The organism is Sphingobium fluminis (genome assembly GCF_037723805.1).
GTDB lineage: Bacteria > Pseudomonadota > Alphaproteobacteria > Sphingomonadales > Sphingomonadaceae > Sphingobium.
Genome location: NZ_JBBJUK010000002.1, coordinates 568,546 through 624,583 on the forward strand (window position 1 = coordinate 568,546; position 56,038 = coordinate 624,583).

55 protein-coding genes, 1 tRNA gene and 1 riboswitch (2 of these 57 running past the window's edge) are annotated in these 56,038 nt (G+C 65.4%); of the genes, 31 read left to right on the forward strand and 25 right to left on the reverse strand.

Translation table 11 applies throughout. The features are described from left to right. The 5 genes from WG907_RS08930 to WG907_RS08950 all read left to right on the forward strand — a co-directional run. Positions 1 to 666, forward strand: the 3' portion of a protein-coding gene (locus WG907_RS08930) for a putative DNA modification/repair radical SAM protein (RefSeq protein WP_340232394.1). Its footprint begins 576 nt before the window's first position; the window shows 666 of its 1,242 coding nt (coding positions 577–1,242); its start codon lies beyond the left edge, outside the window; its stop codon occupies positions 664 to 666. 78 nt (positions 667 to 744) lie between these two features. Beyond that, positions 745 to 1,101, forward strand: a complete 357-nt coding sequence (locus tag WG907_RS08935; RefSeq protein WP_340232395.1) for a hypothetical protein — start codon at positions 745 to 747, stop codon at positions 1,099 to 1,101. Positions 1,102 to 1,161: 60 nt separating this feature from the next. Further along, entirely contained in the window at positions 1,162 to 1,626 is a 465-nt protein-coding gene (locus WG907_RS08940) for a hemerythrin domain-containing protein (RefSeq protein ID WP_340232396.1), read from the forward strand. 4 nt (positions 1,627 to 1,630) lie between these two features. Further along, the gene (locus WG907_RS08945) at positions 1,631 to 3,043 is read left to right on the forward strand and encodes a UdgX family uracil-DNA binding protein (RefSeq protein ID WP_340232498.1); all 1,413 of its coding nucleotides are present in this window, start codon (positions 1,631 to 1,633) and stop codon (positions 3,041 to 3,043) included. A 306-nt stretch (positions 3,044 to 3,349) separates the two neighbouring features. Next, positions 3,350 to 3,559 (forward strand): dodecin, encoded by a 210-nt coding sequence (locus tag WG907_RS08950; protein WP_340232397.1) that lies wholly within the window; start codon positions 3,350 to 3,352, stop codon positions 3,557 to 3,559. Positions 3,560 to 3,745: 186 nt separating this feature from the next. On the opposite strand, the gene WG907_RS08955 is transcribed toward WG907_RS08950, so the two are convergent. Beyond that, the gene (locus WG907_RS08955; RefSeq protein ID WP_340232398.1) at positions 3,746 to 4,654 is read right to left on the reverse strand and encodes an LLM class flavin-dependent oxidoreductase; all 909 of its coding nucleotides are present in this window, start codon (positions 4,652 to 4,654) and stop codon (positions 3,746 to 3,748) included. A gap of 158 nt (positions 4,655 to 4,812) precedes the next feature. Here WG907_RS08955 and WG907_RS08960 point away from each other — a divergent pair, with 158 nt between their 5' ends. The 9 genes from WG907_RS08960 to WG907_RS09000 all read left to right on the forward strand — a co-directional run bounded on the left by WG907_RS08960 (position 4,813) and on the right by WG907_RS09000 (position 11,465). Further along, positions 4,813 to 5,442, forward strand: a complete 630-nt coding sequence (locus tag WG907_RS08960) for a nicotinate-nucleotide adenylyltransferase (protein ID WP_340232399.1) — start codon at positions 4,813 to 4,815, stop codon at positions 5,440 to 5,442. 100 nt (positions 5,443 to 5,542) lie between these two features. Further along, a complete protein-coding gene (gene rsfS / locus WG907_RS08965; RefSeq protein ID WP_445326787.1) occupies positions 5,543 to 5,932 on the forward strand; it encodes a ribosome silencing factor in 390 nt (129 codons plus the stop codon). Positions 5,933 to 6,105: 173 nt separating this feature from the next. After that, entirely contained in the window at positions 6,106 to 6,528 is a 423-nt protein-coding gene (locus WG907_RS08970) for a 23S rRNA (pseudouridine(1915)-N(3))-methyltransferase RlmH (RefSeq protein ID WP_340232400.1), read from the forward strand. A gap of 58 nt (positions 6,529 to 6,586) precedes the next feature. Next, positions 6,587 to 7,825, forward strand: a complete 1,239-nt coding sequence (locus tag WG907_RS08975) for a murein hydrolase activator EnvC family protein (protein ID WP_445326794.1) — start codon at positions 6,587 to 6,589, stop codon at positions 7,823 to 7,825. 130 nt (positions 7,826 to 7,955) lie between these two features. Beyond that, positions 7,956 to 9,308: a S41 family peptidase gene (locus WG907_RS08980; RefSeq protein ID WP_340232401.1), complete on the forward strand. Its 1,353-nt coding sequence runs from the start codon at positions 7,956 to 7,958 to the stop codon at positions 9,306 to 9,308. 4 nt (positions 9,309 to 9,312) lie between these two features. Continuing rightward, positions 9,313 to 9,822, forward strand: a complete 510-nt coding sequence (locus WG907_RS08985; RefSeq protein WP_340232402.1) for a disulfide bond formation protein B — start codon at positions 9,313 to 9,315, stop codon at positions 9,820 to 9,822. Beyond that, positions 9,819 to 10,373 (forward strand): demethoxyubiquinone hydroxylase family protein, encoded by a 555-nt coding sequence (locus tag WG907_RS08990; RefSeq protein ID WP_340232403.1) that lies wholly within the window; start codon positions 9,819 to 9,821, stop codon positions 10,371 to 10,373. The genes WG907_RS08985 and WG907_RS08990 overlap by 4 nt, the downstream gene beginning before the upstream one ends. A 12-nt stretch (positions 10,374 to 10,385) precedes the next feature. Next, a complete protein-coding gene (locus WG907_RS08995) occupies positions 10,386 to 10,940 on the forward strand; it encodes a hypothetical protein (protein ID WP_340232404.1) in 555 nt (184 codons plus the stop codon). A gap of 123 nt (positions 10,941 to 11,063) precedes the next feature. Further along, positions 11,064 to 11,465 carry a hypothetical protein gene (locus WG907_RS09000; RefSeq protein WP_340232405.1) on the forward strand — a complete coding sequence of 134 codons (402 nt, stop codon included), beginning with the start codon at positions 11,064 to 11,066 and terminating at the stop codon, positions 11,463 to 11,465. A 34-nt stretch (positions 11,466 to 11,499) separates the two neighbouring features. On the opposite strand, the gene WG907_RS09005 is transcribed toward WG907_RS09000, so the two are convergent. The 5 genes from WG907_RS09005 to WG907_RS09025 form a co-directional block, all read right to left on the reverse strand. Further along, positions 11,500 to 11,871: a VOC family protein gene (locus WG907_RS09005; RefSeq protein WP_340232406.1), complete on the reverse strand. Its 372-nt coding sequence runs from the start codon at positions 11,869 to 11,871 to the stop codon at positions 11,500 to 11,502. 93 nt (positions 11,872 to 11,964) lie between these two features. Beyond that, on the reverse strand, positions 11,965 to 13,392 hold the full coding sequence (locus WG907_RS09010) for an efflux transporter outer membrane subunit (protein ID WP_340232407.1): 1,428 nt from the start codon (positions 13,390 to 13,392) through the stop codon (positions 11,965 to 11,967). Next, entirely contained in the window at positions 13,389 to 16,574 is a 3,186-nt protein-coding gene (locus tag WG907_RS09015) for a multidrug efflux RND transporter permease subunit (RefSeq protein ID WP_340232408.1), read from the reverse strand. Before WG907_RS09015 ends, WG907_RS09010 begins: the two co-directional genes overlap by 4 nt. Before the next feature lie 4 nt (positions 16,575 to 16,578). Continuing rightward, positions 16,579 to 17,781 carry an efflux RND transporter periplasmic adaptor subunit gene (locus WG907_RS09020; RefSeq protein WP_340232501.1) on the reverse strand — a complete coding sequence of 401 codons (1,203 nt, stop codon included), beginning with the start codon at positions 17,779 to 17,781 and terminating at the stop codon, positions 16,579 to 16,581. A 121-nt stretch (positions 17,782 to 17,902) separates the two neighbouring features. After that, positions 17,903 to 18,244 carry a TetR family transcriptional regulator C-terminal domain-containing protein gene (locus tag WG907_RS09025; RefSeq protein WP_340232409.1) on the reverse strand — a complete coding sequence of 114 codons (342 nt, stop codon included), beginning with the start codon at positions 18,242 to 18,244 and terminating at the stop codon, positions 17,903 to 17,905. Between the two features lie 261 nt (positions 18,245 to 18,505). Between WG907_RS09025 and WG907_RS09030 the strand changes: the two genes are divergently transcribed. Both WG907_RS09030 and WG907_RS09035 read left to right on the forward strand, forming a co-directional pair. Beyond that, entirely contained in the window at positions 18,506 to 19,420 is a 915-nt protein-coding gene (locus WG907_RS09030) for a TIGR03620 family F420-dependent LLM class oxidoreductase (RefSeq protein WP_340232410.1), read from the forward strand. A gap of 220 nt (positions 19,421 to 19,640) precedes the next feature. Continuing rightward, on the forward strand, positions 19,641 to 20,099 hold the full coding sequence (locus tag WG907_RS09035; RefSeq protein WP_340232411.1) for an MFS transporter: 459 nt from the start codon (positions 19,641 to 19,643) through the stop codon (positions 20,097 to 20,099). Between the two features lie 562 nt (positions 20,100 to 20,661). Here WG907_RS09035 and WG907_RS09040 read toward each other — a convergent pair. Then, positions 20,662 to 20,748, reverse strand: a tRNA-Leu gene (locus WG907_RS09040). Between the two features lie 119 nt (positions 20,749 to 20,867). Between WG907_RS09040 and WG907_RS09045 the strand changes: the two genes are divergently transcribed. Further along, on the forward strand, positions 20,868 to 21,353 hold the full coding sequence (locus WG907_RS09045) for a hypothetical protein (protein WP_340232412.1): 486 nt from the start codon (positions 20,868 to 20,870) through the stop codon (positions 21,351 to 21,353). A gap of 6 nt (positions 21,354 to 21,359) precedes the next feature. On the opposite strand, the gene gltB is transcribed toward WG907_RS09045, so the two are convergent. The 8 genes from gltB to WG907_RS09085 all read right to left on the reverse strand — a co-directional run bounded on the left by gltB (position 21,360) and on the right by WG907_RS09085 (position 33,490). Next, positions 21,360 to 25,892 (reverse strand): glutamate synthase large subunit, encoded by a 4,533-nt coding sequence (gene gltB / locus WG907_RS09050; RefSeq protein ID WP_340232413.1) that lies wholly within the window; start codon positions 25,890 to 25,892, stop codon positions 21,360 to 21,362. A 94-nt stretch (positions 25,893 to 25,986) separates the two neighbouring features. Next, positions 25,987 to 27,432 (reverse strand): NAD(P)-dependent oxidoreductase, encoded by a 1,446-nt coding sequence (locus WG907_RS09055; RefSeq protein ID WP_340232414.1) that lies wholly within the window; start codon positions 27,430 to 27,432, stop codon positions 25,987 to 25,989. A gap of 175 nt (positions 27,433 to 27,607) precedes the next feature. Further along, complete coding sequence (locus WG907_RS09060; protein ID WP_340232415.1) at positions 27,608 to 28,417, reverse strand: undecaprenyl-diphosphate phosphatase; 810 nt, start codon at positions 28,415 to 28,417, stop codon at positions 27,608 to 27,610. A 41-nt stretch (positions 28,418 to 28,458) separates the two neighbouring features. Next, positions 28,459 to 29,385, reverse strand: a complete 927-nt coding sequence (locus tag WG907_RS09065; RefSeq protein WP_340232416.1) for a complex I NDUFA9 subunit family protein — start codon at positions 29,383 to 29,385, stop codon at positions 28,459 to 28,461. A 99-nt stretch (positions 29,386 to 29,484) separates the two neighbouring features. Continuing rightward, the gene (locus WG907_RS09070) at positions 29,485 to 30,063 is read right to left on the reverse strand and encodes a TMEM165/GDT1 family protein (RefSeq protein ID WP_340232502.1); all 579 of its coding nucleotides are present in this window, start codon (positions 30,061 to 30,063) and stop codon (positions 29,485 to 29,487) included. A gap of 93 nt (positions 30,064 to 30,156) precedes the next feature. Further along, positions 30,157 to 30,282: riboswitch (yybP-ykoY riboswitch) on the reverse strand. 3 nt (positions 30,283 to 30,285) lie between these two features. Next, positions 30,286 to 31,629 carry a glutamate--tRNA ligase gene (gltX, locus tag WG907_RS09075; RefSeq protein ID WP_340232417.1) on the reverse strand — a complete coding sequence of 448 codons (1,344 nt, stop codon included), beginning with the start codon at positions 31,627 to 31,629 and terminating at the stop codon, positions 30,286 to 30,288. Beyond that, entirely contained in the window at positions 31,626 to 31,832 is a 207-nt protein-coding gene (locus tag WG907_RS09080) for a hypothetical protein (protein ID WP_340232418.1), read from the reverse strand. The genes gltX and WG907_RS09080 overlap by 4 nt, the downstream gene beginning before the upstream one ends. After that, positions 31,829 to 33,490, reverse strand: coding sequence for an NAD+ synthase (locus tag WG907_RS09085; RefSeq protein ID WP_340232419.1), 1,662 nt, complete (start codon positions 33,488 to 33,490; stop codon positions 31,829 to 31,831). The genes WG907_RS09080 and WG907_RS09085 overlap by 4 nt, the downstream gene beginning before the upstream one ends. Before the next feature lie 134 nt (positions 33,491 to 33,624). Between WG907_RS09085 and WG907_RS09090 the strand changes: the two genes are divergently transcribed. Then, on the forward strand, positions 33,625 to 34,560 hold the full coding sequence (locus tag WG907_RS09090; RefSeq protein ID WP_340232420.1) for a ribose-phosphate pyrophosphokinase: 936 nt from the start codon (positions 33,625 to 33,627) through the stop codon (positions 34,558 to 34,560). Between the two features lie 103 nt (positions 34,561 to 34,663). On the opposite strand, the gene WG907_RS09095 is transcribed toward WG907_RS09090, so the two are convergent. Together WG907_RS09095 and WG907_RS09100 are read right to left on the reverse strand one after the other, a co-directional pair. Then, positions 34,664 to 34,900, reverse strand: coding sequence for a hypothetical protein (locus WG907_RS09095; RefSeq protein ID WP_340232421.1), 237 nt, complete (start codon positions 34,898 to 34,900; stop codon positions 34,664 to 34,666). A 34-nt stretch (positions 34,901 to 34,934) separates the two neighbouring features. Further along, positions 34,935 to 35,363, reverse strand: a complete 429-nt coding sequence (locus WG907_RS09100) for a VOC family protein (RefSeq protein ID WP_340232422.1) — start codon at positions 35,361 to 35,363, stop codon at positions 34,935 to 34,937. Positions 35,364 to 35,441: 78 nt separating this feature from the next. Between WG907_RS09100 and hisN the strand changes: the two genes are divergently transcribed. Next, entirely contained in the window at positions 35,442 to 36,236 is a 795-nt protein-coding gene (gene hisN, locus WG907_RS09105; protein ID WP_340232423.1) for a histidinol-phosphatase, read from the forward strand. A gap of 7 nt (positions 36,237 to 36,243) precedes the next feature. Here hisN and WG907_RS09110 read toward each other — a convergent pair whose 3' ends face one another. Further along, complete coding sequence (locus WG907_RS09110) at positions 36,244 to 38,355, reverse strand: AsmA family protein (RefSeq protein WP_340232503.1); 2,112 nt, start codon at positions 38,353 to 38,355, stop codon at positions 36,244 to 36,246. Positions 38,356 to 38,551: 196 nt separating this feature from the next. Here WG907_RS09110 and rpmI point away from each other — a divergent pair, with 196 nt between their 5' ends. The 8 genes from rpmI (at position 38,552) to WG907_RS09150 (ending at position 46,624) form a co-directional block, all read left to right on the forward strand. Beyond that, on the forward strand, positions 38,552 to 38,755 hold the full coding sequence (rpmI, locus tag WG907_RS09115; protein WP_340232424.1) for a 50S ribosomal protein L35: 204 nt from the start codon (positions 38,552 to 38,554) through the stop codon (positions 38,753 to 38,755). Between the two features lie 13 nt (positions 38,756 to 38,768). Then, positions 38,769 to 39,134 (forward strand): 50S ribosomal protein L20, encoded by a 366-nt coding sequence (gene rplT / locus WG907_RS09120; RefSeq protein WP_340232425.1) that lies wholly within the window; start codon positions 38,769 to 38,771, stop codon positions 39,132 to 39,134. Between the two features lie 119 nt (positions 39,135 to 39,253). Beyond that, entirely contained in the window at positions 39,254 to 40,348 is a 1,095-nt protein-coding gene (pheS, locus tag WG907_RS09125) for a phenylalanine--tRNA ligase subunit alpha (protein ID WP_340232426.1), read from the forward strand. Next, positions 40,345 to 42,762, forward strand: coding sequence for a phenylalanine--tRNA ligase subunit beta (gene pheT, locus WG907_RS09130; protein ID WP_340232427.1), 2,418 nt, complete (start codon positions 40,345 to 40,347; stop codon positions 42,760 to 42,762). Before pheS ends, pheT begins: the two co-directional genes overlap by 4 nt. Positions 42,763 to 42,784: 22 nt before the next feature. Continuing rightward, positions 42,785 to 43,684 carry an aldose 1-epimerase family protein gene (locus WG907_RS09135; protein ID WP_340232428.1) on the forward strand — a complete coding sequence of 300 codons (900 nt, stop codon included), beginning with the start codon at positions 42,785 to 42,787 and terminating at the stop codon, positions 43,682 to 43,684. A 26-nt stretch (positions 43,685 to 43,710) separates the two neighbouring features. After that, positions 43,711 to 44,376 carry a DsbA family oxidoreductase gene (locus WG907_RS09140; RefSeq protein ID WP_340232429.1) on the forward strand — a complete coding sequence of 222 codons (666 nt, stop codon included), beginning with the start codon at positions 43,711 to 43,713 and terminating at the stop codon, positions 44,374 to 44,376. A 46-nt stretch (positions 44,377 to 44,422) separates the two neighbouring features. Beyond that, positions 44,423 to 46,000, forward strand: coding sequence for a peptide chain release factor 3 (locus tag WG907_RS09145; RefSeq protein ID WP_340232430.1), 1,578 nt, complete (start codon positions 44,423 to 44,425; stop codon positions 45,998 to 46,000). Positions 46,001 to 46,009: 9 nt separating this feature from the next. Continuing rightward, positions 46,010 to 46,624, forward strand: coding sequence for a glutathione S-transferase (locus WG907_RS09150; RefSeq protein ID WP_340232431.1), 615 nt, complete (start codon positions 46,010 to 46,012; stop codon positions 46,622 to 46,624). A gap of 7 nt (positions 46,625 to 46,631) precedes the next feature. Here the strand turns inward: WG907_RS09150 and metW are convergent, their stop codons facing one another. After that, positions 46,632 to 47,222 carry a methionine biosynthesis protein MetW gene (metW, locus tag WG907_RS09155; protein ID WP_340232504.1) on the reverse strand — a complete coding sequence of 197 codons (591 nt, stop codon included), beginning with the start codon at positions 47,220 to 47,222 and terminating at the stop codon, positions 46,632 to 46,634. Between the two features lie 14 nt (positions 47,223 to 47,236). After that, entirely contained in the window at positions 47,237 to 48,373 is a 1,137-nt protein-coding gene (metX, locus tag WG907_RS09160; protein ID WP_340232432.1) for a homoserine O-acetyltransferase MetX, read from the reverse strand. A 98-nt stretch (positions 48,374 to 48,471) separates the two neighbouring features. On the opposite strand from metX, the gene WG907_RS09165 reads away from it, so the two are divergent. Genes WG907_RS09165 through WG907_RS09175 form a run of 3 tightly spaced genes read left to right on the forward strand, consistent with a single transcriptional unit; the run spans position 48,472 to position 51,456 of the window. Further along, the gene (locus tag WG907_RS09165; protein WP_340232433.1) at positions 48,472 to 49,410 is read left to right on the forward strand and encodes a 2-hydroxyacid dehydrogenase; all 939 of its coding nucleotides are present in this window, start codon (positions 48,472 to 48,474) and stop codon (positions 49,408 to 49,410) included. Positions 49,411 to 49,449: 39 nt separating this feature from the next. Continuing rightward, the gene (gene hisC / locus WG907_RS09170) at positions 49,450 to 50,547 is read left to right on the forward strand and encodes a histidinol-phosphate transaminase (protein WP_340232434.1); all 1,098 of its coding nucleotides are present in this window, start codon (positions 49,450 to 49,452) and stop codon (positions 50,545 to 50,547) included. Between the two features lie 3 nt (positions 50,548 to 50,550). Then, a complete protein-coding gene (locus WG907_RS09175) occupies positions 50,551 to 51,456 on the forward strand; it encodes a prephenate/arogenate dehydrogenase family protein (RefSeq protein WP_340232435.1) in 906 nt (301 codons plus the stop codon). Here the strand turns inward: WG907_RS09175 and WG907_RS09180 are convergent. The 4 genes from WG907_RS09180 to ftsE are packed head-to-tail and all read right to left on the reverse strand — an operon-like array spanning position 51,453 to position 54,313. After that, complete coding sequence (locus WG907_RS09180) at positions 51,453 to 52,154, reverse strand: lysophospholipid acyltransferase family protein (RefSeq protein WP_340232436.1); 702 nt, start codon at positions 52,152 to 52,154, stop codon at positions 51,453 to 51,455. The two genes, WG907_RS09175 and WG907_RS09180, sit on opposite strands and share 4 nt — an antisense overlap. Positions 52,155 to 52,170: 16 nt before the next feature. Beyond that, positions 52,171 to 52,701, reverse strand: a complete 531-nt coding sequence (locus WG907_RS09185) for a YdcF family protein (RefSeq protein WP_340232437.1) — start codon at positions 52,699 to 52,701, stop codon at positions 52,171 to 52,173. Next, positions 52,698 to 53,603 carry a cell division protein FtsX gene (locus WG907_RS09190; RefSeq protein WP_340232438.1) on the reverse strand — a complete coding sequence of 302 codons (906 nt, stop codon included), beginning with the start codon at positions 53,601 to 53,603 and terminating at the stop codon, positions 52,698 to 52,700. The genes WG907_RS09185 and WG907_RS09190 overlap by 4 nt, the downstream gene beginning before the upstream one ends. After that, the gene (gene ftsE / locus WG907_RS09195; RefSeq protein WP_340232439.1) at positions 53,603 to 54,313 is read right to left on the reverse strand and encodes a cell division ATP-binding protein FtsE; all 711 of its coding nucleotides are present in this window, start codon (positions 54,311 to 54,313) and stop codon (positions 53,603 to 53,605) included. The genes WG907_RS09190 and ftsE overlap by 1 nt, the downstream gene beginning before the upstream one ends. A 171-nt stretch (positions 54,314 to 54,484) precedes the next feature. Here ftsE and WG907_RS09200 point away from each other — a divergent pair, with 171 nt between their 5' ends. After that, a complete protein-coding gene (locus WG907_RS09200) occupies positions 54,485 to 55,351 on the forward strand; it encodes an MJ0042-type zinc finger domain-containing protein (RefSeq protein ID WP_340232440.1) in 867 nt (288 codons plus the stop codon). Positions 55,352 to 55,368: 17 nt separating this feature from the next. Here the strand turns inward: WG907_RS09200 and WG907_RS09205 are convergent, their stop codons facing one another. Next, positions 55,369 to 56,038, reverse strand: the 3' portion of a protein-coding gene (locus WG907_RS09205; protein WP_340232441.1) for a pirin family protein. 236 nt of this gene lie beyond the right edge of the window; the window shows 670 of its 906 coding nt (coding positions 237–906); the start codon falls outside the window, past its right edge; it ends in the stop codon at positions 55,369 to 55,371.

The following is a 56,038-nucleotide window of genomic DNA, read 5'->3' on the forward strand; positions in this document are numbered from 1 at the left end:
GCGATGGCACAAACGCGGGCGAGCATCGTGGATATGGGCGACGCGCGCAAACGGTACAAACACGCACCCCGCTTTGCCCCCGCCGGACAGTCGACCCAGATGATCGTCGGCGCGGACGGGGCAGACGACCGCGCGATCATCGCGCGCGCCAGTTCCCTATATGATCGCCACGGGTTGCGGCGCGTCTATTACAGCGCCTTTTCGCCCATCCCGTCCCCCAGCGCCGTCCTGCCCCTCAAACGCCCTCCCCTGCTGCGCGAACATCGGCTTTATCAGTCGGACTGGATGATGCGCTTCTATGGCTATTCGGCGACAGACATCGCCAGCGCGACCGATCCGCTGTCGGGCTGCCTGCCGCTCGATATCGACCCGAAGCTGGCCTGGGCGCTAAACCATCGCGATATATTCCCTGTCGACGTCAATCGCGCGCCGCGCGAAATGCTGCTGAAAGTGCCGGGTCTCGGTGTCAAGGCGGTGGGACGGATCATCACCAGTCGACGGCATAGACGATTGCGGCTGGAGGATGTCGCGCGGCTCAGTTCTTCGGTCGTCAAGCTGCGCCCCTTCCTGATCGCCAGCGACTGGCGGCCGGTGGAAATGGCGGATCGGGCGGACCTGCGGACGCGTCTGGCGCCCAAGGCGGAACAGCTCGATCTTTTCGCTTGAGCGCGCGCGGTTGCGGGTTGATCCCGGCGGCCCTTCGTGAGATTCCGTTGCGCAGTTTCAACACAGGAAGCGAAAAGCTTGGCGACGTCGTTCGATGACAGCGCGACCCGCGGGAAGCGGGCAGGATTTGCAAAGCGGATCAGCACCCATTTGGCGCTGGCGCTGGTGTCGTTCTGCCTGATGCAGATTTTCATCGTCGGCAGGATGGGCGGCTCGCTGGTCCTGCATCTGGGGATCATCATAGCCATTGGCGGTTTCGCTATCGTCGCGCGCCACCTGGAACGGCGTTGGGTCATGCTCGACCGGAGCGGTTTGTCGCGCGAGGGGTTGAGGCTTCGGTTTCGCCGCGATGTGCTCCAGCTATGGTGCGGCAGCCTGCTCGGGGCATTGCTGTGGATTCCGGTCGCGATGATCTTTCACGCGCTTTTCGGCTGAGCGCCGGAGCCAATCCCCGCCCGCCTCGTTTTGCCTGCATTCGCCAACAGGAGAACAGGCATGGCCGAGGCCACGATTTTCGATCGACTGAAACAGGATCATGACGCGCACCGGCAGCTGTTCGCCAAGATGGACGAGGCGGCGAGCGACTCCGACCGGCTGAAGAAGCTGTTCGAGCAGTTCAGGATCGAAGTCACCGCCCACGCCGCCGCCGAAGAAGAGACCCTGTACGCGACGATGCTGTCCCGGCCCGACCTGCGCGAGGATGCGCAGCATAGCGTGTCGGAGCATAAGGAGATCGACGATTATTTCGAGGAGCTGGGCGAACTGGAATTCGCCGCTGCGGAATGGCGGACGACCTTCGACAAGCTCAAGCACCGTTACCTCCACCATATCGAGGAGGAGGAGGAAGAGATGTTCCCCGATGCGGCCAAGGAACTGACCGATGAGGAAGAGGTGAAGCTCGCGGCGCTGTTTGCCAAGCGCAAGCCCGATGAACTGGAACGCCCCGAACAGGCGGGCTGACCCGATGCACTGCGCGCTGCTGTCTGGCCCCGATGATTTCGAAGGCTGGCGGACGGCAGCGCGGGGGCTGGCGCTGGCCGGCGTCGGCCCCGCCGATATCGTCTGGCAGGCGGGCGGCGACGCGCCCGATCTTTTTGGACAGGACAGGCCACCTGCAACGGCGGAGACGGCGGGTTTTGCCGTGCCCAAGGCCTTTGTCGAGCTGGCGCAAATGGCGATCCTGCATCGCGAGCCGGAGCGGTTCGCGCTGCTCTATGCGTTGCTTGTGGCGCTGCGCGAACGGCCGGGGATGATGGAGGATCGGGCCGACCCCCTGGTCCGCCGGGTCGAGGGGCTGGCCAAGGCGGTGCGGCGGGACATTCACAAGATGCGGGCGTTCGTGCGCTTTCGCGAGATGCAGGATGCGGACGGCCCGCGCTTCGTTGCGTGGTTCGAGCCGGAGCATCATATCGTGCGGGCCAATGCCGGCTTTTTCGTGCGGCGGTTCGCGTCGATGCGCTGGTCGATCCTGACCCCTGACATCAGCATCCACTGGGATGGCGAGACGTTGAGCGAGGGGCCGGGCGCGAGTGCCAGCGATGCGCCCGCCGGCGATCCGATCGAGGATGTGTGGAAGGGCTATTATGCCGCGATCTTCAACCCTGCCCGCCTCAAGACCGGGGCGATGCTGTCGGAGATGCCTAAGAAATATTGGCGCAATCTGCCCGAGGCCGCGCTTATTCCAGAGCTGGTCGCGGGCGCGCAGGCGCGGGAGGCGGCGATGATCGCGGCGCCGCCGACGCCGCCCCGGATCAGGCCCGCCACGCGGCCCGGCAATGCACAGGGCGCGTGGGCGGCATTGCGCGAGGAGGCGGTGGGCTGCACCCGCTGCCCGCTCTATCGCGATGCGACCCGGACCGTGTTCGGCGAAGGGCCGGTCGACGCGCCGCTGGTCTTCATCGGCGAGCAGCCGGGCGATCAGGAGGATCTTGCCGGACGACCCTTCGTGGGGCCCGCAGGCCAGTTGTTCGACCGCGCGCTGGAGGAGGCCGGGATCGATCGCGGCCGCGCTTACGTCACCAATGCGGTCAAGCATTTCAAACATGAACTGCGTGGCAAGCGCCGCATCCACCAGACGCCCGAGACGCCCGAAATCAATGCCTGTCGCTGGTGGCTGGACCAGGAACTGGGCCTCGTGCGGCCACGCATCGTCGTGGCGCTGGGCGTGACGGCGGCGCGCGCGCTGCTGGGCAAGGCGGTGACGATCAGCCGGACGCGAGGAACAGCGATTGCGCTGGAGAGCGGCGCGGAAGCGTGGGTGACGGTGCATCCGAGCTTTTTGCTGCGCGTGCCGGACGAAGCCCGCAAAGCGGAAGAGCGGGCGCGGTTCGTCGAGGATCTGCGGCAGGTGGGGCAGCGGCTGAAAGCGCTGGCATAGGAACAGCGCGGCTTAACTTCGCATATTTCCCGCATATTTCGCCCATTTGTTGCGTGAGGGTGAAATATTCGGAAAGTCGCGTGAGCGAGCGCCAAGCGGATATGGACGGGGTCAAAGAGCCGGACGCGAAGTGTAGCATTGGCATGCGCCTATAGGACAGTCTGTAGACGATCGATAAAATTGCCTTTTCGATCCGGAAAAGTCGACGTCGACCGGCGCCGATTTTTGCCAGGGCGGGAACTGGATAGCGGCGAAAGGAATTTAAGGCTCCTCTACCCGATAACGGCTCAACAACTGGAGAGATATATGACTAATCATGTAGCGAAAGTCATCGAAGTCGTCGGCACGTCCGAAACGAGCATCGACGACGCCATCAAGGGCGCTATCGCCAAGGCGAGCGAGACGCTCGATAATCTCCAGTGGTTTCAGGTCGTCGAAACGCGCGGCAACATTGCCGACCAGAAGGTCGAGCGGTTCCAGGTCGTGCTGAAAATCGCCTTTGGTTTGACGGATTGAGCAAAGCGGCGCTGCGTCGGTCAGGTCCCAGGCAGTGTCGTTCGAACGGGTGAGTCACGGCTTACCCGTTCGTTCTTTTATCGCAAGGATATCAGTTCGTTTCGAGAACCGTTCCTGAGTGCCATTATGCTTGTCGAAAGTACACTCAGGACGAACGGCTTCAGATCAATCCAATTCCCCACTGCCCTAGTCATAAAGCGCCAAGACACTTTCATAATGGGCCGATGGGCTTGCGTCCCTCAAGACCGGGCTGAGGACAGGCAAAACCCCGATGTCAAAATAGGCCTCTACGCCCTCGCGTACAGTGGATGGCGTACCGAACAGCGTGACGTTTCTGAGCCAATTTTCGCTCAACAATGCCGGAATCCGGTCATGCTCGCCGCTGGACAAAGCAGCCTCGACGGCATCCATTTCCTCGACATAGCCGACCGACCGCCAATAATTGCGGTAATTGGGCAGTCCCATATAGAAAACCTGGCTCTGTCGCATGACATGCAGCGCGACCTCAGGATCGGCATCGATGACGGTCGGAATGGCATTGCCGACGAAAAAGCCTGCCGCGCGACGGTCGGCGGGAATGCGCGCAACCTGTTTTGCAAGATGGAGCCTGCACGCTCTGGACGGGAACACGCCGTCCGCGATTTCAACGGCAAGGTCGAACATTCGGTCCTTAAGCGCTGCCATGATGATCGGCGCTTGCGGCCCCGTCCGCTCGACGGCCGCTCGCATCTGGGCGACATAGGCACGGCAATCCTCAAGCGGCCGACCCGGCTGGACATGATAGACCTGATGGGACAGTGCGTGACTGACCCCGATCCCCAGCCGGAATCGTCCGCCGCTGAGTTCATGCAGATGCGCCCCGGTTTCCGCCAGCGAGACCGCAACACGGTGATAGATAGGCTGCACCGAAGCCATCACCCCGATGGATCGCGTTGCCTCCAGAATGGACTGGGCCATCGCTACGCAATCGCCTGAACTCGGCGTGGCAATCAGCGGAAAATCCCGGCGCTCCACTTCGCTGGCGAAATCTATTATGCGCCGGCGATGGCCGATGACCGACGATACGCCTGTTGTGATACCCGGCATTTGCCTCATCTCAATCTCCTGGCAGAGCCACCTCTTGAATGCAGGTATGCGGCTTTAAATCGAGAAGGTGCGTAGAGCATTGCTTATCGGCTGACCATCGCTCGGCATCGCCGTGACGCAACCGCTGCACCATTGCCGCGTCGCCGTTCCGCTGGCATGGCGGGGGGATGAGCAAGATCGGCCTGCTTGGCGGCTCCTTCAATCCGGCGCATGGCGGGCATCGGGCGATTTCGCTGTTCGCGCTGCGGGCGCTCGGGCTCGACCAGGTCTGGTGGCTGGTGTCGCCGGGCAACCCGTTGAAGCCCGCGCGCGGGATGGCGCCGCTGCCCGCCCGGCTCGCCCGTGCGCGGCAGGTCGCGCGGCGAGCGCCGATTCGCGCGAGCGCGATCGAACGGCAGTTGGGGACGCGCTATACCGTCGATTCGGTGGGCGCACTCGCCCGGCGCTATCCGCGCCACGACTTTATCTGGCTGATGGGGGCCGATAATCTGGCGCAGTTTGGCGCATGGCGGGACTGGCGCGGGATCGCGCGGCAAATGTCCATTGCCGTGATCGCCCGTCCGGGCTATGATGGGGATGCTCATGGCTCTGCGGCCATGAGCTGGCTGCGGCGCTTCGTCCGGTCGCCACGCCAGAGTCGAGACTGGACGACATGGAGACCGCCGGCGCTCGTGCTTTTGCGCTTTCGCCCTGATCCAAGATCGGCAACCCTGCTGCGGCAGGCGGACCCCCTTTGGCATCGCGAATATGAAGATACACGTGTGCGCGATCCGCTCACGCGTCGGTTAGTCGTTTAGGCATTTGCGGACGGGCAGCCCCCAGGGCCATCCGTTCGACGATGCGACACCATAGGAAGGAGCGGCTCCGCCAGTGGCGGGACGCTAGAATGGAGCTTTTTTGACCAGACCCCAACCCGCCAACGACATGGGCCAGGACGTCGAATCCGTGGCCGCCCTGCACGCCCTGGTGATGCAGTCTCTCGACGATGACCAGGCGCTGGAAACCATCTCGATCCCGCTGGAAGGCAAGAGCAGCATCGCCGATTATATGGTGATCGCCAGCGGCCGGTCATCGCGTCAGGTCGCGGCGATCGCCCAGCATCTGGCCGAACGGATCAAGAAGGAAACCGGCCGGTCGGCACGGATCGAGGGCTTGCCGGTCGCGGACTGGGTGCTGATCGACGCGGGCGACGTGATCGTCCACCTGTTCAAGCCCGAAGTGCGCAGCTTCTACAATCTGGAACGGATGTGGGGCTTCGTCGACGCGCCGGTGGCGGGGACGGCCTGATTTTCCGACGCCGTTCGGGCTGAGCCAGGGCGCAGTGGCTTCGCCCAAGGCTCAGGCGCCGGGTAGAGCGAGGTGGCTTCGCCCAAGGCTCAGCCAGGCCCCCTTCGACTGCCAGCCTGCGGCAGGCGCTCAGGACAGGCTTTGACTTCGCTCTGGGCGAACGGATTCCTGTCATGCTTCTCCATATTATCGCGCGCGGGAAGATCGGGCGGTCGCCCGAAGGCGATCTGGTCGACCGTTACGTCAAGCGGCTGACGATGCCGCACAAGATTACCGAGATGCCGGACCGGGGAGGCAGGCTGCCCCCCGCGCCACCGGGAACGGTGAGCGTGATGCTGGACGAAAAGGGCCAGCAGCTGTCCTCGATGAATTTCGCGCGGCGGATCGAGGGCTGGCGCGACACGGGGACCCGCGAATGCCGCTTCCTGATCGGTGCCGCGGATGGCTTCGATGAAGCCGCGCGCGCCCAGGCCGACCTGCTGATCGCGTTCGGCGCGATGACCTGGCCGCACATGATGGCCCGCGCGATGCTGGCCGAACAATTGTGGCGGGCCTGTTCCATCCTTGCCAACCATCCCTATCATCGCGAAGGATAGCGGCCGGACGAACCGGGGGCTTTTGACCGACGTGAAGCGGGGGACGATCATTGCCGTGATGCTGGCGTGCGCGGCGCTGGCCGGGGCGACGCGCCTGATCGCGGCGGACAGGCAGGCGGCGGTGGGGCGGGCCGCCGAAGGGCGGGCTATCGTGCTGACCGGCAATGCGGGGACGACGCTGGCGCAGGAACAGGCGGCGCTGAAAACCGCGCGGCGTCAGTCGGACGAGGCGCGCGCGCGATCGGCGCGGCTGGAACAGCAGGCGGGCGCCGCGCGCGAGGAGGCCGATCGCGCCGCTCGCCGCGCCGCCGCGATGGCCGCGCGCATCCAGGAATCGGAGGCCGATGTGCTGGCGGCGCAGGCGCGAATCGCCATCATCGCAAGGCTGCAACGGGCGCAGGCGGTGCGGCTGGCGGCGCGGCAGGCCCCGGTGGTGCGGTTGGCCGCGGCATTGCAGATCATGGCGCGCCGGCCCCTGCTGCTGGCGCTGGTGCAGCCGGGCTCGGTGGCGGACGCGGTGCATATGCGCGCGGTGCTGGGCCGGATATTGCCGGTGATACAGGCGCGGACGGCGGGGCTGCGCGTCGAGCTGGAGCGCAGCCGGGGCTTGCGCGAAACCGCCGAACAGGCCGCCGGCGCGCTGACGAAGGGCCGCGCCGACCTGCGTCAGCGGCAGGCGGCGCTCCAGACGCTGGAAGGGCGAAAGCGGATCGCCGCGATCGGCCTGCGATCGAGCGCGGGGGTGGAAAGCGACCGGGCGCTGGCGCTGGGCGAGCGCGCGCGCGACATCGTCGACCTGATGGATCGGATCGAACAGGCGGGCGATCTGCGCGAGCAACTGGCGCGATTGTCCGGCCCGGTGCTGCGCCCCGCGCGGCCCGAGCAGGCAGGCGCACCTGCACCCGAGCGGATCGCGGCGGCGGGCGGGCCCCCGCCCTATCGCCTGCCGGTCGTGGGCCAGCTCGTCACCGGCATGGGCGAAGTGTCGGACAGCGGCGTGCGATCGCGCGGCCTGACCATCGCGACCCAGCCGGGCGCGCTCGCGGTGGCGCCGACGGCGGGGCGGATCGCCTTTGCCGGGCCTTATCGCGGCTATGGCCAGATTTTGATCATCGATCATGGGCAGGGCTGGACGACGCTGCTGACCGGGCTGCGCCGGCTGACCGCGCGGGTCGGTGAGAGCGTAGCGCAGGGCGACCCGGTGGGGATCGCGGGCGACGGGCGGCCGACCGTGACGATCGAATTGCGGCGCAACGGGCGACCGGTCGATATCGTGCCGCTGGCGGGGCTGGGATGATCCCGCACGCTGCCGCACCGCCGTTAACCCGACGCTCATCCATGGTACGCCATAATCGCGCCGCGATGCTTTTGCGTTGGTCGCCAATCTCCCCTATATCGGCCTTTCCATGTCAGGATTCACGACACCCATGAAATCGACTTTTCTGCGGGGCGCGGTGGCGCTCGGCGCGCTGGCGCTTATTCCGGCCACCACCGCCGCGATGGCCGATGGGGAAGCCAGCAGCTACAAGGCGCTCGACGAGTTCATGGACGTGTTCCAGAAGGTGCGCACCGACTATGTCGAAAAGGTCGACGACGAAAAATTGATCAAGGGCGCGATCGACGGCATGCTCGCCAGCCTCGATCCGCACAGCAGCTTCCTGGACGCGCGCGATTTCCAGAATCTGCGGGCGCAAACCGAGGGCAGCTATGGGGGGCTTGGCCTGTCCGTCACGCAGGAGGATGGCGCGGTCAAGGTGATCGCGCCGACGCAGGGCACCCCGGCGTGGCGCGCGGGGATCAAGGCGGGCGATTATATCACGCATCTCGACGGCCAGCTCATCTATGGCGGCACGCTGGACGAGGCGGTCGACAAGATGCGCGGGGCGGCGGGCACCACGATCAAGCTGACGATCGTGCGCACCGGCCGCGACAAGCCGATCGAACTGACGCTGACCCGCGAGATCATCGAGATCAAACCGGTGAAATGGGAAGCGAAAAACGGGATCGGCGTCATCACCATCGTGAGTTTTTCAGCCAATACGGGGGCGGATGTGCGTCAGGCGATCCGCAGCATCGACAAGTCGCTGGGGCGCAGGCCGACCGGCTATGTGCTCGACCTGCGATCCAACCCCGGCGGGCTGCTGGACGAGGCGGTGTCGACCAGCGACATCTTCCTCGAACGCGGCGAGATCGTGTCGCAGCGCGGCCGCGCGAAGGGCGATGTCGAGCGCTATTATGCCAAGCCGGGGGACGATGCGAAGGGCCTGCCGGTCGTGGTGCTGGTCGATGCGGGATCGGCGTCGGCCTCCGAAATCGTCGCCGGCGCATTGCAGGACCAGCATCGCGCGCTGGTAATGGGCGAGCGCAGCTTCGGCAAGGGCAGCGTGCAGACGATGCTGCCGCTCAGCAACACGACCGCGCTCAAGCTGACGACGGCGCGCTATTATACGCCGTCGGGCCGGTCGGTACAGGAAGGCGGGATCGAGCCCGATATCCGCGTGCCGCAATTGTCCGACCCCGATTACAAGAACCGCCCCAAATTCCGCGAAAGCGATTTGCGCCGGCACCTGATCAACGAGATCAAGACCGATAATGCCGCGCTGGAGGAGGACGTCAAGGAGGACCCGCGCTTCGCCGCGACCGCCGAAGAGCTGAAGAAAAAGGGCATCGAGGACTTCCAGCTCGATTATGCGCTCAAGACGATCGCGAGGCTGGCGGGGAAGCCCGGCGCCGTGGTCGCGCTGGCGGAGCCGGCTGCGCGCAAGCCGGTGGCGCGCTGAACCCATGCCCCATCCGATCGGTGACGGGGTGAAGCCTTACTTGCCTCTGGCTCGTCTGCTGGCGCTGGTCATACCCTTGTTGTTGCTGGGCGGGGCCTATGTCTCGCAATATGTGGGCGGGCTTTTCCCCTGCGAAATGTGCTGGTGGCAGCGCTACCCGCATATGGTGGCGATTGCGCTCGCGCTGGTCGCTTTTGCGGCGCGCGGCGATGGTCGCGTCAGCACCGCCCTTACCGCACTGGCGGCCCTGGCGATCGGGGTGAGCGGCGGGATCGGCCTGTTCCACGCCGGGGTCGAATATGGCTGGTGGGAGGGACTGACCGCCTGTTCGACCAGCCCGACGAGCGGCAATCCCGCCGACATATTGAGCCAGATCATGGCGACGCCGATCACGCGCTGCGACGTCGCGCCGTGGAGCCTGCTGGGCATTTCGCTCGCGGGCTATAACGGGCTCTTGTCGCTGGGCGCGGCCGTCGCCATCTTGGCGCTGTTGTCGAAAGGACGCAAAGCATGAGCGACCCTCGCCCCTTCCCCCGGCCCGGCCGGCGGATCACGCCGGACGCACAGGCGGCTATGCTGCGCGTCGACCAGGCGGGAGAATTTGGCGCGACACGCATCTATGCGGGGCAGCTCGCCGTAATGGGGGATCGCCACCCGCACGCGCGCGTGATTGCCGGCATGGCGGCACAGGAAGAGCGTCACCGCCGGGCGTTCGACGCGCTGATGACGGCCCGTGGCGTGCGCCCGACTGCGCTGTCGCCACTGTGGGACGTCGCGGGCTTTGCGCTCGGCGCGGTCAGCGCCACGATCGGACCGGAGGCGGCAATGGCCTGCACCGCCGCGATCGAAACAGAAATCGACCGCCATTATACCGAACAACTGGCGCAATTGGGCGAGGATGATGCGGAACTTGCCGACCTCATCGTGGATTTTCAGGCGGAGGAGGTCGAGCATCGCGATGCCGCCATCGCCCACGGCGCGGAACGGGCACCGGCCTATCCCCTCTTGTCGGGCGCCGTTCGCCTTGGCTGCCGAGCCGCCATCGCGCTGTCGAAGCGCATCTGAAGGATGACCAAGATGAAGACGCCCCTGCCCATGTCCCTCGCGACCGCCCTGTTGATGAGCATCGCCGCGCCCGCCATCGCGCAGGACCAGTCGGCGCCCGTCGCGGCGCAAGGGTCCGAGCGGGTCAATCTGGTCATCGTCTATGGCGACGACGCCTGTCCCCAAAGCGCGGGTGACGATATCGTCGTATGCGCACGCAAGGGCGAGGAGGAGCGGTTCCGCATCCCCGAGCCGCTGCGCGGCAATCCCAACCAGCCGAGCCATCAGGCCTGGGGCGAGCGCGTGCGATCGATGGAATATGTCGGCCGCAGCGGGACCGAAAGCTGCTCGCCGGTCGGCGGCGGCGGCGCGACGGGATGTTTCGCGCAGCTCGCCCGGCTCGCCAAGGCCGAACGGCAGGCCGCCGACAGCGCAAGCTGGAAGGATCTGGTCGCGGCCGAGCGCGGCAAGCGCCTGTCGACGATCGACGCCGACAGCAAGGCGATCGAAGCGCGCGTGCTGGCCGAGGAACGAGCGGCGGCGAGCGACGCGGCGGCGACCCCGGCGGACGCTGCGCCCAAACCCTGACGGGGCGGGCGCTGGCGGGCCGCTCCTGACGGGAAGCCGAACCGGTCAGCGTCCTGTCCATATCATCGTGCGCCGTGGGCGGGTTCACGATCACAACAGGGGCGACAAAAGGACCTTATTTCGATGCGAGCGTCCCTGACTATTTTTGCGATTGCCCTGATAGCCAGCGGCGTGGCGCCCCTGCCCGTCATGGCGCAGGCCGAACCACCGCCACAGCGAATCTTCAACCTCATCGTCTATGGTGACGACCCCTGCCCCAAAAGCGAGGGCGACGAGATCGTGGTGTGCGCGCGCAAGCCCGAATCCGAGCGCTATCGAATCCCCAAGAAGCTGCGCGAGAAGCCGGCGGTATCGGGCGGCCCGGGATGGGGCAGCCAGGTGGCGACGATGGAACAGGTGCAGCGCCAGACGCTGCCCAACAGCTGTTCCGCGATCGGCAGCAACGGCTTTACCGGCTGCGCCGCGCAGATGCTGGCGCAATGGTTCGCCGAGCGGCGGATGCAGGAAAGCAAGGGCGAACCCTGAGCGTCTTTGTCGCCGGCAGCGCGGACGACACAGCTTAGGGCAGGTATGAAATACAAAGCTTATTGCCGACCGGGTCGCGGAGATAGGCGGCATAGGCGCCAAATCCCTTGCGTTCGCCCGGCGGGTCTTCGCAGCTCGCGCCCCCGGCCCTGATGCCCGCATCATGCCACGCGTCGACCTGTGCCCTCGAAGCGGCGGCGAAGCCGATCGTTCCGCCGTTCGCCATCGACGCGGCCTTGCTGTCGATCGGCTTCGTGATCCCGAACCTGCCGCCCGCGGTGGAATAGAAAACGCGCCCCATCGGGTCCGTAATGCCGGGGGAGAGGCCAAGAACGCCGAATATGGCGTCGTAGAATTTTTTCGAAGCCGCGATATCGTCGGCGCCTACCATCACATGCGTGAACATGATTCCCTCTCCGACCAGCTTCGTTATGGCGAAGGGATATCAAGTTTTCGGCATATTAGAAGCGCGATTCCCCGGAGCGGCGACGATGCACGCTCAGCGTGGGCCGGTGTCATCCAATGCGCGATCGCCGCCCAGCGCGCGATACAGGCCAACGCGATTGCTGCCGCCGATCAGCCGGGTGGCGATCAGGGTACGTTGCGCCGCATAGAGCGAACGCTGCGCGTCGAGGCTGCTCAGGAAGCCCTCGACCCCGCCCCGATAGCGCGCATCGGCCAGCCGATAGCTGTCGGCGGCGGCGGCGGCCTGAAGCCCGTTGGCGCGCAATTGTTCGTCGATCGTACCCCGCCGGGCAAGCGCGTCCGCCGTTTCGCGGAAGGCCGACTGGATTGCCCGTTCATAGGTGGCGAGCGCCGCATCGCGCTGCGCTTCGCTGAGGGCTACGCCCGCTCGCCCGGCACCGGCGCGGAAGAGCGGATAGGCGGCGCTGCCGCCGCCGGACCAGCCGAACGCCCCGCCGGTGAACAGCGCCGACGGGGCATTGCTGGCGAAGCCAAATGCGCCGGTGAGCGAAATCGTGGGGAACAGCGCCGCGCGCGCAGCGCCGATTTCCGCATTGGCGGCGCGCAACTGATATTCGGCCTGCACGACATCGGGTCGGCGCAGCAGGATGCGGGAGTCGAGGCCGGCCGGCAGGTCAGCGACCGTCGCTGCCGCTTCATCGATCGATGGCGATAGCAGCGCGGGATCGACCGGCGCGCCGACGAGCAACTGAAGCGCGTTGATATCCTGCGCCAGCGCCGTGCGTTGTTGCGCGACATCGGCCTGCGCGGTGGCCAGCACCTGTTCGGCCTGGCGCAGATCGCTGCGCGGCGCGACCCCGCCCTGAAGGCGTGCGCGCGTCAGGCCGACGCTGCGTCCGGCGCTGACCACGGTGTCCTGCGCGATTTGCAGCAGAGACGCGTCGGCGGCGTAGGTCAGCCAGGCGTCGGCGATGTCGCCGACCAGCGTCAGTCGGGTGGCGCGGGCGGCGGACTCGGTAGCGAAATAGCGGTTCTGGTCGGCGCGGCTGAGCGAGGCGAGCCGGCCGAACAGGTCGATTTCGAACGCATTGATCCCGATATCGGCGGAATAGCCGGCGCGACCGCCCGGCGAGCCGCCGCCATTGGCGTTCGCCCCGGTCGCGCTGCCGCTATCGGAATAGCTCGCCCCGCCGCCCAGATCGATTCGGGGTAGCTGGCTGGCGCGCTGGATTTGATATTGCGCGCGCGCGGCGGCGATGTTGGCAGCCGCCACGCGCAGGTCGCGATTATTGGCGAGCGCCAGGTCGATCAGCTTTTGAAGGCGCATGTCGCGAAAAATGTCGCGGTAGGTCAGCGCGGGGAGCGCGGCCTCGCTCTGACGCAGATAGGCGTCGCCGACCGGCCAGGACGGCGGCACGGCGAGTTCCGGCTGCGCCATTTTCGGGTCCATCGAGCAGGCGGTCGCCGCCAGCATCGCGATCAGGACCAGCTTGCGAGTCACGCCTTTGCCTCCGGCTCATGATGATGCAGCCGGCTGAGCGCATCGCGCGTGGTGCGCCGGACCATGATGTAGAAGAGGGGTATGTAGAAGATCGCGAGGATCGTCGCGGTCAGCATGCCGCCGATGACCGCCGTGCCGATCGCGATGCGGCTGTTCGCGCCCGCGCCGGTGGAAAGGGCGAGCGGCAACACGCCGAAGACGAAGGCGAGGCTCGTCATCAGGATCGGCCGCAGCCGGATGCGCGCCGCCTCGATCGCGGCGTCGATCACGCGTTTGCCCTGTTTTTCGGCATGGTCCGCGAACTCGATCATCAGGATGGCGTTTTTCGCGGCGAGGCCCATGGTCGTCAGCAGCCCGATCTGAAGATAGACGTCATTTTCAAGGCCCCGCAGCGTCACCGCGAAGATCGCGCCGACAAGGCCGAGCGGCACGATCAGCATCACCGCGATCGGGATGCTCCAGCTTTCATAGAGGGCCGCGAGGCACAGGAATACGATCAGCAGTGAGAGGGCGTAGAGGAGCGGCGCCTGCCCGGACGACAGCCTTTCCTGATAGGAAAGACCGGCCCAGGCAACGCTGGTCCCCGGATGTTTCGCCGCCAGCGCCTGCATCCGGTCCATCGCCTCGCCCGAACTTGCGCCCGGAGTCGCCTGCCCCTGAAATTCGAAGGAGGGCAGGCCCTGGAAGCGCGACAAAGTGGTGGGCGCGGTCGACCAGAAGGTCCGCGAAAAGGCGGAGAAGGGCGCCATCTGGCCGTTATTGCCGCGCACGAACCATTCGGCGATTCCGTCAGGGTTCGACCGGAACGGCGCGTCGCCCTGAACATAGACCCGCTTCACGCGACCGCGATCGACGAAGTCGTTGACGTAGCGGCCGCCATAAGCGGTCGAGAGCGTGCTGTTCACATCGACCGTGGCCAGGCCGAGCGCGGTCGCCTTTTCCTGATCCACCTCGACCTTGAGCGTGGCGATATCGGGCAGTTCCGACAGGCGAACGGAGGACAGAGCGGGATCTTTCGATGCGTCCGCCAGCAGCGCGTCGCGCGCCGCCATGAACGCTTCCGTCGTCAGCCCGCCTGTGTTCTGCAATTCCATCGTAAAGCCGTTGGACTGGCCCAGGCCCCTGATGGCGGGCGGCAGCAGCACGAACACCTGCCCGTCGCGCAAGCCCCGGAACGCGGCGTTGGCCCGCGCCACGATCGCGTCCGCGCTGTTCGTCTTGCCCTCGCGATCGGCCCAGTCGGTGAAGTTGATGAAGCCCTGACCCGTATTCTGGCCGACGGCGTTACCGCCACCGCCGCCCGCCACCGTCGCCAGCGTGGCGACATTGGCTTTTTCATGCGCCATAAAATAGCGCTCGACATGCTGCTGGACGGCTGTCGTCCGGCCCTGGGTCGCGCCTGCGGGCAGGCGCATCTGGATGGAGCCCGCACCCTGATCCTCGGTCGGCAGAAAGCTGGTCGGCAATCGCACGAACATGATGACGAGCAGCGCCGCGACAATCACATAGATGAACACGAACAGCCATTTGCGGTCGACGGTGGTGACGATCGCGCTTTCGTAGCGATTGACCATGCGATCGAAGCCCCGGTTGAACCCCTGTTTGGCGCGCTCCAGCAGATGAGCGGCCTTTGGGGCATGCCGGCCGAGCCAGCTGTCGTCGGGCGCGCCTTTGGCGGGTTTGCGCCGCAACAGGGTCGAGGTGAGCGCGGGGCTGAGGATCAGGGCCACCAGCACGGACAGCATCATCGCCGATACGATGGTGACGGAAAATTGCCGGTAGATCACGCCGGTCGATCCACCGAAAAACGCCATGGGCAGGAATACCGCCGAAAGGACGAGGGCGATCGCGACCAACGCGACCTGAATCTCCTTCATCGACTGGGTCGTCGCTTCACGCGGCCTCATGTCGGGATTTTCGTCGAGCAGGCGTTCGACATTTTCGACCACGACGATGGCGTCATCCACCAGCAGCCCGATCGCCAGCACCATGCCGAACAGCGTCAGCGTGTTGATCGAAAATCCGAGCAGATAGAAAATGCCCACCGTCCCCAGCAGCACGACTGGCACCGCGATGGCCGGAATCAATGTGGCCCGCCAGCTCTGGAGAAAAACGAACATGACGAGGATGACGAGAAGGATCGCCTCGATCAGCGTCTTGACGACTTCCTCGACCGACAATTTGATGAAGCTGGTGGTGTCGTTCGCATAGGCATAGGCAATGCCGGGCGGGAAGGCCTTCGCAATGGCCTCGACTTCCGCCTTGACGAGTTCGGCGGTCTTGAGGGCGTCGGCGCCGGGCGCGAGCGAGATCAGCATGGCCCCGCCCGGATGCCGGTTGATGCGGCTGACGCTATTATAGTTTTCCGCGCCCAGCTCGACCCGTGCGACATCGCGAATGCGGACGCTTGCGCCATTTGACTGTGTCTTGAGGATGATGGCGCCAAATTGCGCCGGCGTCTGAAGACGGGATTGGGCGGTGATGGTTGCGTTGAGCATCTGCTCGCGCGGCTGCGGCTGGCCGCCAATCTCGCCGGCGGCAACCTCCGCATTCTGGTTCTGGACGGCGGCGACGACATCGCCGGGCATCAGGCCGAAGGAGGCGAGCCGGTCTGGATTGAGCCAGATCCGCATCGCGTAGGGCGCGCCAAGCACATTGACTTCGCCCACGCCCTGAACCCGACCGAGGCGGTCCTGCATGTTGGACGCCATCCAGTCGGACACGTCCATATTGGTTCTCTGGTCGGTCTCGTCAAAGACGCCGATCAGCAGCAGCTGATCGGGATTCGACTTGGTGACGCGCAGGCCCTGTTGCTGCACCTGGGCCGGCAGGCGGGACAGCGCCTGCTGCACCTGATTTTGCACCTGAACTTGCGCGATATCAGGGTCTGTGCCCTTCTCGAAGGTCGCGCTGATCGTCACCTGCCCGCGCGAGCTGGACGAGGAGCTGAAATACAGCAGGCCGTCGATCCCGGTCAGCTGCTGTTCGACCACCTGGGTGACGCTGTTCTGAATCGTTTCAGCGGAGGCGCCGGGATAGCTGGCGCGCACATTGACCTGTGGCGGCGCGACGTCGGGATATTGGGCCACCGGCAGCGCGGTAAGAGCGCCGATCCCGCCAAGCATGACGATGATGGCCAGCACCCACGCGAAAATGGGCCGATCGATGAAGATGCGGGACATGGAGCTAGGCGCCCCCGGCCTTGTCCTTGCCGGGCCGAGGCGGCGCAATGCGTTCGGGCGAACCCGCGGGCACGGGCTTGAGCGGCGATCCGGGCTTGAGCGCCATGCCCCCGCCGCCGCGCTGCACGATCACTTTGTCGCCGGGCGCCAGGCCCCGGGTCACGATCCAGTTGGCGCCCTGCGCATGATCGGCGGTGACCTTGCGAACCACGACCTTGTTATCAGGGCCGACGAGGAACAGGCTGGCCTGACCCTTCGCGTCACGCGTCAGCGCCTGTTGCGGCACCAGAAAGGCGCGCGAGTCGATCGACTGGGCAAAGGTCGCGCGCACGAACATGCCCGGCAGCAGCAGGCCCTGCGGATTGTCGAACCGCGCGCGCAGGGTGATGGTGCCGGTGCCCGGATCGACCACCACCTCGGAAAATTCGACCGTCCCGGTCCGGTCATAATCGGACCCGTCCTCCAGCCTCAGCCGCACCACCGCGCTCGCGCGCTGGACGCCACCGCCGCTCAGGGCGCGGCGCAGCGCCAGCAGCTCGCCGCTCGATTGCTGGATGTCGACGAAGATCGGGTCGAGCCGCTGGATGACGGCAAGCGGATCGACCTGGTTGGCCGTAACCAGCGCGCCCTCGGTCATCAGCGACCGGCCGATCCGCCCCGTGATCGGCGCGGGGACGCTGGTGAAGCGCAGGTTGATCCGGGCGGTCTCCAACTGGGCGCTGGTCTGCGCGACCGCCGCCTGCGCCTGGCGCGCGGCCCCGGCGGCGTCGGTATAATCCTGTTTGGCCACCGCCTCGATCTGCGCGAGCGGCCGGAACCGATCCGCGCGGCTGCGGGTGGCGTCGGCATTGGCCCTCGCGCTCTGCACATTGGCCTGCGCCTCGTTCACCGCCGCGCGATAGAGGCTGGGATCGACCTGATACAGCGTCTGCCCCTGACGAACGATCGATCCTTCGGTGAAGAGGCGCTTGCGCAGGATGCCCGCGACCTGCGGTCGAACCTCCGACATCTGGTAAGGCGTCACCCGGCCGCTCAATTCGGTCGTCACGGGCACGCTGGTCGCCCGCGCCACGATGAAACCCACCTGGGCGGGCCCGCCCGGGCCCTTGCCCGATGCGGCATCCTTGCCCACGCCCGAGCAGGCGGCCAACAGCAGCGCCGCGGACAAAATCAGGGGGGCGCGAACGACCGGAAAAGCCGCAGGAATCGATCTCAAGATTTTTGCCTGTCCATAGAGAAAAGCCCGAGGCTGACAGCCGGCCAACTTTGCTGACGACGAATAGTCGCATAGCCAAAGGGGGTCACTGCATAAAATGTATCAGATCGTATCAGGATTGCGCCGTTCCGGTCACAAGAACGCCGCGAAGCGCAGATCGGAATGTCGCGGCAAGCAGGCGGTAATCGCTGGTCGGCCGGGTGCATATGTGAACGGCGAGGCCGCGCGCCATCACCAACAGGGTTTCCGCGCGCTCGTCGATTTCCTGTTGGGGCAGGTCGCGCAACAAGGGTTCGATGATCGAACGAAAGGCGAGCCGAAGCGGGTCGTTCACACGCGCGACGAGATCGAGGAATTTGGGATTGCGCCCCGCTTCGGCGATGATTTCGAGCGTCAGCGCCGACCGGTCGTGGCTGAACAGGGACATGATCTCCTTTGGCAGGGTTTCGATCATCGTCGCCTGCGTGGCGATGCAAAACGATGAACCAGTGCATGATTTCCGGCAAAGCCTCGAACGATCCGCCCGCGCGCAGGGCGGCGCGTTCGCGCAGACCAGCGTCGTCGAATTTACGAGCCTTTACCCACGAATGAATTTCCGGCGGGGCAGAGGTAGGTTATAGGCCCCAACGTTCAAAGCCTGAAGGCGGGCCGATATTTTCGGCCGAGCTGGACGGCGATGAACAAGCGGGTTTTTTAGCGAGTAAGGATCGTCAGAATGAAACTGGGTAAATTAGGCGTGTGGGTTGCCCTCGACGGACCCATCGGCTTTTTCGAGGATGATCAGTCCGCCGGGTTGGGACGCGCGACCGCGCCACGGATCGCCTCTTTCGCGCAGCGTGTGGAAGAGCTTGGCTATGCTGCGATCTGGTTACCGGACGGTTTTGGCCGGGACTCGTTCATCGCATCGGCGCTGCTGCTCGCCAGCACCAAAGATCTCGTCGCCGCTACCGGCATTTCTTCCATCTATTCGCGCGATAGCGTCGCCACGGCCGCTGCGGCCACGGCATTGAACGAATGGTCCGGCGGGCGTTTCATTCTTGGCCTTGGCGTGTCGCACGCCCCGGCGGTAGAAGGCATGCGCGGGCATGATTACACCAAGCCCGTGTCGACCATGCGCGCCTATCTCGAAGGCATGACGAACGCGCCCTACAATGCCGCCCTTCCGACCGAAAAAACACCGGTCCTGCTGGCCGCGCTTCGGGGCAAGATGCTCGAACTCGCCCGCGACAAGGCCGATGGCGCGCACCCGTTCAACGTGACGCCACAGCATACGGCGCAGGCACGGGACATTCTGGGCCCCGGCAAATTGCTGTGCGTCGAACAGAAGCTGATCCTGGAAACCGACCCGGCAAAGGCGCGCGCCATCGGCAGGGCGGAACTCGAACTCTATCTCGGCCTTGACAATTATCTGAACTCCTGGCGCGCCATGGGCTTTAGCGACGACGATTTCGCGAATGGCGGCTCTGATCATCTGATCGATTCGATCATCGGCTGGGGCGACGAGAACGCCCTGCGCAAGCGGATCGACCAGCATTTCGACGCCGGGGCGGACCATGTCTGCTTCAAGCCGGTCGGACCGGACAATGGCACCGACATGCGCATCGTCGAACTGCTCGCGCCCGGGCGCTGACGCAGCGGGACATGAAGGGTGAAGCGTGGCGAGTCACAGGCGAAGGCGCAAATGGGCGCCGATCTCGGTGACAGGCTGTTCTTCACCCTGTTCTTTTCCAGGACCGCCGGAAGCACAGAAGGGGAGAGGCTTTAAAGATCGATCATCATCGTGGAGCAGGCAGAGACACATCGCCCTGCCCGCCGATCGCGGTCCGCACACCCCTGCCCGGCACCGTCCGTTGACGACCGTCCCCACATCCGGCGATGGCGATTCAGCCGTCGCCCGGTCGCCGCCATCGCGCCGACTCGTCGCTGCGGTGGTTGCGCTTTTTTTCATCTGGGGCGGGCTCACAAGCCTGAACGATATCCTGATCCCCAAGCTCAAAGGGCTGTCTTCGCTCTCCTATGCCGAAGCGATGCTGGCGCAGTTCGCCTTTTTCATGGCTTATTTCCTCATTTCCGTCCCGGCGGGCGCATTGATCGCCCGGGTCGGCTATATGAAGGGTATCGTCATTGGCCTTTCGACCATGGCCGCGGGGTGCCTGATGTTCGTGCCCGCCGAACGCATGGCCTTTCTGGCGCGCGAGGCAGCGGTTATCGGTCACGCCTATATCGTCATCGCCGCGATCCTGATCTGCGTCGCGCTCTTCTTCCTGATTCGCCGCGCCGCGATCGCCGGTGGACAGGGGCATCGGTGAGCCTTTCGGGATCGCTGTCGCTGCTGCGCAACAGGCGGCTTGCCGGCGGCGTGCTGTCGATCTGCCTCTATGTCGGGGCGGAGGTGGCGATCGGGTCGATGCTCGTCAATTATCTTGGGCAGGACCGGGTCATGGGTCTTGGCGAACAGGTAGCCGGGACGATGATCGCTTTTTACTGGGGTGGCGCGATGGTCGGGCGCTTTGCGGGCGCCATCCTGCTCCGGCGTTTCCGGCCAGGAGCGGTCCTGTCGCTGGTCTGCCTCGGTGCGGCCATGCTCGTGACCTTGTCCGCGCTGTCCACAGGCGCGCTGGCCGGCTATGCCATCCTCGCCGTCGGACTGATGAATGCGATCATGTTTCCCACGATTTTCAGCGTGGGCATGGAAGGTCTTGGCGTCGGCGGGGCGCTCATCCCGCTGCTGACCGGCGGCGTGGCCGACGCCGCGTCGCTGGCGACGGCGCTCGTCATTCCCGAAAACTTCCAGTGCAAAATCCCGGAAATGCCGCAAGAATTTGGCCCCTTGAGGGGAAGGTTCTATCTAGTCAGGATTTTAGGACTGTTTGGTGCGGTCGAGAAGACTCGAACTTCCACGGCCTTTCGGCCACAACGACCTCAACGTTGCGCGTCTACCAGTTCCGCCACGACCGCACATTCAAAGGGAAACCGGCTGGGCCGGCACCTGGTAGGCGCTGGCCATTAGCAAAGGCTTTCCCGCCATGCAACCACCGATCTGCACGGGCGTTGATGATGGTGTGATTGGACTTGTCATGCCGTTTGCGAAAGCCCGCGAGCGCATGGATTGGCGGAGTGATCCCATGGTGATGCGGTTCTGGCTGGCGAGCGGCGGGGTCATGATGGCCGGGCTGATGGCCGGCATGGGACTGGGTTCCTATGCGACGCATATCCCCGCTGCTTCGCCTGTACCGTTTGAGGGGGAAGCCGACGATATGGGCGCGTCTACCATCGGCCATGATGACTCCGGTCCATCCGCAATTGCCTTGCGCGGGCCGTCCGAGATCAGTTGCAAGGGTTGCGGGCCGACCCTGTCCGATCGCCGCATGGCGGCCGACATGGCCGAGTTGCCGGTGCCACGCTATCTGGCGGACGAGGATTATCGCCAGCAGTTCGACGACCTGCCGACCCCGGTTTATGAGGCCGCGCAGACCATCGCCGCCCCTGCCCCGTCACCGGCCCCGGCGACCGATGGCACGGTGGCGATGATCGAGCCGGCGCAGGACGCGCCTGCGCCCTGAACGGCGTCACTCGGCGGCGACGACCTCGATGGCGTCGCTCAGCGGATGGGCGAGGCGGCTCAGCATTTCCCTGGGGCAAACCTGCCAGAAATAGCGCCGCCACCGGTCCCAGTCCTCCAGAATGGTGCTGGACCATTTGCTGTCGGTCATCACCGCATGTTCGGCCACGAGCGCCTTGAGTTCGCCTTCCCAATAGGCGCTTTCCAGCCGCTGCCATATAATGCCTTCGGGATTGGCACGCGACGGGAAGCTGCCATCCTCGTCGAGGATGAAGGCCATGCCGCCGGTCATGCCAGCGCCGAAATTCGCGCCGGTCCGACCCAGAATCACCGCCATGCCACCGGTCATATATTCGCAGCCATTGGCGCCGCAGCCTTCGACCACGACCTTCGCGCCCGAATTGCGGACCGCGAAGCGCTCGCCCGCCTGCCCCGCCGCGAACAGCTTGCCGCTGGTCGCGCCGTAGAGGACGGTGTTGCCAAGGATCGTATTGTCCTTGCTGCTCAAGGGGCTGGATACGGTGGTGCGCACCGCGATGATGCCCCCCGAAAGCCCCTTGCCGACATAGTCGTTGGCGTCGCCGAACACTTCGAGCGTGATGCCCTTGCACAGGAACGCGCCGAGAGACTGGCCGGCCGAGCCCCGCAGCCGGACGGTCAGATGCCCGTCGGCCAGCGTCGACATGCCGAATTTCTCGGTCACCGCTGCCGACAGCCGCGTGCCCACGGCGCGATGGGTGTTGCGCACCGTGTAGGTCAGCTGCATTTTCTCGCCGCGCTCGAACACCGCCTTGGCGTCGCGCATCATCTGCGCGTCGAGGCTTTCGGGCACTTCGTTGCGCCATTGCTTCAGGGAGAAGCGGCGCTGTTCGTCGGTCGCGTCGACCTTGGCGAGGATCGGGTTGAGATCGAGATCGTCGAGATGCTCGGCACCGCGATTGACCTGCTTGAGCAGTTCGGTCCGCCCGATCACTTCATCGAGGCTGCGGAAGCCCAGGCGGGCCAGGATTTCGCGCACTTCCTCGGCGATGAAGGTCATCAGGTTGATGACCTTTTCCGGCGTGCCGGTAAACTTCTGGCGCAGCTTTTCATCCTGCACGCATACGCCAACCGGGCAGGTGTTGCTGTGGCACTGGCGCACCATGATGCAGCCCATGGCGACAAGCGACAGCGTGCCGATGCCATATTCCTCCGCCCCCAGGATCGCGGCGATGACGATGTCACGCCCGGTCTTGAGGCCGCCGTCGGTGCGCAGCTTGACGCGGTGGCGCAGGCCGTTGAGGGTCAGCACCTGATTGGCTTCGGACAGCCCCATTTCCCATGGCGTACCGGCATATTTGATGCTGGTCTGAGGCGATGCGCCCGTGCCGCCGACATGGCCGGCGATCAGGATGACGTCGGCATGCGCCTTTGCCACGCCCGCCGCGACCGTGCCGATGCCCGCCTGGCTGACGAGCTTGACGCAGACGCGGGCGCGCGGGTTGATCTGTTTGCAGTCGTAGATGAGCTGCGCCAGATCCTCGATCGAGTAGATATCGTGATGCGGGGGCGGCGAGATCAGCGTGACGCCGGGCGTCGAATGACGCAGCTTGGCGATGAACTCAGTCACCTTGAAGCCGGGCAGCTGACCGCCCTCGCCGGGCTTGGCACCCTGCGCGACCTTGATCTCGATTTCCTCGGCGGACCCCAAATATTCGGCATGGACGCCAAAGCGGCCGGACGCGATCTGCTTGATCACCGAATTGGCATTGTCGCCATTTTCATAGGGGGTGAAGCGCTTCGCGTCCTCGCCGCCTTCGCCCGACACGGCTTTCGCGCCGATGCGGTTCATCGCGATCGCCAGCGTCTCATGCGCCTCGGGGCTGAGCGCGCCCAGCGACATGCCCGGCGTCACGAACCGCTTGCGGATTTCGGTGGTCGCCTCGACCTCGTCGATCGGCACGGCTTCGCGCGCGAAGTTGAATTCGAGCAGATCGCGCAGATAGACCGGCGGCAGATCACGCACGCCGCGCGCGAACTGCAGATAGGTCGAATAGCTGTCGGTGCCGACCGCCGTCTGGAGCAGGTGCATCAGCTGCGCCGAATAGGCATGCGCCTCGCCGCCGTTGCGCTGGCGATAGAAGCCGCCGATCGGTAGCCGAACCACCGCCTGCTCATAGGCTTTTTCGTGACGCAGCGTGGCGCTGTGGTGGAGCGAGGCATAGCCTTCGCCCGAAATCTTCGCCGGCATGCCGGGGAAGAAATCGTTGACCAGCGCGCGCGACAGGCCGACCGCCTCGAAATTATAGCCGCCGCGATAGCTGCTGATGACCGCGATGCCCATTTTGGACATGATCTTGAGCAAGCCTTCGTTGATCGCCGTGCGATAGCGTTCGAAACAGGCGTCGGGCGACAGCGTGCCGAACAGGCCGCGCGCATGCCGATCGGCGATGCTGGCTTCGGCCAGATAGGCGTTCACGGTCGTCGCGCCGACGCCGATCAGCACCGCGAAATAATGGGTGTCGAGCGCTTCGGCCGAACGCACATTGATCGACGCATAGGAGCGCAGCCCCTTGCGCACCAGATGCGTGTGCACCGCCGCCGCCGCGAGCACGCCGGGAATGGCGACGCGGTCGGCGCTGACATTCTCGTCGGTCAGGAACAATTCGCTGCGCCCTTCGCGCACCGCCTGTTCGGCCTCGACCCGGATACGGGCGATCGCCGCGCGCAATTGCTCCTGCCCGCCCTCGGCCGGGAAGGTGCAGTCGATCTCGGCCACCGCCGCGCCGAAATGCGCACGCAGACGCGCCCATTCGGACGCCGTCAGCACGGGCGAGTCGAGCACCAGCACATGGCTGTTCTGCGCGTCCTGCTCCAATATATTGTGCAGGTTGGAAAAGCGCGTCTTGAGGCTCATCACATGCCGTTCGCGCAAACTGTCGATCGGCGGGTTGGTGACCTGGCTGAAATTCTGGCGGAAGAAATGGCTGATCGTGCGCGGCTTGTCGGAAATGACGGCCAGCGGCGTGTCGTCGCCCATCGAGCCAACGGCTTCCTTTGCGTCCTCGACCATGGGGCTGAGGATCAGCTCCATATCTTCGAGCGTCAGGTTCGCCGCGACCTGACGCCGGGTCAGTTCGGCCTTGTCCCACACGGGCAGCGCGCTCGGCGCATCCGTGAGGTCGCCGATGGTCATGAAATTCTTGATCAGGTCGCCATAGGGGCGCTCGGCCGCGATCCGGTCCTTGATCGCCCGATCGTCGTAGATTTCGCCTTCGAGCAGGTCGATCGCGATCATCTGGCCGGGTCCCATGCGCCCCTTTTTGACGATCGTCGCCTCCGGCACGACCACCATGCCGGTCTCCGATCCCACGATCAGCAGATTGTCGCCGGTCAGCGTATAGCGCAGCGGGCGAAGCGCGTTGCGATCGACGCCGGCCACCACCCAGCGGCCGTCGGTCATCGCCAGCGCGGCCGGGCCGTCCCACGGCTCCATCACGGAGGCGAGATATTCATACATGTCGATATGCGCCTGCGGCGTTTCCGCATCCGCCTGCCAAGCTTCGGGCACGAGCATGAGCTTGGCCGTAGGCGCGTCGCGACCCGAGCGACAGATCGCTTCGAACACGGCGTCGAGCGCGGCGGTATCGGACGCGCCGGCGGGGATCACCGGCTTGATATCCTCGGACTGCTCGCCGAAGGCGAGACTCGCCATCTTGATCTCGTGGCTCTTCATCCAGTTCTTGTTGCCGCGGATCGTGTTGATTTCGCCATTATGGGCGAGCGTGCGGAACGGCTGGGCCAGCCACCATTGCGGGAAGGTGTTGGTCGAATAGCGCTGGTGGAAGATCGCGACGCGGCTTTCGAAGCGATCATCGCGCAGGTCGGGATAGAAGACCGACAGCGATTCGGCGAGAAACAGCCCCTTGTAGATGATCGACCGGCAGGACAGCGAACAGACGTAGAAATCCTGGATCTGCGCGGCGATCACCTTCTTCTCGATCCGGCGGCGGATGAGGTAGAGGTCCTTTTCGAACTCGGCGACGTCACGCTCTTCGGGCATCGGGCCGGCGATCATGATCTGCTCGATCTCCGGCCGCGTGCGCTGCGCCTTTTCGCCGATGACCGACACGTCGACCGGCACCTGGCGCCAGCCATAGATGGTGTAGCCCGCGTCGATGATTTCGCTTTCCACGATGGTACGGCAGGTTTCCTGCGCGGAAAGGTCCGTGCGCGGCAGGAAGATCATGCCGACGGCAAGACGGTTGGGCAGCGGCTTGTGGCCGGAATCGGCGATGGCGTCGTCGAAGAAGCGCACCGGCAGGTCGACATGGATGCCAGCGCCGTCGCCGGTCTTGCCATCGGCATCGACCGCGCCGCGATGCCACACGGCTTTCAGCGCATCGATCGCGCTGGCGACGACGCGACGCGAAGGACGGCCGTCAGTCGCGGCGACGAGGCCAACGCCACAAGCGTCGCCTTCAAATTCGGGGCGGTACATGCCCTCGGCGGCGATCCGCGCGCGTTCTTCGGGCGTGGCCATAGTGTTGAGGTCGGTCATCGGCACTTCCTCGTAAATCCGTTCGGTTCGAGCCTGTCGAGACTCCTGTCCCCCGTTCTCGACAAGCTCGAACCGAACGGAGGGAGAAGAATGATCAGGCGGCTACACGCTCCCCGGCTTTCGCCTTGGCGCGCAGATATTTGTGCATGTGATCGGTCACGTCGCGGCCGTCGCGGATGGCCCAGACGACGAGGCTCGCGCCGCGCACGATGTCTCCCGCCGCAAACACGCCGTCGACGCTGGTCATCATCGTCTTGTGATCGACGCGCAGCGTGCCCCAGCGGGTGACGGACAGGTCTTCCGATCCGAACAGCTTAGGGAGTTCTTCCGGATCATAGCCCAGCGCCTTGATGACGAGATCGGCTTCCATGCTGAATTCGCTGCCGGGATCGGCTTCCGGCGCGCGGCGGCCGGAGGCGTCGGGCGCGCCCAGCCGCATCTTTGTCACCTTGACGCCGGTGACATGGTCGGTGCCTTCAAAGGCGATGGGGGCGGTCAGCCAGACGAATTCGACCCCCTCTTCCTCGGCATTGGCGACCTCACGCTGCGACCCGGGCATATTTTCCCGGTCGCGGCGATAGAGGCATTTTACCGACTTCGCGCCCTGGCGGATCGCGGTGCGCACGCAGTCCATCGCCGTGTCGCCGCCTCCGATGACGACGACATGCTTGCCCGTCGCCAGCAGCGACCCGTCCTCATGGCCGGGGACGGCATCGCCGAAACCCGCCTTGTTCGAGGCGATCAGAAAGTCCAGCGCCTTGACCACGCCCTTCGCGCCGACGCCGGGCGCCTTGATGTCGCGCGGCTTGTAGACGCCCGTCGCGATCAGGATCGCGCCATGCCGGGCACGCAGGTCTTCAAGGCTGGCGTCGCGGCCGATCTCGAAACTGTCGTGGAAGACGATGCCGCCGTCCTTCAGCCGCTGGATGCGGCGCATGACGATGTCCTTTTCCAGCTTGAAGCCCGGGATTCCGTAGGTCAGCAAGCCGCCCGCGCGATCGTGCCGGTCATAGACATGCACCTCATGTCCCGCCGCGCGCAGATATTCGGCCGTTGTGAGACCCGCCGGGCCAGCGCCGATGACGCCGACCGACTGGCCGGTGGGCGCGCCGGGAACGAGCGGCTCTACCCAGCCTTCCTTCCAGGCGGTGTCGGTGATGAATTTTTCGACCGAGCCGATGGTGACGGCGCCGTGGCCGGAAAATTCGATGACGCAATTGCCCTCGCACAGGCGATCCTGCGGGCAGATGCGGCCGCAGATTTCGGGCATGGTGCTGGTCAGGTTGCTCAGCTCATAGGCTTCGCGCAGCCGCCCTTCGGCGGTCAGGCGCAACCAGTCGGGAATATGATTGTGCAGCGGGCAGTGGGTGGCGCAATAGGGCACGCCGCACTGCGAACAACGCGACGCCTGCTCCTCCGCCTTGTCGATCAGGAAGCTGCGGCTGATTTCCTGAAAGTCGTCGGCGCGATCGTCGGGGCTTCGTTTTTCGGGATAGGATTGCCCGGTCGCCACGAACTTCAGCATCGGATTGTCGGCCATGGCTGGTCCTGCCTATGTGGAGAAAAATGTTGCAGCCGCTCACATAGCAGAAAAACCCACGGAGTCACGCGGATTCTACTGTTTAGGTAATAGATATTGACCTAATATCTGACGATAATATTGCTGTAGGTGCAAATATCGGAATAAACTGGGAAATATTAGGGCCGATAAGGACCTATCGTGCGGAGAGCCATATCAGCGCACCGATCCCCGCCACGATTCGATACCAAGCGAAGGGCGCGAAGCCTCGCTTCGACACCAAGCCCACAAACCAGCGGATCACGAGCAGCGCTACAATGAAGGCAGTGACGAAACCCAGCGCAATGCTGTCCCATCCTACATTGGCCGATGTGATCGCGTCGCCGTTTTTCAGTAGTTCCAGTACGGTCGCGCCGAGCATGGTCGGGATCGCGAGGAAAAAGCTGAATTCCGCAGCCGTTCGCCGTTCGACGCCCAGCGCCAGCGCGCCCATGATCGTCGCGCCCGAGCGGCTGACACCGGGGATCATCGATATGCACTGGATGAGCCCGATGCCTATCACCCGCGCGAGGGGCACATCGGCGATGCCGTGGAAGCGTGCGCTCTTTATAAGGCGCTCCACGACCAGAATAGCGACGCCGCCGGCAATCAGCGCCCATGCGACGACCTTTGGCGCGCCCAGCAGCGCCTCGATATGTTTGTGGAGCGCGAGACCGATGACGGCGGCGGGGATGAAAGCGACGATCAGATTGCGCAGGAAACGCCAACTGACCGGATCGCGCCGCAACAGGCCGAGCATGACCGCCCAGAAGGTGCGCCAATAGAGCGCCACCACCGCCAGGATCGCACCGAGCTGGATGATGACGTTGAACATCGCCCAGGTCGACGCATCATAGCCGAGCAACTCGCTCGCCAGGATCAGGTGCCCCGTCGAGGAGACGGGCAGGAATTCGGTCAGCCCCTCGACGATGCCCAGCAGGATGACGGTGATATAGTGCATATCCATTCAGGCGCTCCCTGAGACCTGCCTCTATCGGGGAGAATGGGTCACGCCTGTGCGCGGCCGGCGAAGCGGCCGTGGCGGCGATAGCGCACCAGCCATTTGTCCGCGACCGCCGCCAGCGGCGTCGGCGCGACGCCCAGCGCCGACAGTCCCCGCGCATCGACGCCGACGACATTGTCGCGCGACAGCATCGCGAGTTGATCGCTGGTGATCGGACCACCGGGGAGGACAGCAATGAGTTTGGCCAGCGACGCCGGCACCGGGATGAGGCTGCGCTTGCGACCGATCGCCTTGGCGATCCAACCGTTCAGTTCCAGCATGCTGAGAACCTGCGGCCCGCCCAGTTCGAAACTCTTGCCCCCGAACGCTTGCGGATCGGCAGCGGCGTTGGCGATCGCGTGCGCGACGTCCTTGACATAGACGGGCTGGAATTTCGTCGCGGCGCCGATCACGGGGACGACAGGCGCGATGCGAATGAGTTCGGCGAAGCGGTTCACAAACTGGTCTTCGGGGCCGAATATGATCGAAGGACGGATGATGGTGGCGAGCGGGAAAGCGGCCTTCACGGCCTGCTCGCCCGCAGCCTTCGATCGGCCATAGGCCGACGGGCTTTCCGCGTCCGCGCCGATCGCCGAGACATGGACCAGCGCCCGCGCACCGATCGCCGCGGCAGCGCGCGCGACATTGGCCGCGCCCCGATGGTGCAGCCCGTCGAAATCGCCCTTTAGCACACCGACCAGGTTAATGACGACGTCGCTGCCGGCGACCGCGTTCGCCACGCTGGCGGGCTTGCGGATGTCGGCCGCGACGAACTGGATCTGGCCAAGGCCGGCGAGCGGCTTGACCCGAAGCGCGGTGGACAGGTTGCGCTGCGCCACGCGGACGCGCGCGCCCTGCGCGAGCAGTGCCTGAACGACCTGCCGCCCGAGAAAACCGCCGCCGCCGAACACCGTAACCAGACTGTCCTTCATTACGCGTGTCCCATGCCTGTTCCAGAGCGAATATCCATGCCACCCCCTTGCAACAGCAGCGCTTGGCTGACAACCGCCGCAGCGGCAGAGTGGCGGTTTTTATCCAATCCAGCCCCGAAGCCCGGCGACCATCCACAGGCCGAGCAGCAGGAACAAAAGCGCCGCGCCCACTTGCAGGGCGCGCATCGGAACGCGGTTCGCCAGCGCCTCGCCAAACAGGACGGCGGGGATGTTGGCCGCCATCATGCCCAGGGTCGTGCCCGCCGTCACCGCAAACAGATTGTCGAACTGCGCGCCCAGCGCGACCGTGGCGACCTGTGTCTTGTCGCCCATCTCGACCAGGAAGAAGGCGATCAGCGTCGTCATGAACACGCCAGCCTTCGACGGCGCGGCGAGTGGCGCATCCTCGTCGAGCGAGTCGGGGATCAGGGTCCAGCCCGCCATGGCGATAAAGCTCGCCGCGACCGCATAGCGGAACCAGGGCTGCGTCAGGACGCCAGCGATCGAATGACCGACAAGCGCCGCCAGGAAATGATTGACTATCGTCGCGCAGAAAATGCCCAATATGACCGGGGCCGGCCTGCGGAAGCGCGTGGCGAGCAGCATCGCCAGCAACTGCGTCTTGTCGCCCATTTCGGCGAGCGCGACGAGGGCCGCGGAGGTGAGGAAGGCTTCCATGCAGAACATCCGGGCCGGGCGAAGATGAAGACGCAATGCCACCGCCCTCCCCCGCCCGGCCGGACGGAGACAGCGATGCCATTGGTCTCACCCGATACGGCGCACTGGACATATCGTCCTCGCCGCATCCCGTACGCCACGGCCTCTCGACCGAATATGTTGACGCACGGCCCGCTCGCTCGACGCAGCGCGGCTGGCTACTCCCCAGATGACCGGTCGGCTCTAGTCGGTAAGACGAGCCAAGGCAAGGCGGCGGAGGGCTTCATCCCGGCCGATCAACGGCAGCAGCAGCCCCATATCGGGCCCGTGATCGAGTCCGGTCAGGGCGCGCCGCAGCGGCAGGAACAGCGTCTTGCCCTTGCGGCCGGTTGCCGCCTTGAGCTGTTCGGTCAGCGTGCGCCAGATGGCTTGGTCGAACGGGAGATTCGACAAAGCGGCATGAGCGGCCGCGAGAAAGGCGCGATCCTCCGCGTCCGGTTGCGGGGCGTCGATCGGGCCGGTGACGACCCGCCACCAGTCCGCCGCCTGATCCACGCGATCCAGATTGGGCCGGATCGCGTCCCACGCCGCTTCTTCCATGCCAGAAGGCAGCCGGGTCGCGACCCCCGCGAACGGCAGTTGATGCACGATCTTCTGGTTGAGCGTCGCCAGTTCCGCTTCGTCGAAGCGCGCCGGCGCGCGGCCGAAATGGGCGAAATCGAAGCTTTCGATCAGCGGCACTACCGAGAGGAAAGGCTCGACCGGCTGGCTGCTGCCGAGGCGGGCGAGCAGCGCGATGAGCGCCATCGGCTCGATCCCCGCTTCCCGGAAATGCGCGACGCCGAGCGATCCGAGTCGCTTGGACAATTTGCCCTCGCTGCCGGTGAGCAGCGCTTCATGGGCAAAGGCGGGCAGCGGCGCGCCGAGGGCGGCGAACATCTGGATCTGGGTCGCGGTGTTCGACACATGGTCCTCGCCGCGCAGCACATGGGTTATGCCCATGTCGATATCGTCGATGACCGAAGGGAGCATATAGAGCCACGAACCGTCCGCGCGCCGGATCACCGGATCGGACAGAAGGCGCGGGTCGAACTGCTGTGGACCACGAATGAGGTCGTCCCACATGATCGGCTGGTCGTGATCCAGCCGGAACCGCCAGTGCGGCCGGCGGCCTTCCGCCTCATGCGCCGCGATCTGGTCGGGCGTCAGCGATAAAGCGGCGCGATCATAAACCGGCGGCAGGCCGCGCCCGAGCAGGACCTTGCGGCGCAGATCGAGCTCCTGCGCGGTTTCATAGGCGGGATAGACCCGGCCGGCTGCCTTGAGCGCCTCGAACCGCGCCTCATAGAGGGCGAATCGCTCCGACTGGCGCTCCTCCCCGTCCCATTCGAGGCCCAGCCAAAGCAGGTCCGCGCGGATCGAATCGGCATATTCGGGGCGCGAGCGTTCCACATCGGTATCGTCGAGGCGCAGCAGAAAGCGCCCGCCGCTTTTGCGCGCCCATAGCCAGTTATGGAGCGCTGCCCGGATATTGCCGACGTGGAGATGGCCGGTCGGCGAGGGTGCGAAGCGGGTGATGATGGTCATGCCTTGCCCTCGTCCCGCTGTTCGCGCCGGTGGGACCACCAGCGCAGCGCCATGCCGATGATCGAGCTTGCGATGCCGGCGATCAGACAGAGACGCAGCAGGCGATCATCCTTCGCACTGTCCCAGGCCACGACCCCGATCAACACCACGCTGACCGTCGATATGAGATAGCCAATGGCCTTGAGCCGGGAGTTGCTGTTCATAATGTCCGAAACGCATTGGTGATGGGATAGCGGCGGTCGCGGCCGAAATTGCGGATGCCGATCTTGACGCCCGGCGGGGACTGGCGGCGCTTATATTCGGCGACATAGAGCAGCCGCTCGATCCGGGCGACGGTGTCGCGCTCGAAGCCGCGCGCGACGAGTTGCTCGACCGAAAGCTCCTCCTCCACCAGACCGTAGAGCAGCGGGTCCAGCACCTCATAGGGTGGCAGGCTGTCTTCGTCCTTCTGGTCGTCGCGCAGTTCGGCGCTCGGCGGTTTGGTGATGACGCGCTCTGGCATGACCGGGCCGGTCGGACCGAAGCTTTGGCCAAGCGAAGGGACGTTGGCGTTGCGCCAGCGGCACAGGTCGAACACCGTGGTCTTGTAGACGTCCTTGAGCACAGAATAGCCGCCCGCCATGTCGCCATAGATGGTGGCGTAGCCGACCGACATCTCGCTCTTGTTGCCGGTGGTCAGCAGCATGTGGCCGAACTTGTTGCTCAGCGCCATCAGCGTCAGGCCGCGAATGCGCGACTGGATATTCTCCTCGGTCAGGTCGCGCTGGCGGTCGGCGAACACCCCGGCCAGCATGGTGTCGAACGCACCAACGGCCGGCTCGATGGGGATCATGTCGTACCGAACGCCCAGCAGGCGGGCGCATTCCACGGCATCGTCGAGGCTGTGCTGGCTGGTGAAGCGCGAGGGCATCATCACGCACCAGACTCGCTCGCTGCCCAACGCATCCACCGCGACGGCCGCCGAGAGGGCGGAATCGATGCCCCCCGACAGGCCCAGCACCACGCCGGGGAAGCGATTGCCGTTCACATAATCGCGCAGGCCGAGCACCATCGCGTTATAAATGTCCGCCGGCCGTTCATCGAGTACATGGGCCTCGCCGGGGAGGCAAATCCACCGGCCTTCCCATTTTTCCCAATGGGTGAGGACCAGCGCTTCTTCCCAGTCGGGCAGTTGATGGGCGATGCCGAAGTCGGCGTTCATGACGAAGGATGCGCCGTCGAACACCAGTTCATCCTGCCCGCCGACGCGATTGACATAGGCGAGCGGCAGGCCAGTCTCGCGCACCCGCGTGCCGGCGACGCCGTTCAGCCGGCGGTCGTCCTTGTCCACCTCGAACGGACTGCCATTGGGGCTGATCAATATGTCCGCCCCTTCCGCCTTGAGATGGGCGGTGACGAAGGGGAACCAGATATCCTCGCAGATCGGCACGCCGAGTTTGACGCCGCGGAAATCGATCGGCGCGGGCAACGGGCCGGGCGCGAACAGGCGCTTTTCATCGAAGGTCCCGTAATTGGGCAGTTCCCGCTTCTGCCGGATCGCCGTCACCGCGCCATTTTCCAGCAGTGCGACCACGTTGAAGAGCACGCCCTGCGCGGCGACGACGGTGCCGACCAGCATCGCCGGACCGCCATCGGCGGTGGCGCGGGCCAGCCGGTCAAGCTCTTCGTTCGCCCGCTCGATCAGCGCGGGCTTCATCACCAGATCCTCGGGCGGATAGCCGATCAGCTGCAATTCGGGATAGACGATGAGGTCCGCGCCGGTCGCCCTGTCGCGCCAGGCGAGCATGGCGTCGGCATTGGCGGCGAGATCGCCTACGGACTGGGTCATCTGCGCCAGCGCGATCACAAGTTTGTCGGTCATGGGCCGCGCCCGTAGAGCATTTTGGACGCTGGCGCAAAAGCGGCTTTCCAGCGGGAGCCCCCGCCGCTAAAGGGGCGGCGTTTCCGACCATCGTCATCAATTCGTCACGCCATTTTTTATCGGGGGATTTGGCCATGAAACTCATGACCGGCAATTCCAACAAGCCGCTGGCCACTGCCATCGCCGATTATATCGAAATTCCGCTGACCGACGCCAGCGTCCGCCGGTTCGCCGATGAGGAAGTGTTCGTGGAAATCCACGAAAATGTCCGGGGCGAAGATGTGTTCGTGCTGCAATCCACCAGCTATCCCTGCAATGACAATCTGATGGAACTGCTCATAATGGTCGACGCGCTCAAGCGCGCATCGGCCAAGCGGATCACGGCGGTCGTCCCCTATTTCGGCTATGCCCGGCAGGACCGGAAGCCCGGCCCGCGCACGCCGATTTCGGCCAAGCTGGTCGCCAACCTGATCACCACCGCCGGCGCCAACCGCGTGCTGTCGGTCGATCTGCATGCAGGGCAGATTCAGGGCTTTTTCGACATTCCCACCGACAATCTGTTCGGTGCGCCGGTGATGTCTGCGGATATTCAGGCGCGCTTCGGCGACCGTAATCTGATGGTTGTGTCGCCCGACGTCGGCGGCGTGGTGCGTGCCCGCGCGCTCGCCAAGCGGCTCGACAACGCCCCGCTCGCCATCGTCGACAAGCGCCGCGAGCGCGCCGGCGAATCGGAGGTCATGAACATCATCGGCGACGTGAAGGGCCGTTTTTGCGTGCTGATCGACGATATCGTCGATTCGGCCGGAACGCTGTGCAACGCGGCGACCGCCTTGAAGGCCGCCGGGGCTGAAGACGTCGTCGCCTATGTCACCCATGGCGTGCTGTCCGGCGGCGCGGTGGCGCGGGTCGAGGCGTCTTCGCTGCTCGAACTGGTGATCACCGATTCGATTCAGGGCACCGAAGCGGTCAACGGAGCGTCGCGCATCCGCCAATTGCCGATCGCCCCCCTGCTGGGCGAAGCGATCAAGCGCATCGCGGATGAGAGTTCGGTGTCGAGCCTGTTTGACTGAAAGGAAATCTGGCGAGCGGACGATCCGGGGGATCGTCTGAACCGAACTCTGTCGGTGTCGAGCCTGTTCGACTAAGCGATTTAAAGTTGCGCGGCGCGACTTTTCACGTTGCAGGCAAAAGCAGCACGGGCACGCAGAAAAGCAAGGTGAGGCCGAGCATGATGCGCTGGCGTCGGGAAATACCGAGCGGCGTTTCGCGCCAGACCATCGGGCAGGCAAGAATAGCGAGCATCAGCAAGAGGCTGGACAATGTGCTCGATCCGCCGACCGGCATGTCCTGCCGCAAGGCCAGCCCCGCAAACAGGGCAGCGAAACCGATGATCCATCCCAAGAGCGCCATGGACATAGCCTAACGCGGGGAGGTTGCCGAAGACTTAAGCCTGGGCCGTCCACGGATCGTAGGTGCCAAAGCTCCAGACATTGCCCTCCGGGTCGAGCGCGTCATAGCCGCGACCGGGATAGCCCTGATTATCGTGCGGTTCGTTGACGACCACCGCGCCCGCGTTGCGCGCATGCAGGCAGTGCGCGTCGACATCGGGCACGACCATATAGGTGCACAGCGTCACGCCATTGAGGTCACGCGGCGTCTTCCATGTGATGAGCGATTCATCGTCGCCATCTCGCACGCTTCCGAGCATGATCATGCCTTCGCCGAAGACCAGCTGGGCATGATGGATGATCGTCGGATCAGACTCATCGGGATAGACGGCGTGCCGTTCGAAGCCGAATGCCTCGCACAGAAAGTCGATCGCGGCGGGCGCGTCGGCATAGCGCAATCCGGGAATGACGGGCGATCCGGGCATCTTACTCTCCTGTGATTCGCATATGACTCGCAGCAAGCCAGCCTAGCGCGGGGCGCGCTTAGCGGCTAGGCGGGAGCCATGACGACCCGTGACGATCTGGCCCTCGCCAACCGCCTCGCCGACGCCGCCGGCGCCGCGATCCGCCCCTTTTTTCGTGCGCGCTACGATACCGAGTTCAAGAGCGACCGGTCGCCGGTGACGGAGGCCGATCGCGCGGCGGAGATCGCGATCAGGACGATATTGGAGAAAGAGCGGCCGGGCGACGGCATCATCGGCGAGGAATATGGCGCGACGCGCGAGGATGCCGACCGGGTCTGGATTCTCGATCCGATCGACGGGACGCGCAGCTTCATTGCCGGGCGACCGATTTTCGGCACGCTGATCGCGCTGACGTTGGAAGGTTGGCCGACAGTGGGCATCATCGACCAGCCGGTCGCGGGCGAACGCTGGGCCGGGATGGCCGGGCAGCCGACGACGTTCAACGGCAAGCCGGTGAGGACGCGCGCCTGCCGCGATCTCGATCAGGCGATTCTGGCGTCGACCGCGCCGCAGCTATTCCCCGGTTGTACCGGCGAGCATTTCGCGCGCCTTGCAGGGCAGTGCCGCGACACGATCTGGGGCGGCGACTGCTATAGTTACGGGCTGGTCGCATCGGGCCATGTCGACATCGTCGTGGAGGCGGGCCTCAAGCTGCACGATCTTGCTGCCCTCGTGCCGGTGGTCGAGGGCGCGGGCGGGCGGATGTGCGACTGGGCCGGCGACCCGCTGACCGCCGACAGCGACGGGCAGGTCATCGCGCTTGGCGATCCGGCGCGACTCGACGATGTGCTGGAGGCGCTGCGCCATGGGCCTGAGGGCCATCATCACGGCTGAGCGGCGCTCAAAAGATTCCCAGGAACTTCTTGTCCTTCTTCGCGCCCGACTTCCCGCCTTCATCCTTCGCCGTCGTGCCGCGTCCGACATCGTCGCGCGGTTCGCCGCCTTTTGTCCGTTGCGCCGCTGCATGCGCGCCAGCCAGGATCGGGCCGCACGCCGCGCCCTTTGCATCGCCCACATCGAGAAAGGCAAGCAGCGACGCAATCGGCGTTCCAACGATGCCGAGGGCGACGGCCGAACCGCCACGCGCAATCAGTTCGGGACTGATGACGGAAATGCCTGGCCTCGCGAAATAGCCGTTGATCCCGACCGGCGACTGGCCCGAAAACAGGCTGATCTTCTTGCCATCGGCGCGGAAGGCGAAGTCGAGGCTTTCATCCTTGAACGAAAAGCCGCCGCGCCCGGTCATCACGTTCTTGGCGGTGTCGATCAGAATCGGGTCCGCCGCCGCCACGCCGTCGCGCACGGTAAAAGCGATCAGCCCGCAGTTGATTTGGACCGGCTTTTTGAGCTTCCCCGAAAACATCTTGGTCACGAACGTGCCGATGTCGAGTTCGGACAGCTGGATGTTGCGCGCCCACATCGTGCCGGCGGGCAGGATGACGGCGATCCGTCCGTTCGAATTGGCCAGCGAATCGTGCAGCGAATCACCAAGGCCGGTCATCTGCACCCGCGCCTTGATCGTGCCGGAGGTCCCGGATTCCTCGACGCCCCAGCGCGCGAGCAGCTTGCCCATGGGGGTGGGTGACAGGCGAATGTCGTAAGTCGTGCGCACCGGGCGATTGCGCGCGTCGATCCCGATGTCGGATGCGACATGACCGCCCGCCATATCGAAGGTAAAGGGCGAGAGCGTCAGCCTGCTATGATCGAGTTTGACCGTCACCGCCGCGTTGGAAATCGGGACGTTGGGCGCGCGGATCGTCCTGACCGTATAGCGCACATCGGCGTCGAAATTGCGGATCGCCTCGATCCGCAGCGGCGCGTCGGGCAGGACGCGCGGCGCGCCGCCGACCGTTTCGATCGCGCCCGCCGCACCCTGCGCCTCCAGCCGCTGCGGATCATAGCCGATGAAGGGACCGACATCGATGATGTCGAGTGTCTGCGTGGCGAGATCAGCCTGGATCAACAGCCGTTCGTCGGGAAGCGAGACGGTCATCCTGCCGGCGAGGTCGCTGTCGCCGAACCGACCCTTCAAATGGGTGAAGCGCCATTCCTCGCCCGCCTTGGTAAGCGCCGAGGTAAAGCGGTAGCGGCGCGTGTCGGGGATGGCGACGCCCAGGAAATCGAACAGCCGCGCGAGGTTCGGCCCTTGCGCGACGAGGCGCAGATCGCTGCGCTCCAGTTCGGTCGCACCCGGCAGCGTGCCGGTGATATCCACTATGGTCGCGTCGGCCATGGCGCGCAGTACCAGTTGATTCCTGCCCCCCGTCACCGTCGCATTGGGCGTCAGCAGGCCCCCTTTCATCGTGAAGGACCGGCCGTTCATGTCACCATCGCCCGAAAAACGCACGTCGCTGGCAAAGCGCGTGTCGCGCGTCCGGACCGTTTCGAAGCGGATATCGGTGTTGAACCGCATGCGCGGATCGCGATAGCGCAGCGTCGTGCCGGCCAGCATCGCTTGCCGGATGAGCGGCAGCGTCATCGGCTTGCCCTTGCGATCGGGATCGCCGAGCGTCCATGTGTTGCGCAGATGGTCGCGCGACCATTCGAGATCGACCGCCCCGCCGCGCAGATCCAGCCAGTGCACCCGATACCGCTTGCCGAATATCAGGCTGACCGGCGAGATCAGGCTGTCGATCAGGTCGGCGCGGAACAGTTGCGGCCGGCTCGCCCAGGGGACGTTGGCGATAGCGAAGCGTTCGGCGCGGAACTTGATGCTGATCGGGGCGAAATAGAGCTGGAAGTCGCCGCCCACCTGCACGTCGCGCTGAAGCTGGCTCGTCATGATCCGTTCGAACGGGCGCTTGAGAAAGCGGCCCTTGGTGATGAAGAGAATCAGCCAGATCGCAAAGAGGATGCCCACGATCCACAGCAATATTCGCGCCGGGAGCGGCAGTCGGCGCCAGCGATTTCGCGCACGGACCATCTTGGCGCGTGCTCCACCGCTTGCAGGCATCGCGCCGTCGCGGCCGATGGGATCGGGGCTGGTCATGGCGCCTCTAACGCCGCGCGGACGGCTTAGCTCCCGAATCGCTTGCGTTTCTGCGTGCTGCCCCTTATGGCGCGCCCTTCGCGATATTCGAAGGGACCGCCCGGCTATCTAGGGCTGCCGGGGCTGTCTGTAATCGTCGCGCTACGCAAAGGAGACGAAAATGCCCAAGCTCAAGACTAAAAGCGGTGTGAAGAAGCGCTTCAAGTTCACCGCCACCGGCAAGGTGAAGCACGGTTTCGCTGGCAAGCGTCACCGCCTGATGAGCCATAACGCCAAATATATTCGCCAGAACCGTGGCACTTCCGTGCTGTCCGAGGCCGACGTCGCGCACGTCCGCCTCTGGGCACCCTACGGCCTCAAATAAGGAGTAAGGGACAATGGCACGCGTCAAACGGGGTGTAACAACCCGCGCCAAGCATAAGCGGATATTGGAACAGGCGAAGGGCTATTATGGCCGTCGCAAGAACACCATCCGCATCGCCCGTCAGGCAGTCGAAAAGGCCGGCCAATATGCGTATCGCGATCGCAAGGTCAAGAAGCGCAGCTTCCGCGGCCTGTGGATCCAGCGCATCAACGCCGGCGTGCGCGCCGAAGGCCTGACCTATTCGCAGTTCATGCACGGGCTCAAGCTCGCCGGTGTTCAGCTGGACCGGAAGGTTCTGGCCGACATCGCCATGCATGAAAGCGCAGCGTTCAGCGCCATCATCGCCCAGGCGAAAGCGGCTCTGCCCGCGGCTGCATAAGCAGACAGCGACAGATACCAAAATGAGCGCCGGGGCATAGGCTTCCGGCGCTCTTTTGGTTTATGGCGCGCCCGGCTAAGGCCTGCACAGGACCCCGCCATCCAGGCTGAATGGAAGATATGAGCGACATTACCGATCTGAAGGCCGGCCTGCTGGCCGACATCGACGCCGCCGCAACGCCTGAAGCGGTCGAGGCGCTGCGCGTCGGCGCGCTGGGCAAGAGCGGGGTCGTCACCGCGCTGCTCAAGACGCTGGGGGGCATGAGTGCGGACGAGCGGCTGGAAAAAGGTCCGCCGATCCAGGATTTGCGCGAAGCCGTGACCGCCGCGATCGGCGAGAGGAAGGCGGCGCTGGAACAGGCGGCGCTCGACGCGCGGCTGGCCTCGGAGAAGGTCGACATGACCCTGCCCGCAGATACCGGGCCTCAGGGCAGCGTCCATCCGGTCAGCCAGGTCATGGATGAGCTGGCGGAAATCTTCGCCGACCTCGGCTTTTCGGTCGCGAGCGGGCCCGAGATCGAGGATGACTGGCATAATTTCACCGCGCTCAACATTCCCGAGACGCACCCGGCGCGCGCGATGCACGACACATTCTACTTTCCCGACGAGGAAGGCGGCAGGCGCATGCTGCTGCGTACGCACACCTCGCCGGTGCAGATCCGCACGATGATGAACGGCACGCCCCCGCCGATCCGCATCATCGCGCCCGGCCGCGTCTATCGTAGCGACAGCGACGCGACCCATACGCCGATGTTCCACCAGATCGAGGGGCTGGTGATCGACAAGGGCATTACGCTTGGCCATTTGAAATGGACGCTGGAGACCTTCCTCAAGGCCTTTTTCGAGCGTGAGGACATCGTCCTGCGCCTGCGCCCGAGCTATTTTCCCTTCACCGAGCCGTCGGTGGAGGTCGATGTCGGTTATACGCTGAGCAATGGCCAGCGGGTGATCGGCGGTGACGGCGACGCGGCAGATGGCGGCTGGCTCGAAGTACTGGGCAGCGGCATGGTCCATCGCAAGGTGATCGAGGCGTGCGGGCTGGACCCCGACGAATGGCAGGGCTTCGCCTTCGGCACCGGGGTCGATCGCCTCGCCATGCTGAAATATGGGATGAACGATCTGCGCGCCTTCTTCGACGGCGATCTGCGCTGGCTGAAACATTATGGCTTTTCGGCGCTCGACGTGCCCACATTGTCAGGGGGAGTGGGTGCATGAAGTTCACGCTGAGCTGGCTCAAGACGCATCTGGCGACCGATGCCGAACTGCCCACGATCCTCAAGACGCTGAACGCCATCGGGCTTGAGGTCGAGGGGGTGGACGATCCGGCCGAAAAGCTGGGGAGTTTCAGGATCGCCAAGGTCCTGACGGCGGAGCGCCACCCGCAGGCGGACAAGCTGCAGGTGCTGACCGTCGATCAGGGGGACGGCGTGCCGTTGCAGGTCGTGTGCGGCGCGCCCAATGCGCGCGCGGGCCTGATCGGCGTGTTCGGGGTCGAGGGCGCGGTGGTGCCGTCGAACGGCATGGTGCTGAAGAAGACCGCGATCCGCGGCGTCGAATCAAATGGCATGATGTGCAGCTTTCGCGAACTGGAATTGGGCGAGGATCATGACGGCATCATCGACCTGCCCGCCGATGCGCCGGTGGGACAGGTCTATGCGCATTATGCGGGCCTCAACGATCCGGTCATCGACGTGTCGATCACGCCCAACCGGCAGGATTGCATGGGCGTGCGCGGCATCGCGCGCGATCTCGCAGCGGCGGGCCTTGGGACGCTCAACGCGATCATCGTGCCGGAAATCGACGGCGCAGGCCCCGGTCCCGACGTGCGGATCGAGGATGCAGAGGGCTGCCCCGCCTTCTTCGCGCGATCGGTGCGCGGCGTGACCAATGGCGCATCGCCCGACTGGATGGCGCGGCGATTGAAGGCGATCGGACAGAAGCCGATCAGCGCGCTCGTCGACATCACCAACTATATCATGATCGATCTCGGCCGCCCGCTGCACGTCTATGACATGGCGACGCTGCAAGGTCCGCTCGTGGCGCGCAAGGGGCGCAGCGGCGAGCAGGTGCTGGCGCTCAACGGCAAGACCTACGCCGTGGACGAAACGATGACCGTCATCGCCGACACGCAAGCCGTGCACGATATCGGCGGCATCATGGGCGGCGAACATTCAGGCGCGCAGCCCCACACGACCGACGTGCTGATCGAATGCGCCTATTTCACGCCCGAACGGATCGCGATGACGGGACAGAAGCTGGCGTTGACCAGCGACGCGCGCGGCCGGTTCGAGCGCGGCGTCGATCCCGCCTTCCTCGACGATGGCCTGTCGATCGCGACCTTCCTCGTCACCAGCCTGTGCGGCGGCATATCGAGCGAAGCGACCCGTGCGGGCATGCCGCCCGTCGCGAACAAAACCGTCGCCTATGCCCCCGACCAGTGCCTCGCGCTCGCGGGCGTCGACGTGCCGGCGGACGAACAGAAGCGCATCCTCGAAAGCCTGGGGTTCACCGTCAGCGGCGAGGCGTCCCAGGTGGACTATCAGGACGGCGTGCCGGTCAGCCTGCCCGCAAGCTGGACCATCGCCGTGCCAAGCTGGCGGCGCGACATCGATGGCTGGGCCGATATCGTCGAGGAAGTGGTGCGCATCGTCGGGCTCGATCAGGTGCCCTCCACGCCCTTGCCGCGCATGCCCGGCGTCGCTCGCCCCACCGCCACGCCCGAGCAACTGGTCGAGCGTCGCGTGCGCCGCACCGCCGCCGCGCGCGGCCTGTCCGAAGCGATCAACTGGAGCTTCGTCTCGGAGAAGGAAGCAGCCGCCGTGGGTGGTGGGCAGTGGACGCTCGCCAATCCGATTTCGGAGGAGTTGAAGGTCATGCGGCCCTCGCTGCTGCCCGGCCTGCTGTCGGCCACGCGGCGCAACATGGATCGCGGCGCGGCGTCGGTGCGGTTGTTCGAGCTTGGCCGGCGCTATTTCGCGCAAGGCGAGCGCGCCACGGTCGGCTTCGTCCTGGCGGGCGAAAAGACGGCGAGAGGGTGGCAGTCCGGTAAGGCGCGGCCGTTCGATGCGTTCGACGCGAAGGCCGAAATCCTAGCCCTGCTCGCCGCCGCCGGCGCACCGGTCGGCAATCTCCAGAATTTCGGGGAAGCATCGGCCGCCTATCATCCGGGGCAATCGGCAACGTTGCGGCTGGGGCCAAAGACCGTGCTTGCCGAATATGGCGTGCTGCATCCCTCGCTGGCCAAACAGTTCGGCCTGACCGGCCCGGCGGTAGCTGGCGAGATCTTCCTCGACGCCATTCCGGCCAGGCGCCGGTCAAGCTTCATGCGCGCGCCCTATGCGCCGCCCCCGCTTCAGGCGGTGAAGCGTGATTTTGCGTTCCTGGTGCCGGAAGCGGTCGAGGCCGAGGCGCTGGTGCGCGCCGTGAAAGGCGCGGACAAAAAGGCGATCGTGGACGCGCGCCTGTTCGACGTCTTCGTCGGACCGGGGGTAGAGGACGGCCAAAAATCGCTCGCGATCGAAGTCACGCTCCAGCCCGGAGAGAAGAGCTTCGCGCAGGAGGAACTGGACGCGATCAGCGCTGCCGTGGTGAAGGCTGCGGCGAAGCTGGGCGGGGTGCTGCGGGGTTAAGGGCGAACGGACAGAGGATGGCATGGAAGAACTGGTTGTCATTCGATCGGACGGCTTGTCCGCCGCGATCGATCCGCTGGGGGCTGAACTCTGGTCGCTGAGCGACGCGCAGGGGCGTGCGTTGATGACCGACGCCGATCCGCGCTGGTGGACCGGGCATGCGCCCCTGCTCTTTCCCTTTGTCGGGCGGTCGCGCGGCGATGTCTATCGGCTGGACGGTCGCGAACATGCCATGCCGCAGCATGGTTTTGCGCGGCGGATGCCCTTCGATATCGTCGAGCGAGCGACCGATAGCGTAACCTTTCGGCTGGAGGCGGATGCCGCGACGCGCGCGGTCTATCCTTTCGATTTCCGGCTCGACATGCGGTTTGCGCTTGTCGCCGAGACACTGATGATGACCGCGACGGTGGGCAATCGAGGCGAGGCGGCCATGCCCTTTTCCTTCGGCTATCATCCCGCCTTCGCCTGGCCGTTGCCCTTTGGCGGATCGGCGCAGGAGCATCGCATCATCTTCGAACAGCCAGAGCCGGCGCCGATTCGCAAGGTGGGCGTGGAACCCGGCCTGATCGCGCGGGAAAGCGTCGATTCGCCGGTGGATGGCGATTCGCTGGCGCCGACTCACGCGATGTTCGAGGGCGACGCGCTGATCTGGGACGATCTTCGCAGCCGCAGCCTGTTGTGGGGCGTGCCCGGGCGCACGCGGCTGAAGATCGACTTCCCGGACACCCCTTGGCTTGGTCTATGGCAAAAGCCGGGCGCGCATTATCTGTGTGTCGAACCCTGGGCGGGGATGGCCGACCCGGTGGGGTTTGAGGGCGATGTCTGGGACAAGCCGGGGATCATGTGCCTGCTGCCCGGCGATCAACGGCGGTTCCGTATGGATGTGGCGCTGGTGCCGCCGGACCCTGCGTCCCATATATAGGCCAAGCGCATTTCCGGAGACGCCAGATGACCCCGACCGTTCGCATCGACTTCATATCCGACATATCCTGCCCCTGGTGCATCATCGGACTGCGCGCGCTGGAACAGGCCGTCGAGCGGCTGGACGGCGAGGTCAGGGTCGACTGGCATTTCCAGCCGTTCGAGTTGCAGCCGGACATGCCGCGCGGCGGCGAGAAGCTGACCGACCTGATGCAGCGCAAGTTTGGGGGATCGGCGCAGGACGCGCTGAAGAAACGCAGCATGATCGCCGAGCGTGCAGCGGCCGAGGGGTTCGAGATGCGGCTGTCCGAGACGGCGCGGGTGTATAATACGTTCGATGCACACCGGCTGCTGCACTGGGCGGGGCTGGAGGGCAGGCAGCATGCGTGCAAGCGCGCCTTGTTCGACGCGCATTTCACGCGCGGCGAGGCGATGGATGATCCCGATGTGCTGGTCGCCGTGGCGGAACGCGCCGGGCTGGACCGGGATGCGGCGCGTGCCGTCGTCACCAGCAATCTTTATGCGCAGGAGGTCAGGGCGGACGAGGCGCTGTGGCGCGATCGCGGCATCCAGTCGGTGCCAGCGATCGTGATCGACGAAAAATATCTGATATCGGGCGGTCAGCCGGTCGAGACGTTCGAACAGGCGCTGCGGCAGATCGCGGCGGAACCCGCCGGAGCCTTGCCGAACTGACCCCTGGGTGCTGGCGCGATGGTCGGAAATCGCTATATGCGCGCCCATGACCATTCCTTCCCGCCGCACCTTTGCGATCATTTCCCACCCCGACGCCGGCAAGACCACGCTCACCGAAAAGCTGCTGCTGGAAGGCGGCGCGATCCATATGGCGGGCGAGGTCAAGGCGCGCGGGGCGAACCGCCGCGCCCGATCCGACTGGATGAAGATCGAGCAGCAGCGCGGCATTTCCGTCACCAGCTCGGTCATGACGTTCGAGCGGACGCGGGATGGCGAAACGATCACCTTCAACCTGCTCGACACGCCGGGGCATGAGGATTTTTCCGAGGATACTTATCGCACGCTGACCGCCGTCGACAGCGCGGTCATGGTGATCGACGCCGCGAAGGGCATCGAGCCGCAGACGCGAAAGCTGTTCGAGGTGTGCCGCCTGCGCAACCTGCCGATCATCACCTTCGTCAACAAGGTCGACCGCGAGGGACGCGAGACGTTCGGCCTGCTGGACGAAGTAGCGGACCAGTTGCAGCTCGACGTCTGCCCGATGAGCTGGCCCGTCGGCATGGGCGGCGAGTTCGAGGGGGTCTATGATTTCGCCACCAATCGGCTGATGCAACCCAGTGGGCCATCGAAGGAATTTGACGGGACACGGCACCAGTTCAGCGGACTGGACGATCCGAAGCTGGCCGACTTCATCTCGCCCCGCGGCCTGGAAAAACTGCGCGAGGAGGCGGAACTCTCGCAGGGTGGCTATGCGCATTTCGATCTTGCCCGCTATCGCCATGGCGACCTGACCCCCGTTTATTTCGGGTCGGCGCTCAAGCTGTTCGGTGTCACCGAACTGATCGACGCGCTCGCCGCCCACGCCCCACCGCCGCGCGCGCAACCCGCCGAACCGGCTCCGGTCGAGCCGGAGGGCAGCGAAGTGACCGGCTTCATTTTCAAGGTGCAGGCCAATATGGACCCGATGCACCGCGACCGCATCGCGTTCATGCGGCTGGTGTCGGGCAAGTTCAAACGGGGCATGAAGCTGACGCCGAGCGGGTCGGGCAAGGCGCTTGCGGTGCATTCGCCGATCCTGTTTTTCGCGCAGGATCGCGAACTGGCGGACGAGGCCTATCCCGGCGACATTATCGGCATTCCCAATCATGGCGCGCTGCGCGTGGGCGATACGCTGAGCGAGAAGCCGGGCCTGCGCTTTACCGGCCTGCCCAATTTCGCGCCGGAAATCCTGCGCCGCGTGCAGCTCAAGGACCCGACGAAGACCAAGCAGCTGCGCAAGGCGCTCGATGACCTGTCCGAAGAGGGCGTGATCCAGGTTTTTTATCCCGATATCGGCAGCAACTGGATCGTCGGCGTAGTCGGGCAATTGCAGCTCGAAGTGCTGATTTCGAGGCTTGAAGCGGAATATAAGGTCGCGGCGGGGCTGGAGCCTTCCCCCTATGATACGGCGCGCTGGATCGGCGGCGACGAGGTGGCGATCAAGGATCTGGTCGCCTATAATGGCGGCAGCATGGCCAAGGACCGCGACGGCAACCTTGTTTTCATGGCGAAGAGCGCATGGGACATCGGATACCAGCAGGAACGCCATCCCAAGGTAACGTTCAGCGCTACCCGGGAGCGCTAAAACGCGGTCATGATCCTCTACAGCTTCCGCCGCTGTCCCTATGCGATGCGCGCGCGGATGGCGCTTTTGGTGAGCGGACAGCGCGTGGCATTGCGGGAGATCGTGCTACGCGACAAGCCGGCGGAGATGCTGGCACTTTCGCCCAAGGGCACCGTGCCTGTCCTGCTGTTGCCGGATGGCGGGGTGATCGACCAAAGCCTGGACATCATGCATTGGGCGTTGGCGCGCCATGATCCCGAAGGCTGGCTGGCGCAGGAGGATGCAGAACTGATCGCGGCCAATGACGGGCCGTTCAAACATCATCTCGATCGCTATAAATATGCGTCGCGTCATGGCTCTGATCCGCTCGTCCATCGGTGCGCAGCGCTGGTCTACCTTGGCTTACTGGAACAGCGGCTCGGGATAAGCGAGTATCTGTGCGGCACGTCCCGATCGCTCACCGACATCGCGATCTTTCCGTTTGTCCGCCAGTTTGCGGCGACCGACCCCATATGGTTCGCGGATGAGCCGCTGCCTCGGCTTCGGGCCTGGCTGGACGGCCATGTGGCGTCCGATCTGTTTAACCGCGCGATGATCCGCAACGCGCCCTGGAAGGCAGGCGACGCGCCGCTGTTCCTCGGCTGAGGTCGCGTCACTTGCGCAGCAGGAACACCGCATGTTCGGCGAACAGGTTGGCGTTCGCGTGGGTGGTTTCCTTGTCGCCCTTGAGGAACCACTGGCCATCGATCGTCCAGCCCCGCGCCTTCACTAGCGCGCGGAAGTCATCGACCGTCACATGATGGATGTTGAGCGTATTATACCAGGTGTCGGGCAACAGGCGCGTCACCGGCATCCGCCCGCCCCACATCAATGACAGCCGGCCGCGCCAATGGGCAAAATTGGGGAAGGAGACAAACGCCTGGGCGGCGATGCGCAGCAGTTCGTCCACGACCATGTCCGGTCGCCGCGTCGTCTGGAGCGTCTGGCTGAGGATCGCATAATCGAAACTCGCGTCAGGATAATAGCCAAGATCGGTGTCGGCGTCCCCCTGTACCACCGACAGGCCGCGCCCGACCGCCGCCGCGACATTGCCGCCGTCGATTTCCAGCCCGCGCGCATCCACCTGCTTGGCGTCGCGCAAGGCGGCCATCAGTGCGCCATCGCCGCAGCCGACATCGAGCACGCGCGCACCCTGCCGCACCGTCCGCGCGATCAGGGCGAGGTCTGGCCGCAGCGGCTGGATCGAGGGGGCCTCGCTCACGCCCGGCCGCCCTTGAGGAAGCCGTCGACGACTCGGTTCAGCTCCGGGCATTCGAGCAGGAAGGCGTCATGGCCGAACGGGCTCGACAGTTCCACGAAGCTCGCCGGGGCGCCGCTCGCGTTGAGGGCATGGACGATGATGCGCGACTCGGTCGTGGGATAGAGCCAGTCGGTATCGAAGCTGACGAGGCAGAAGCGCGCCTTCGACGCCGTAAAGGCGAGCGCCAGGCTGCCGCCATGATCCTCGGCAATGTCATAATAGTCCATGGCGCGGGTGATATAGAGATAGGAGTTGGCGTCGAACCGCTCGACGAAGCTCAGTCCCTGATGGCGCAGATAGGATTCCACCTGAAAATCCGCGTCGAACCCGAAGGTCTTGGCGTCACGGCCCTGCAAGCGCCGCCCGAATTTTTCCGTCAGCCCCGCTTCGGACAAATAGGTGATGTGCGCGGCCATGCGCGCGACGGCGAGGCCGGCGCTCGGCACCTGTCCGTCGGCATAATAATCGCCGCCGCGCCAGTGCGGATCGGCCATGATCGCCTGCCGGCCGACTTCGTGAAAGGCGATATTCTGTGCGCTGTGTCGCGCCGTCGACGCGATGACGATGCAGCTTTCGACGCGGGTCGGGAAGATCGTCGGCCAGCTGAGCGCCTGCATGCCGCCCATCGATCCGCCGATCACCGCGCTCAGGCGATCGACGCCCAGATGATCGAGCAACAGCGCCTGCGCCCGCACCATGTCGGCGATCGTCAGCACCGGGAAGCGCATCGCATAGGGCGCGCCTGTGGCGGGATCGAGGCTCGCGGGCCCCGAGGACCCCATGCAGCTGCCGATGACATTGGCGCAGACGATGAAATGCCGCGCCGGGTCGACCGGCTTGCCTGGCCCCACCATGCGCCACCACCAGCCCGCCTTGCCGGTAACGGGATGGTCGGAAGCGACATATTGGTCGCCGGTCAGCGCATGGCAGATCAGGATGACGTTGGACCTGTCCGCATTCATCACGCCATAGGTTTCATAGGCGATGTCGACGGGCGCGAGCGTGGCGCCGCTGTCGAGCCGCAGCGGCCCTGCGAGGCGCACATGGCGGCGCAGGCCAAAGCGGCTGTCATCGGAGAGGGGGATGGAGGCCATGGGGAGCGGGCTAGGACCGCCACTGGAGGCTGTCAATCGGGCCGTTGCGGGTAGCGTCGGCGCGCAAGCATGACTACATCGCCGATATGATCGACGCCATGCGCATTCCCGTCATCGCCTATGGCCAGCTATCCCCCTATTTGCTGGCTGGGCTGGAACAACGGTTTGCGGTTCATGCCCTGCCGGCGAGTGCCGATCTGACGGCGCTGCCACCCGCTGTCCGCCACGCGCGGGGGCTGGTGAGCTTTGGCGCGCTAGGCGCGTCGGCCGCGATCATGGATGCTTTGCCGCAGCTTGAAATCATCGGGCTGTTTTCGGTCGGTTATGACAAGGTCGACATCGATCATGCGCGGACGCGGGGCATCCGGGTGAGCAATACGCCCGATGTGCTGACCGACGATGTCGCCGATCTCGCGGTCGGGCTGCTCTACGCCACGGTGCGCAATATCGCCGCCAATGACCGGCTGGTACGATTGGGCGCATGGGCGACGGGCAAGGTGCCCGCCCTGTCGGGCCGGGTGACAGGCAAGCGGATCGGCATATTGGGGCTGGGACGGATCGGCCGCGCCATCGCCCGCAGGCTGGAGCCGGTCGCGGGGGAGATTCTCTATCATAACCGGCGCGAGGCGGCGGATTTGCCCTATCGCTATGTCGCCGACCCGATCGCGTTCGCGCGGGAAAGCGACGTCCTGATCGTCGCCACGTCGGGCGGGCCGGAGGCAGCGAGACTGGTCGACGCGGCGATGCTCGATGCGTTGGGACCGGACGGGGTCATCGTCAACATCAGCAGGGGTAGCGTGATCGACGAGCCGGCGATGGTCGCCGCGCTGGAACAGGGGCGGATCGCGGGCGCGGGCCTGGACGTGTTTGCCGAGGAGCCGCATGTACCGTCGGCGCTGCTGGCGATGGACAATGTCGTGCTGCAACCGCATCAGGCCAGCGCCACGGTGGAGACCCGCGCCGCCATGGCCGACCTGGTGCTCGCCAATCTGGACGCGCATTTCGCCGGACAGCCGCTGCCGACCCCTGTCGTCTAGCGCTTTGCCTTCTGGCCAAGAGGCGCTAAAGCGCGCGGCATGACGACACCTGCACCCAAGGATTGGATATTGGGCATATCGCCCTATGTTCCCGGCAAGGCCGCCACCGACGACGGCCGGCCGCTGATCAAGCTGTCCGCCAATGAAAATCCGCTCGGCACCGGCCAGGCGGCGCGCGATGCGCTGATCGCCGCCACGGCCGACCTCGCCACCTATCCCGATCCGGGCGCAACCCTTTTGCGCGAGGCGATCGCCGGTCATTATGCCCTCGATCCGGCGCGGGTGATCTATGGCACGGGCTCCGACGAACTGCTGCACCTCGCGGCCAGCGCCTATGCGGGGCCAGGCGACGAGATCCTTTACGTCCGTTATGGGTTTTCGGTCTATGACATCGCCGCGCGACGCGTGGGGGCGACGCCGGTGGTGGCGCCCGACGCCGATTATGCGACCGATGTCGATGCGCTGCTCGCCGCCGTCACGGAAAAGACCAGGGTCGTCTTTCTCGCCAATCCCAATAACCCGACCGGCACAATGACGAGCGCGGCGGAGATTGCGCGGCTGCACGCCGGGTTGCGGCCCGACATATTGTTCGTGCTCGATCAGGCCTATGCCGAATATCTCGACGCGGATGAAGATGATGGCGGGATGGAACTGGCGAAAAATGCCGGCAACGTCCTTGTCACGCGCACCTTCTCCAAAATATACGGCCTCGCCGCCGAGCGGATTGGCTGGGGCTACGCTTCCGCCGAGGTGATCGACATTTTGCACCGCATCCGCGCCCCGTTCAACGTGACGAGCGCGGGACAGGCGGCAGCGGCCGCCGCGATCAAAGACACGGACTGGGTCGCATTCAGCCGCACGCATAATGCGCGCTGGCGCGAATGGCTGGCGGGCGAGATCGCCGCCCTTTCCAACCATGGCCTGCGCGTCGTGCCGAGCAAGGCCAATTTCCTGCTGGTCCTGTTCGACGGCAAGCTGACCGCAGAGGCGGCGATGAAGGGATTGTGGGACGAAGGCTATGCGACCCGCTGGTTGCCGGGGCAAGGCCTGCCCAACGGCCTGCGGATCACGATCGGGACGAAAAAACAGACCCGCGCCGTCGCCGCCAAGCTGCGCGCGATGGCGGAAGCGGCCTGAACCATGCTCCCGTTTGCCCGCGTCACCATCATCGGCCTTGGGCTGATCGGCTCCTCGCTCGCCCGCGCGATCCGCGAGACGATGCCGACCGTGCGCGTCACCGGGCATGACGCCGATCCGGCCGTGCGGAAAACCGCACGCGCCATCGATCTGTGCGACGACATCACCGATACGGCGGGGGCATCGGTAACCGATGCCGATCTGGTCGTGCTGTGCGTGCCCGTGCGCGCGATGGGCGCGGCGGCCGCGGAGATCGCGGACGACCTGCCGCCCGACGCGATCGTCAGCGACGTGGGGTCGGCCAAGGCGGATGTGCTGGCGCAGCTCAACGCCGCCCTGCCTGGCCGAACCATCATTCCCGCCCATCCTGTTGCCGGGACCGAGAATAGCGGGCCGGAAGCGGGCTTTTCCACACTATTCAAAGGCCGCTGGTGCATCATCACCCCGCCCCCGCTGGCCGATCCCGCCGCCGTCGAGCGCGTATCCGAACTATGGCGGCGCGTTGGCGCCGATGTCGAGATCATGGACCCGGCGCATCACGATCTGGTGCTGGCCGTGACCAGCCATTTGCCGCATCTGATCGCCTACACCATCGTCGGCACCGCCAGCGATCTGGAAAGCGTCACCCAGTCCGAGGTGATCAAATATTCGGCGGGCGGCTTTCGCGATTTCACGCGCATCGCGGCGTCGGACCCGACGATGTGGCGCGACGTGTTCCTGGCGAACAAAGACGCAGTGCTGGAAATGCTCCAGCGCTTTTCGGAGGATCTGTCAGCGCTTCAGCGCGCGATCCGCTGGAATGACGGCGACGCGCTGTTCGACCTGTTCACCCGCACCCGCGCAATCCGCCGGTCGATCATCGAACAGGGTCAGGACGACGCCAAGCCCGACTTCGGGCGAAGCCACTAAATGTTCGGAAGGCTGTTCAGCGCGTTGATCGCGGCATGGACGCGCCGTTCGGCTTCGTCGCGGTCGAGGCCGGCCGGGACGATTTCTCCGGCCTTGTAGGTGATGATGCCCGACCGCTTGAAAAAGCTGCCGCGTGGCGACACCCGGCCGCTGTCGATCGCAATCGGCACAACGGGCAATTTGAGCAGCGCATAGAGGCCGGCGAAGCCCGACCGCAGCGGCGGCGCTTCGCCATGGGGCACGCGCGTGCCTTCAGGGAAGATGCACAGCGCGCGGCCCTGCGCATGCGCCGCCCTTGCGCCGGCGCGCAATGCGCGCATGGCGCTGGCACCGCCGCCCCGTTCCACCGGCAACAGGCCGTAACGCTCGGCGATCCCGCCCCAAAGCGGAATGTCGAACAGTTCACGCTTGGCGGCGACGACGGGACGATCGAACAGGCACAGCATGTCGATCGTCTCGAACATCGATTCATGCTTGACGATGTAGAGATAGGGGCCCTGCGGGATGTCGCCATCGATCCGCACCCGCTGCCCGAGCAGCCAGTGCGCGCACCAGCGGTGGAACCGGCCCCAGCGCGTCGCGATATGCTGCACCCGGATGGGCGCGATTCCGCTCACCGCCAGCGCGGCGAGCACGAACATCAGGCTGCCCGGATAGAAAGCGAGGGCGAAGGCGACGGAGCGAAGCGCGGTGATCATGATGCGATGAATTCCGTCAGATGCCGATCAACGCCGCGGCCCGGCGGAGCAGATATTTATTATATTCGCGCGTCAGCACCGGCAGGGTCGGCCGGCTGGGCACCGCGTCGTAAACCAGCGTCACGCGATCGGGCAGGGCCTGACGCAGTTCCAGCGCGGCGCGTCGCATATGCCAGTCGGTGGTGACGAGGCGGACGGTCGCATAATCGCGCCGCTCCAGCCAGCGCGCGGTTTCGATCGCGTTGGACCGCGTGTCGATCGCCTCACGCCCCAGCGTGATGCAGCAGGTGAAGAGCTTGTCCGACGCCTTATATTGCAGCGCCAGTTCGGACGGGCGCACGGCGCGGTCGACACCGGAAATGAGCATTCGGCGGGACGCGCCCGCCTCCATCAGCGCGATGCCTCGATCGATCCGTCCCGCGCCGCCCGTCAGCACGACGATGGCGTCGGTCGCGCGGCCGTCCAGCGGCTGGGGCAGGAAGACGGCGAACCAGGCAAAGCCCAATATCCAGGCCAGCAGCGAGAGAGCGGCTGCCCGGACGATCATATAAACCGCCCCAGCGCGCGCAATACGGTCCAGCGCGCGGCGACCGTGGCGAGGATGACGCCGCCCGTCGGTAGCAGCGCGAGCAACAGCAGGGCGCTTGGCGGCAGGCTGATCGCTCGCAACAGGTCGGACCCGGTCGCCATCAGGCGCGCGCCGAGCAGCAGGATGACGATCAGCGCAGCGATGAAGCCAGCCACCGCCCCCAGCAGCGCGTCGAGGCCGATGCGGCGTTGAAACAGCCGAGCGATCTGCACGTCGGTCGCGCCCATCAGGTGCAGCACGTCGATCGTCACGCGATGGCTGTCGTGCGCGCCGCGCGCCGCGAGCACGACGACCGCGCCCGTGGCCAGCGTCATGAGCGCCACCACGCCGGCGGCAAGCCAGCCGAGCGCAGAGAGCAGGCCGGCGATCGGAAGGAGAAAGGCGGCATGCGGTTCGATCCGCAGCTTGTCCGACAGGCCGGTGAGCAGGCGGCGCAGGCGATCGACCTTCGGCCCGGCATCGCCCGGCGTCAGTTCGATATCGATGAGCGCCGGGATGGGCAGGTCGCCGCTCGCCGCATCCTGACCGAGCCAGGGACGAAGCTGATCGGTGAGGGTTTTGCGATCGACCGGCGTGACGGCATGCACGCCCTGGGCACGCCGCAATATTCCGGCGACGCGTAGCGCCAGCCGGTCGCGCGCTTGCGGTTCGGCTTCCACCACTTGCACCGTCGCGCGGCCGGCAAGGTCCGCACCCATCGCGCGCACCGCCGCGCCAAGAGCAAGCCCGGCGGCGGCGGCAAGCACGGTCAGAAACATCATGATCGCAATGATCCATGGCATGGGCCCGGCCACGCGCCCCTCGGGCAGCAGCCGGTGGCGCGCGGCCGCCGCGCCGGCCTTGTCGGGCCCGCGCGCCATCAGCCCGCCCCCGGCGTATTTGGCGGGTAGCGCAGCGATCCGGTCGGGTCGGCAAGCCGGCCCTTGTCGAGCCGCATCATCTGTGCGCCCGCCACCTGGCCGATGAGCGGCAGGTCGTGGGTCGCGACGACGATCGTCGTGCCGAGCCGGTTGAGCGCTTCGAACAGCGTCATCAGCCGATGCGCCATGTCGGCGTCGACATTGCCCGTGGGTTCGTCGGCGACCAATATTTCGGGTCGGCCGATCACGGCGCGCGCGATCGCGACGCGCTGCTGCTCCCCGCCCGACAGGGTCGCCGGGCGCGCCTGCCCCCGGTCGCCAAGCCCGACCCAGTTCAGCATTTCGCTGACCGGGGCATCGACCTCCGCCTCTTCCATGCCGGCGACGCGCAGCGGAAGGGCGATATTGTCATAGGCGGACAGATGGGGGACGAGGCGGAAATCCTGGAACACCACGCCGATGCGGCGACGAAAACCGGGGAGCCGCTTGCGGGGCAGCGTCACCACATCCTCACCGAACAGCCGGATGACGCCCCGGCTGGGGCGCTGGGCGAGGTAAAGCAGCTTGAGCAGCGAGGTCTTGCCCGCGCCCGATGCGCCCGTGAGGAAATAAAAACCGCCGCCGTGGAGCGAGAAACTGACGTCGGACAAAGTTTCGCTGTCCAGACCATAGCGCAGGCCGACATTCTCGAACTGGACGATGGTCGACATGCTTCAAAAATCGGCGCTTTCGCGCTCCCCTGCTTCCCCAACCACACAGCCATGGCACAGCGGGCGGGGACCCGTAAAGCCCGCGCCGCGATAACCGCCGGGTCCCGGCCATGCGACGGGTCACGTCATCGACCGCTTGCCCTCGAGTCCCTGCCATGCCTATGAAGCGAAATGATCCTGGTGTGCCCGAATTGCGCCACGCGCTACATCGTTCCAGACAGCGCGGTCGGCCCGGCCGGCCGGCAGGTGCGATGCGCGGCATGCAAGCATAGCTGGTTCCAGGATGGCGCGCCGCTGGCCGACCGAGAGCCCGAAGCGGTCGCTGCCATGCCTATCCCGGCCGTGGCGCCCCGCCCCGAAGCGCCGCCCCCGGCGGCCCAGATTCCGGTGGCCCCAATGCCGGCAGCGGCGACCGTCGACCCCGCACCAACCCCGCCGATCATATCAACGCCGGTCGACGAACCGGCTGCCGTGGACCCTGTCGCGCCGGAGTCCGCCGCCCCTGAGGCCGCTGTAACCGGGCCAGACAATCGCTTCGATGACATTTATGCCGGTGTCGCGGACGCGCGGACGGAGAGCGAGGCACCGTCCGATGCCGCGCCGACGTTCAGGCCGCGCCGCAATCCGCTCAAGCTGTGGACTTACGCCGCGATCGCATTCTTTCTGATCGTGGCAGCGGCGGGCGGCGCGCTCTATGTTCTCGGCCCACCCAACTGGGCCGTCAATCTGGGGCTGGTCGCGGACGAGGGCGATCCTGACCTGCTCTTCTATCTTTCCAAACCCGCCGAACGGCGTAAATTGCCTACCGGCGAGGAATATTTCGCGTTCGGGGCGCGGATCGTGAACAGCGGCAAGGAAGCACTGCCGGTGCCGCCGGTACTGGTGCAACTGCGCGACCGGCAGAACCGCCTGGTGTTCAGCTGGACGACCAAGGCCGACCGCACCCGGTTGAAGCCGGGCGAGGAAGCGTCGATCAACGAGAGCCGGATCGATATTCCCAAAAATGCCGAAAATCTGTCGCTGACCTTCGTTCAGTAGCGTTCCTTCGCAGGGCGTCAGGGATAGCTGACCGTTTTGGGCCGGCCTTGCGGGATCGGGATAAACTCGCTGTCGTCGCCGGGGATCAGCGGAAAGCGCATCGCGTCCCAATCTTCGCGCGCCTGCATCAGCCGGTCGTGCCGCGAGGACACGAAATTCCACCAGACATGGCGCGGTGTCTTAAACGCTTCGCCACCGCAGAGCATCACCCGCCCGCCATCGACGCTCGTCAACGTGGCGCGGATGCCGGGGCGCAAGACATAAAGTATCTGGGGCAACAGGGCGACGCCGTCGAGCGCGGCGTCCCCGCCCGCGACGTAGATGGCGCGCTCGTCCGCGGCTGGATCGATCGGAATGCCGCCGCCCGGCGAAAGCTGGATGTCGGCATAAATGGTGTCGGCATAGGTGGTGACGGGCGCGCGCTCGCCCCAGAGCGACCCCATGATGATGCGCGCACGCGCACCGCCACCATCGATCACCGGCAGCCGGTCATCGGCGACATGCTCGAAGGCCGGGTCCATCTCCTCTCGCGCGTCCGGCAGGGCGAGCCAAGTCTGGATCGCGGAGAGTTTGGACGGTTTGTCGCGTTCGGCGTCGGGCGAGCGTTCGGAGTGGACGATGCCCTTGCCCGCCGTCATCAGGTTGACCGCCCCCGCCTCGATCAGTTGCTCGGTCCCCAGCGAATCG

Bases quoted from the DNA above. Each gene is read 5' to 3' on its own strand.
- WG907_RS08940 (WP_340232396.1), top strand. From the start codon at position 1,162: ATGGCCGAGGCCACGATTTTCGATCGACTGAAACAGGATCATGACGCG.
- WG907_RS08945 (WP_340232498.1), top strand. From the start codon at position 1,631: ATGCACTGCGCGCTGCTGTCTGGCCCCGATGATTTCGAAGGCTGGCGG.
- WG907_RS08950 (WP_340232397.1), top strand. From the start codon at position 3,350: ATGACTAATCATGTAGCGAAAGTCATCGAAGTCGTCGGCACGTCCGAA.
- WG907_RS08955 (WP_340232398.1), bottom strand. From the start codon at position 4,654: ATGAGGCAAATGCCGGGTATCACAACAGGCGTATCGTCGGTCATCGGC.
- WG907_RS08960 (WP_340232399.1), top strand. From the start codon at position 4,813: ATGAGCAAGATCGGCCTGCTTGGCGGCTCCTTCAATCCGGCGCATGGC.
- WG907_RS08970 (WP_340232400.1), top strand. From the start codon at position 6,106: ATGCTTCTCCATATTATCGCGCGCGGGAAGATCGGGCGGTCGCCCGAA.
- WG907_RS08975 (WP_445326794.1), top strand. From the start codon at position 6,587: ATGCTGGCGTGCGCGGCGCTGGCCGGGGCGACGCGCCTGATCGCGGCG.
- WG907_RS08980 (WP_340232401.1), top strand. From the start codon at position 7,956: ATGAAATCGACTTTTCTGCGGGGCGCGGTGGCGCTCGGCGCGCTGGCG.
- WG907_RS08985 (WP_340232402.1), top strand. From the start codon at position 9,313: ATGCCCCATCCGATCGGTGACGGGGTGAAGCCTTACTTGCCTCTGGCT.
- WG907_RS08990 (WP_340232403.1), top strand. From the start codon at position 9,819: ATGAGCGACCCTCGCCCCTTCCCCCGGCCCGGCCGGCGGATCACGCCG.
- WG907_RS08995 (WP_340232404.1), top strand. From the start codon at position 10,386: ATGAAGACGCCCCTGCCCATGTCCCTCGCGACCGCCCTGTTGATGAGC.
- WG907_RS09000 (WP_340232405.1), top strand. From the start codon at position 11,064: ATGCGAGCGTCCCTGACTATTTTTGCGATTGCCCTGATAGCCAGCGGC.
- WG907_RS09005 (WP_340232406.1), bottom strand. From the start codon at position 11,871: ATGTTCACGCATGTGATGGTAGGCGCCGACGATATCGCGGCTTCGAAA.
- WG907_RS09015 (WP_340232408.1), bottom strand. From the start codon at position 16,574: ATGTCCCGCATCTTCATCGATCGGCCCATTTTCGCGTGGGTGCTGGCC.
- WG907_RS09025 (WP_340232409.1), bottom strand. From the start codon at position 18,244: ATGATCGAAACCCTGCCAAAGGAGATCATGTCCCTGTTCAGCCACGAC.
- WG907_RS09030 (WP_340232410.1), top strand. From the start codon at position 18,506: ATGAAACTGGGTAAATTAGGCGTGTGGGTTGCCCTCGACGGACCCATC.
- WG907_RS09045 (WP_340232412.1), top strand. From the start codon at position 20,868: ATGCCGTTTGCGAAAGCCCGCGAGCGCATGGATTGGCGGAGTGATCCC.
- gltB (WP_340232413.1), bottom strand. From the start codon at position 25,892: ATGACCGACCTCAACACTATGGCCACGCCCGAAGAACGCGCGCGGATC.
- WG907_RS09055 (WP_340232414.1), bottom strand. From the start codon at position 27,432: ATGGCCGACAATCCGATGCTGAAGTTCGTGGCGACCGGGCAATCCTAT.
- WG907_RS09060 (WP_340232415.1), bottom strand. From the start codon at position 28,417: ATGGATATGCACTATATCACCGTCATCCTGCTGGGCATCGTCGAGGGG.
- WG907_RS09065 (WP_340232416.1), bottom strand. From the start codon at position 29,385: ATGAAGGACAGTCTGGTTACGGTGTTCGGCGGCGGCGGTTTTCTCGGG.
- WG907_RS09070 (WP_340232502.1), bottom strand. From the start codon at position 30,063: ATGGAAGCCTTCCTCACCTCCGCGGCCCTCGTCGCGCTCGCCGAAATG.
- gltX (WP_340232417.1), bottom strand. From the start codon at position 31,629: ATGACCATCATCACCCGCTTCGCACCCTCGCCGACCGGCCATCTCCAC.
- WG907_RS09080 (WP_340232418.1), bottom strand. From the start codon at position 31,832: ATGAACAGCAACTCCCGGCTCAAGGCCATTGGCTATCTCATATCGACG.
- WG907_RS09085 (WP_340232419.1), bottom strand. From the start codon at position 33,490: ATGACCGACAAACTTGTGATCGCGCTGGCGCAGATGACCCAGTCCGTA.
- WG907_RS09090 (WP_340232420.1), top strand. From the start codon at position 33,625: ATGAAACTCATGACCGGCAATTCCAACAAGCCGCTGGCCACTGCCATC.
- WG907_RS09095 (WP_340232421.1), bottom strand. From the start codon at position 34,900: ATGGCGCTCTTGGGATGGATCATCGGTTTCGCTGCCCTGTTTGCGGGG.
- WG907_RS09100 (WP_340232422.1), bottom strand. From the start codon at position 35,363: ATGCCCGGATCGCCCGTCATTCCCGGATTGCGCTATGCCGACGCGCCC.
- hisN (WP_340232423.1), top strand. From the start codon at position 35,442: ATGACGACCCGTGACGATCTGGCCCTCGCCAACCGCCTCGCCGACGCC.
- WG907_RS09110 (WP_340232503.1), bottom strand. From the start codon at position 38,355: ATGCCTGCAAGCGGTGGAGCACGCGCCAAGATGGTCCGTGCGCGAAAT.
- rpmI (WP_340232424.1), top strand. From the start codon at position 38,552: ATGCCCAAGCTCAAGACTAAAAGCGGTGTGAAGAAGCGCTTCAAGTTC.
- rplT (WP_340232425.1), top strand. From the start codon at position 38,769: ATGGCACGCGTCAAACGGGGTGTAACAACCCGCGCCAAGCATAAGCGG.
- pheS (WP_340232426.1), top strand. From the start codon at position 39,254: ATGAGCGACATTACCGATCTGAAGGCCGGCCTGCTGGCCGACATCGAC.
- pheT (WP_340232427.1), top strand. From the start codon at position 40,345: ATGAAGTTCACGCTGAGCTGGCTCAAGACGCATCTGGCGACCGATGCC.
- WG907_RS09135 (WP_340232428.1), top strand. From the start codon at position 42,785: ATGGAAGAACTGGTTGTCATTCGATCGGACGGCTTGTCCGCCGCGATC.
- WG907_RS09140 (WP_340232429.1), top strand. From the start codon at position 43,711: ATGACCCCGACCGTTCGCATCGACTTCATATCCGACATATCCTGCCCC.
- WG907_RS09145 (WP_340232430.1), top strand. From the start codon at position 44,423: ATGACCATTCCTTCCCGCCGCACCTTTGCGATCATTTCCCACCCCGAC.
- WG907_RS09150 (WP_340232431.1), top strand. From the start codon at position 46,010: ATGATCCTCTACAGCTTCCGCCGCTGTCCCTATGCGATGCGCGCGCGG.
- metX (WP_340232432.1), bottom strand. From the start codon at position 48,373: ATGGCCTCCATCCCCCTCTCCGATGACAGCCGCTTTGGCCTGCGCCGC.
- WG907_RS09165 (WP_340232433.1), top strand. From the start codon at position 48,472: ATGCGCATTCCCGTCATCGCCTATGGCCAGCTATCCCCCTATTTGCTG.
- hisC (WP_340232434.1), top strand. From the start codon at position 49,450: ATGACGACACCTGCACCCAAGGATTGGATATTGGGCATATCGCCCTAT.
- WG907_RS09175 (WP_340232435.1), top strand. From the start codon at position 50,551: ATGCTCCCGTTTGCCCGCGTCACCATCATCGGCCTTGGGCTGATCGGC.
- WG907_RS09180 (WP_340232436.1), bottom strand. From the start codon at position 52,154: ATGATCACCGCGCTTCGCTCCGTCGCCTTCGCCCTCGCTTTCTATCCG.
- WG907_RS09185 (WP_340232437.1), bottom strand. From the start codon at position 52,701: ATGATCGTCCGGGCAGCCGCTCTCTCGCTGCTGGCCTGGATATTGGGC.
- WG907_RS09190 (WP_340232438.1), bottom strand. From the start codon at position 53,603: ATGGCGCGCGGGCCCGACAAGGCCGGCGCGGCGGCCGCGCGCCACCGG.
- ftsE (WP_340232439.1), bottom strand. From the start codon at position 54,313: ATGTCGACCATCGTCCAGTTCGAGAATGTCGGCCTGCGCTATGGTCTG.
- WG907_RS09200 (WP_340232440.1), top strand. From the start codon at position 54,485: ATGATCCTGGTGTGCCCGAATTGCGCCACGCGCTACATCGTTCCAGAC.